Origin of the sequence: Psychrobacter glacincola, assembly GCF_904846215.1 — a bacterium.
In the GTDB taxonomy this organism is placed as follows: domain Bacteria; phylum Pseudomonadota; class Gammaproteobacteria; order Pseudomonadales; family Moraxellaceae; genus Psychrobacter; species Psychrobacter glacincola.
In genome coordinates, this window is record NZ_CAJGZK010000002.1 from 230,686 (window position 1) to 283,920 (window position 53,235).

At 43.3% G+C, this 53,235-nt stretch carries 48 protein-coding genes, 1 tRNA gene and 2 pseudogenes (1 of these 51 only partly in view); 31 read left to right on the plus strand and 20 right to left on the minus strand.

Annotated features, from left to right (window positions below):
• The 3 genes from JMW90_RS02065 to secB all read left to right on the plus strand — a co-directional run.
• Positions 1-335, plus strand: partial view of a rhodanese-like domain-containing protein gene (locus JMW90_RS02065; protein WP_201561455.1) — the 3' portion only. The gene continues 115 nt to the left of window position 1, outside the view; only the last 335 of its 450 coding nucleotides appear in the window; its start codon lies off the left edge, out of view; the stop codon is at positions 333-335.
• 291 nt (positions 336-626) lie between these two features.
• Positions 627-890, plus strand: a complete 264-nt coding sequence (gene grxC, locus JMW90_RS02070; RefSeq protein ID WP_201561456.1) for a glutaredoxin 3 — start codon at positions 627-629, stop codon at positions 888-890.
• Positions 891-1,084: 194 nt separating this feature from the next.
• Complete coding sequence (gene secB / locus JMW90_RS02075) at positions 1,085-1,540, plus strand: protein-export chaperone SecB (RefSeq protein ID WP_476705294.1); 456 nt, start codon at positions 1,085-1,087, stop codon at positions 1,538-1,540.
• 400 nt (positions 1,541-1,940) lie between these two features.
• On the opposite strand, the gene adk is transcribed toward secB, so the two are convergent.
• The 6 genes from adk to JMW90_RS02105 all read right to left on the minus strand — a co-directional run bounded on the left by adk (position 1,941) and on the right by JMW90_RS02105 (position 8,929).
• The gene (gene adk, locus JMW90_RS02080; protein ID WP_201561488.1) at positions 1,941-2,597 is read right to left on the minus strand and encodes an adenylate kinase; all 657 of its coding nucleotides are present in this window, start codon (positions 2,595-2,597) and stop codon (positions 1,941-1,943) included.
• A 222-nt stretch (positions 2,598-2,819) separates the two neighbouring features.
• On the minus strand, positions 2,820-4,100 hold the full coding sequence (gene ccmI, locus JMW90_RS02085; protein WP_201561458.1) for a c-type cytochrome biogenesis protein CcmI: 1,281 nt from the start codon (positions 4,098-4,100) through the stop codon (positions 2,820-2,822).
• Positions 4,097-4,663 carry a cytochrome c-type biogenesis protein gene (locus JMW90_RS02090; RefSeq protein ID WP_201561459.1) on the minus strand — a complete coding sequence of 189 codons (567 nt, stop codon included), beginning with the start codon at positions 4,661-4,663 and terminating at the stop codon, positions 4,097-4,099. Before JMW90_RS02090 ends, ccmI (JMW90_RS02085) begins: the two co-directional genes overlap by 4 nt.
• Positions 4,660-5,310, minus strand: a complete 651-nt coding sequence (locus tag JMW90_RS02095) for a DsbE family thiol:disulfide interchange protein (protein ID WP_201561460.1) — start codon at positions 5,308-5,310, stop codon at positions 4,660-4,662. The genes JMW90_RS02090 and JMW90_RS02095 overlap by 4 nt, the downstream gene beginning before the upstream one ends.
• A 1-nt stretch (position 5,311) precedes the next feature.
• Entirely contained in the window at positions 5,312-7,357 is a 2,046-nt protein-coding gene (locus JMW90_RS02100) for a heme lyase CcmF/NrfE family subunit (protein ID WP_201561461.1), read from the minus strand.
• Between the two features lie 237 nt (positions 7,358-7,594).
• Positions 7,595-8,929, minus strand: coding sequence for a DUF445 domain-containing protein (locus tag JMW90_RS02105; RefSeq protein WP_201561462.1), 1,335 nt, complete (start codon positions 8,927-8,929; stop codon positions 7,595-7,597).
• Between the two features lie 611 nt (positions 8,930-9,540).
• Here JMW90_RS02105 and mrdA point away from each other — a divergent pair.
• From mrdA to scpB, 8 genes are all read left to right on the plus strand, one after another.
• Complete coding sequence (gene mrdA / locus JMW90_RS02110; RefSeq protein WP_201561463.1) at positions 9,541-11,535, plus strand: penicillin-binding protein 2; 1,995 nt, start codon at positions 9,541-9,543, stop codon at positions 11,533-11,535.
• Positions 11,536-11,570: 35 nt separating this feature from the next.
• Entirely contained in the window at positions 11,571-12,257 is a 687-nt protein-coding gene (rsmD, locus tag JMW90_RS02115) for a 16S rRNA (guanine(966)-N(2))-methyltransferase RsmD (RefSeq protein WP_201561464.1), read from the plus strand.
• A 213-nt stretch (positions 12,258-12,470) separates the two neighbouring features.
• Positions 12,471-12,899: a 50S ribosomal protein L13 gene (gene rplM / locus JMW90_RS02120; RefSeq protein WP_182406800.1), complete on the plus strand. Its 429-nt coding sequence runs from the start codon at positions 12,471-12,473 to the stop codon at positions 12,897-12,899.
• A 10-nt stretch (positions 12,900-12,909) separates the two neighbouring features.
• The gene (gene rpsI, locus JMW90_RS02125) at positions 12,910-13,296 is read left to right on the plus strand and encodes a 30S ribosomal protein S9 (protein WP_011514071.1); all 387 of its coding nucleotides are present in this window, start codon (positions 12,910-12,912) and stop codon (positions 13,294-13,296) included.
• 400 nt (positions 13,297-13,696) lie between these two features.
• Positions 13,697-14,788 carry an LpxL/LpxP family acyltransferase gene (locus JMW90_RS02130; protein ID WP_201561465.1) on the plus strand — a complete coding sequence of 364 codons (1,092 nt, stop codon included), beginning with the start codon at positions 13,697-13,699 and terminating at the stop codon, positions 14,786-14,788.
• 139 nt (positions 14,789-14,927) lie between these two features.
• Complete coding sequence (trpS, locus tag JMW90_RS02135) at positions 14,928-16,016, plus strand: tryptophan--tRNA ligase (protein ID WP_201561466.1); 1,089 nt, start codon at positions 14,928-14,930, stop codon at positions 16,014-16,016.
• Between the two features lie 32 nt (positions 16,017-16,048).
• The gene (locus JMW90_RS02140) at positions 16,049-16,915 is read left to right on the plus strand and encodes a segregation and condensation protein A (RefSeq protein ID WP_201561467.1); all 867 of its coding nucleotides are present in this window, start codon (positions 16,049-16,051) and stop codon (positions 16,913-16,915) included.
• Between the two features lie 62 nt (positions 16,916-16,977).
• The gene (gene scpB, locus JMW90_RS02145; RefSeq protein ID WP_201561468.1) at positions 16,978-17,544 is read left to right on the plus strand and encodes an SMC-Scp complex subunit ScpB; all 567 of its coding nucleotides are present in this window, start codon (positions 16,978-16,980) and stop codon (positions 17,542-17,544) included.
• Positions 17,545-17,668: 124 nt separating this feature from the next.
• On the opposite strand, the gene lolA is transcribed toward scpB, so the two are convergent.
• The 3 genes from lolA to rplU all read right to left on the minus strand — a co-directional run bounded on the left by lolA (position 17,669) and on the right by rplU (position 19,404).
• The gene (lolA, locus tag JMW90_RS02150) at positions 17,669-18,370 is read right to left on the minus strand and encodes an outer membrane lipoprotein periplasmic chaperone LolA (protein WP_201561469.1); all 702 of its coding nucleotides are present in this window, start codon (positions 18,368-18,370) and stop codon (positions 17,669-17,671) included.
• Positions 18,371-18,730: 360 nt separating this feature from the next.
• Entirely contained in the window at positions 18,731-18,988 is a 258-nt protein-coding gene (gene rpmA / locus JMW90_RS02155; protein WP_010199200.1) for a 50S ribosomal protein L27, read from the minus strand.
• 104 nt (positions 18,989-19,092) lie between these two features.
• The gene (rplU, locus tag JMW90_RS02160; RefSeq protein ID WP_201561470.1) at positions 19,093-19,404 is read right to left on the minus strand and encodes a 50S ribosomal protein L21; all 312 of its coding nucleotides are present in this window, start codon (positions 19,402-19,404) and stop codon (positions 19,093-19,095) included.
• A 596-nt stretch (positions 19,405-20,000) separates the two neighbouring features.
• On the opposite strand from rplU, the gene JMW90_RS02165 reads away from it, so the two are divergent.
• From JMW90_RS02165 to hemB, 5 genes are all read left to right on the plus strand, one after another.
• The gene (locus tag JMW90_RS02165; RefSeq protein ID WP_201561471.1) at positions 20,001-21,050 is read left to right on the plus strand and encodes a polyprenyl synthetase family protein; all 1,050 of its coding nucleotides are present in this window, start codon (positions 20,001-20,003) and stop codon (positions 21,048-21,050) included.
• Between the two features lie 689 nt (positions 21,051-21,739).
• Positions 21,740-23,086, plus strand: a complete 1,347-nt coding sequence (locus JMW90_RS02170) for an efflux RND transporter periplasmic adaptor subunit (protein WP_201561472.1) — start codon at positions 21,740-21,742, stop codon at positions 23,084-23,086.
• Positions 23,087-23,121: 35 nt separating this feature from the next.
• The gene (locus JMW90_RS02175; protein WP_201561473.1) at positions 23,122-26,358 is read left to right on the plus strand and encodes an efflux RND transporter permease subunit; all 3,237 of its coding nucleotides are present in this window, start codon (positions 23,122-23,124) and stop codon (positions 26,356-26,358) included.
• Positions 26,355-28,175, plus strand: a complete 1,821-nt coding sequence (locus JMW90_RS02180) for an efflux transporter outer membrane subunit (RefSeq protein WP_201561474.1) — start codon at positions 26,355-26,357, stop codon at positions 28,173-28,175. Before JMW90_RS02175 ends, JMW90_RS02180 begins: the two co-directional genes overlap by 4 nt.
• A 374-nt stretch (positions 28,176-28,549) precedes the next feature.
• The gene (hemB, locus tag JMW90_RS02185) at positions 28,550-29,557 is read left to right on the plus strand and encodes a porphobilinogen synthase (RefSeq protein ID WP_201561475.1); all 1,008 of its coding nucleotides are present in this window, start codon (positions 28,550-28,552) and stop codon (positions 29,555-29,557) included.
• Positions 29,558-29,672: 115 nt separating this feature from the next.
• Here hemB and JMW90_RS02190 read toward each other — a convergent pair whose 3' ends face one another.
• Positions 29,673-30,650 (minus strand): glutathione S-transferase family protein, encoded by a 978-nt coding sequence (locus JMW90_RS02190; RefSeq protein WP_201561489.1) that lies wholly within the window; start codon positions 30,648-30,650, stop codon positions 29,673-29,675.
• A 306-nt stretch (positions 30,651-30,956) separates the two neighbouring features.
• Between JMW90_RS02190 and JMW90_RS02195 the strand changes: the two genes are divergently transcribed.
• Positions 30,957-31,033: transfer RNA gene (locus JMW90_RS02195), tRNA-Val, on the plus strand.
• Between the two features lie 230 nt (positions 31,034-31,263).
• Here JMW90_RS02195 and JMW90_RS02200 read toward each other — a convergent pair.
• Positions 31,264-31,488, minus strand: a complete 225-nt coding sequence (locus JMW90_RS02200) for a helix-turn-helix domain-containing protein (protein ID WP_041773282.1) — start codon at positions 31,486-31,488, stop codon at positions 31,264-31,266.
• A gap of 149 nt (positions 31,489-31,637) precedes the next feature.
• Between JMW90_RS02200 and JMW90_RS02205 the strand changes: the two genes are divergently transcribed.
• The 3 genes from JMW90_RS02205 to JMW90_RS02215 are packed head-to-tail and all read left to right on the plus strand — an operon-like array spanning position 31,638 to position 33,348.
• Positions 31,638-31,853 (plus strand): hypothetical protein, encoded by a 216-nt coding sequence (locus JMW90_RS02205; RefSeq protein WP_011959964.1) that lies wholly within the window; start codon positions 31,638-31,640, stop codon positions 31,851-31,853.
• Between the two features lie 11 nt (positions 31,854-31,864).
• Positions 31,865-33,061 carry a site-specific integrase gene (locus tag JMW90_RS02210; protein ID WP_201561490.1) on the plus strand — a complete coding sequence of 399 codons (1,197 nt, stop codon included), beginning with the start codon at positions 31,865-31,867 and terminating at the stop codon, positions 33,059-33,061.
• A complete protein-coding gene (locus JMW90_RS02215; RefSeq protein WP_102076905.1) occupies positions 33,058-33,348 on the plus strand; it encodes a hypothetical protein in 291 nt (96 codons plus the stop codon). The genes JMW90_RS02210 and JMW90_RS02215 overlap by 4 nt, the downstream gene beginning before the upstream one ends.
• A 788-nt stretch (positions 33,349-34,136) precedes the next feature.
• Here JMW90_RS02215 and JMW90_RS14040 read toward each other — a convergent pair.
• Positions 34,137-34,238 (minus strand): annotated as a pseudogene (locus tag JMW90_RS14040) (transposase); the annotation flags it as partial.
• Positions 34,239-34,301: 63 nt separating this feature from the next.
• Here JMW90_RS14040 and JMW90_RS02225 point away from each other — a divergent pair.
• Complete coding sequence (locus JMW90_RS02225) at positions 34,302-34,568, plus strand: serpin family protein (protein WP_011959968.1); 267 nt, start codon at positions 34,302-34,304, stop codon at positions 34,566-34,568.
• A 383-nt stretch (positions 34,569-34,951) separates the two neighbouring features.
• Here the strand turns inward: JMW90_RS02225 and JMW90_RS02230 are convergent, their stop codons facing one another.
• Entirely contained in the window at positions 34,952-36,211 is a 1,260-nt protein-coding gene (locus JMW90_RS02230) for a ferredoxin reductase family protein (protein ID WP_020444588.1), read from the minus strand.
• A 320-nt stretch (positions 36,212-36,531) separates the two neighbouring features.
• Between JMW90_RS02230 and JMW90_RS02235 the strand changes: the two genes are divergently transcribed.
• The 10 genes and pseudogenes from JMW90_RS02235 to JMW90_RS02280 all read left to right on the plus strand — a co-directional run.
• A complete protein-coding gene (locus tag JMW90_RS02235) occupies positions 36,532-37,137 on the plus strand; it encodes a cytochrome b/b6 domain-containing protein (protein WP_020444589.1) in 606 nt (201 codons plus the stop codon).
• A 19-nt stretch (positions 37,138-37,156) separates the two neighbouring features.
• Complete coding sequence (locus JMW90_RS02240) at positions 37,157-37,831, plus strand: response regulator (protein ID WP_020444568.1); 675 nt, start codon at positions 37,157-37,159, stop codon at positions 37,829-37,831.
• Between the two features lie 64 nt (positions 37,832-37,895).
• Entirely contained in the window at positions 37,896-39,359 is a 1,464-nt protein-coding gene (locus JMW90_RS02245; protein ID WP_011959972.1) for an ATP-binding protein, read from the plus strand.
• Between the two features lie 99 nt (positions 39,360-39,458).
• Positions 39,459-40,049, plus strand: coding sequence for a PepSY domain-containing protein (locus JMW90_RS14135; protein ID WP_011959973.1), 591 nt, complete (start codon positions 39,459-39,461; stop codon positions 40,047-40,049).
• Positions 40,042-40,356 carry a hypothetical protein gene (locus JMW90_RS02255; RefSeq protein WP_020444569.1) on the plus strand — a complete coding sequence of 105 codons (315 nt, stop codon included), beginning with the start codon at positions 40,042-40,044 and terminating at the stop codon, positions 40,354-40,356. Before JMW90_RS14135 ends, JMW90_RS02255 begins: the two co-directional genes overlap by 8 nt.
• Positions 40,357-40,411: 55 nt before the next feature.
• Complete coding sequence (locus JMW90_RS02260) at positions 40,412-41,494, plus strand: FAD:protein FMN transferase (protein ID WP_011959975.1); 1,083 nt, start codon at positions 40,412-40,414, stop codon at positions 41,492-41,494.
• Positions 41,495-41,557: 63 nt separating this feature from the next.
• Complete coding sequence (locus tag JMW90_RS02265; RefSeq protein ID WP_011959976.1) at positions 41,558-42,241, plus strand: ferric reductase-like transmembrane domain-containing protein; 684 nt, start codon at positions 41,558-41,560, stop codon at positions 42,239-42,241.
• A gap of 81 nt (positions 42,242-42,322) precedes the next feature.
• Positions 42,323-43,024 carry a VIT1/CCC1 transporter family protein gene (locus tag JMW90_RS02270; RefSeq protein WP_011959977.1) on the plus strand — a complete coding sequence of 234 codons (702 nt, stop codon included), beginning with the start codon at positions 42,323-42,325 and terminating at the stop codon, positions 43,022-43,024.
• A 301-nt stretch (positions 43,025-43,325) separates the two neighbouring features.
• Positions 43,326-43,916: a recombinase family protein gene (locus tag JMW90_RS02275; RefSeq protein ID WP_144296423.1), complete on the plus strand. Its 591-nt coding sequence runs from the start codon at positions 43,326-43,328 to the stop codon at positions 43,914-43,916.
• Positions 43,917-44,043: 127 nt separating this feature from the next.
• Positions 44,044-44,538, plus strand: a pseudogene (locus tag JMW90_RS02280) (HlyD family secretion protein); the annotation flags it as partial.
• A gap of 39 nt (positions 44,539-44,577) precedes the next feature.
• Here the strand turns inward: JMW90_RS02280 and JMW90_RS02285 are convergent.
• The 7 genes from JMW90_RS02285 to JMW90_RS02315 form a co-directional block, all read right to left on the minus strand.
• Positions 44,578-46,413, minus strand: a complete 1,836-nt coding sequence (locus tag JMW90_RS02285; protein WP_201561476.1) for a 3-hydroxyacyl-CoA dehydrogenase — start codon at positions 46,411-46,413, stop codon at positions 44,578-44,580.
• A gap of 251 nt (positions 46,414-46,664) precedes the next feature.
• Entirely contained in the window at positions 46,665-47,819 is a 1,155-nt protein-coding gene (locus tag JMW90_RS02290) for a catalase family protein (RefSeq protein WP_004732681.1), read from the minus strand.
• A gap of 81 nt (positions 47,820-47,900) precedes the next feature.
• The gene (locus tag JMW90_RS02295) at positions 47,901-49,490 is read right to left on the minus strand and encodes a Dyp-type peroxidase (protein ID WP_201561477.1); all 1,590 of its coding nucleotides are present in this window, start codon (positions 49,488-49,490) and stop codon (positions 47,901-47,903) included.
• 203 nt (positions 49,491-49,693) lie between these two features.
• Positions 49,694-50,263, minus strand: a complete 570-nt coding sequence (locus tag JMW90_RS02300; protein WP_201561478.1) for a hypothetical protein — start codon at positions 50,261-50,263, stop codon at positions 49,694-49,696.
• 565 nt (positions 50,264-50,828) lie between these two features.
• Positions 50,829-51,536, minus strand: coding sequence for a signal peptidase II (gene lspA, locus JMW90_RS02305; protein WP_057758795.1), 708 nt, complete (start codon positions 51,534-51,536; stop codon positions 50,829-50,831).
• Positions 51,537-51,677: 141 nt separating this feature from the next.
• Positions 51,678-52,958: a c-type cytochrome biogenesis protein CcmI gene (gene ccmI, locus JMW90_RS02310; protein ID WP_201561479.1), complete on the minus strand. Its 1,281-nt coding sequence runs from the start codon at positions 52,956-52,958 to the stop codon at positions 51,678-51,680.
• The coding region (locus JMW90_RS02315; protein ID WP_201561480.1) for a cytochrome c-type biogenesis protein CcmH at positions 52,955-53,235 on the minus strand (281 nt) is incomplete at its 5' end. The genes JMW90_RS02315 and ccmI (JMW90_RS02310), both read right to left, overlap by 4 nt.

Sequence of the window (53,235 nt, forward strand, 5' to 3'; positions counted from 1 at the left end):
CCAATACCCTTGGTATGATGGTGAACTCGCAAAATGCGCAGCTTATCGATATCCGTGCCAAAAAGAAGTTTGTCACCGGTTATATCCAAGGCAGTCGCAATATACCATTTACTGAGCTCAAAGACCGCATTGAGGAAATTCATGCGATTGAACAGCCAGTGATTATTATCTGCGATATGGGCGTGCAAGCAGGTGCTGCCATTCAGATGATTGCTAAAGAAAACGTCTATCGCTTAGAAGGTGGTGTTGGCGGCTGGCAAGCTGCTGGGATGCCACTTGTTGGACTAAAAGATGCTAAGCCTAAAGTCAAAGCAAAACCAAGCTTGCATAAGTAGTTTGATAGCGCGCTTTATTAAACCATGACTTGCTATCTATCGATAGCGCATAAAAAAGACACCTCTTTATAAGGTGTCTTTTTTATGTGGCATTTGTGATACTGATAACGCTTTTGTATGTATTTGGCTTGAATTTATAGTGCCCATCCCCACTTTATAGTGAGCATAGTAGAATATAGGCTTATGATTTACTTGATTGCAGCCTTTATAAGTAGATTTTATAATACTGCTTTCCATCCTATAACCTATCCGATAACGATTGCTCTATACACTGATAAATAAGGATTTACCATGACCGTACCTGTTAAAGTTTATACCACCCCAATCTGCCCATACTGCTCAAACGCTAAGCAACTGCTGAAATCTAAAGGCGTTGATTATGAAGAGATTGGCATGCACGATATGAGCAGCGATGATCGCCGTGCTCTAATGCAAAAGACCAATAACTATCGCACCGTGCCACAAATCTTCGTTGGTGAGACCTTTATCGGTGGTTTTGATGAGCTCAATCAAATGAACCAACAAGGTAAACTTGACGAGCTATTAGCGGGTTAATTTGCTATAGCGGCTGTCTTTATCTATTTTACTAATCTATGAGCGTCATTTATATAAGTAAGGATGAAGACAGCTCTAAAGGGCTTTGCTAAAAAATATCAGGCTTTTGTCTCGAATTATATTACAATAGTGTTTTATTAAACTTTACTACAATAACAGTTTGCCCAATCATTTGATTAACTTTTAGAGGAATTATCATGGCTGAAGAACAAGCACAACCACAATTGGCGCTAGAACGCATTTATGTTAAAGACATGTCACTTGAAGTCCCAGGCGCAGGCGTATTCACCAAAGAGTGGAACCCTGAGCTTGATATTAATTTATCTAGCAATGCCGAAAAACTAGACGATGATCACTATCAAGTTGTATTAACGGTTAGTGTCACTGCGAAAAACGCTGAAGAAGCAGCATTTATTGCCGAAGTTCATCAAGCCGGTATCTTCTTATTAAAAGACATCCCAGAAGACCAAATCGGTCAAATCCTCGGCGCTTACTGCCCGAACGTTTTGTTCCCGTATGCTCGTGAAGTCATCAGCGACATCGTAACGCGTGGTAGCTTCCCGCAGTTATTACTTGCACCAGTGAACTTTGATCAAGCTTATGCACAAAGTCAGCAACAAGCGCAAGTTGATGCTGAAGGTAATGCATAAGTCTTAGCGTGTCAAAACATGCAAATAAAAAAGCCGTCTATCTTTTAGGATAGCCGGCTTTTTTACTGTTATTTTAGCTGTTATATATGATAGATTTATGACTTGGCTGGTCATAGCCCACAAGTATAGTCAGAGAAAAGTAATCTCGATACATCAAGTACTGCTGATATTAATTTTTCTTGCTTGCTGTGCCTATGCAGACAGAGGCTACAAAAAATTTATACTAGCAGCACTGTAGCGTTTTTGAGATATTTTAACCATATTAGCTCATCACAAATATTAGCCCACAGAGTCATTATCAACCCTAACAAAAAACCCTGCCGATAAGCAGGGTTTTTTGATGGCGCTATTTGATATTCGCTTTGCATAACTTAGCTTTCAATAACAATATCAGCCAAAATCACACCCCTTTTAGGGCAGAGAATATTTGCTGCTTCACATCATCAATCCCTTGCGTACCATCAAACTTATCATACTTAGGCGCATCGCCGCCCTCAGCCGCTTTGTCTTGATAAAAGCCAACTAGGGTCGATGTTTGCTCATGATAAGTGGCTAAACGCTCGCGAATGGTCGATTCTTTATCGTCTTCACGCTGGATAAGCGGTTCGCCAGTCACATCATCGATGCCATCGACCTTTGGTGGATTGTGATCAATATGATACACACGACCAGAACCTGCATGTTGGCGACGACCTGATAAGCGCTTGACGATTTCATCATCAGGTACACTGATTTCAATCACATGATCAATCGTCACGTTGGCATCTGCAAGCGCTTGCGCTTGTGGAATGGTACGCGGAAAACCATCTAAAATACAGCCGTTGACACAATCAGGCTTAGCGATGCGTTCTTGCACGAGGTTAATGATCAGATCATCAGAAACCAAACCACCAGCGTTCATCACGTCTTTGGCTTGTTTGCCAAGCTCACTGCCTTCTTTGATTGCTGCACGCAGCATATCACCAGTTGAGATCTGTGGAATATCATATTCTTTAGAAATAAACTGAGCTTGGGTACCTTTTCCGGCGCCTGGTGGACCTAGCAAAATAATACGCATCATTACACGACTCTCCTTAATAAATAGGATTTTGGGACTAGTAAAACTTAGGGATTGGTGATTTTCAGAGCTTACCTTACCTTGTGCCTTTCAAAAGCTCAAGTATTTTTAGTCTTGATGCGGCAAGTTACGATGACTTATCTGTTCATGGGATAAGCTTGCACGCCACAGAAAAGACAATGGCGCCCATTTATTACCTGCTGATATTTTGATATGTCGTCATTAAGGAACTTGTTGATTGATCTCAACATTGACCTGATTTTGGTCTGCGCTAATCACCACAGGATTGCCTGACAAATCGCCCGACTCAGCAATGGCAGTACCACTATGACTAATACGAGCAATCACTGCTAATTGAACTTTTTCATCACGCGCAGATTTTAATGTGCGCTCTGGCATCATGGCATCTAAATCACTTAGACTAACAGTTGCTTCGCCTTGCTTAATAACGCTAATCGGTAAACGCTTAGCGGCGAATGGCGGACCACCTTTAACATCACGTATCGCGACAAACAACACATCTTCAGCTTTCACTAGCGGCAATAATGAGCCATCAATAGAGACAGTAACTTCAATACCTTGCGCAGCTTGTTGCTCTTGTGCTGTGACATTGGCACTCAGCTCATCAAGACTGCTTAGTGCTTGGCTATGATCACCGGGTTTGGCAGCAATATTCTTACGTAGACGCTTAATCCAACCTTGCGCCTGCTCAAAGTTATTACCACGCGCCTCGCCCATTGCCATCAGCATCTGTGCCCCTTCATGCTGCGGATTTTTGGCAAGAACATCTTGCAGCACACGGCGACTATTAGCATCGAGCTGACCTTTATTAGCAAAAAAGCTAATCTGCGCATAGGTGGTTGCAATCTCTTCGTTGTCAGGCGACAGACGATAAGCACGAGATAAAGCTTCAATCGCTGAGTCGGTGGCTTCCAACGATAAGAACAGCTCTGATAAACGCATCCAGCGATCAGGATCATCAGCATGACGATAGACGTTGGTCTGCATCGCACTGATCAATTGAGTGCCATCTTCAATCGCCCAAGCTGGCGGCTGGTCAATCTTGCCGGTCAGTAAGTCATCTGCCACTTGGGCAACTTTGTCTTCTGCAGCCCATAAATCAAATACGGGTGTACGATCACCGACCAAGAAATAAGCCAATGCGGCAAGCACAGGCACCCATACCAGGATAATCAAACGACTCTTGATACCCGGCGCGACCATAGGGGCAACTTCACGCTGAGCATCTAATAGCTGACGCTCAAGCTCAATCTTTTGATTTTGATAATGGGCGTCATCAATCGTGCCGTTGTCTTTGTCCGATTGTAATTCTGTCAAACGCTCACGAAATACACCAATATTGATATCTAACAGCTGATTGTCGACGGGATTTTCTCGTAAGCGTGAGGCTCGTAGCCAAGGCGTGATAACGATAACTGCCAGTATCAGCGCAATCAATAAGCTTAGGGCAATAAATAAGCCAAAAGTAGAAAATAGGGTCATTTTTTGTCCTCTATGCTTGTGATGTCATGATCTGTTGTATTGCGATCAGCTCGTGATAGCAAACGATCAAGTTCCGCTTTTTCTGCTGCTGATAATGCAGCAGCGCTGTCTACCATGATGCCGCTTTGACCACGGGCAATACGCTGACTGCGCTTACTTTGCCAAAACCAGCCAGCAATTAATGCAATTAATAATAATGGCGGGAAGAACCATAATATCCAAGTGGAAGGACGTACAGGTGGCTTATAAGTAATAAAGTCACCGTAACGCTCCTGCATATAGGCGCGAATCTCACCATCACTACGACCTTCTTTAATCATGTCATAAGTTTTTTGCTTTAAGTCCTGAGCAATAGGCGCATCAGAACCTGCCAAGTTTTGGTTTTGACATTTTGGGCAGCGCAGCTCTTCGATAAGACCACGGTACTGGGCTTCTTGCTGCACTGAGTCAAAGTCGTAGACGTCAATGGCGGCATAAGCATTGATACTAAGCACACTAACCAAGCAAGCGATGATGAAACTTGCCAAATTTTTCATGATAGATTTTAATGGCATCATAATCATTTGCACGCCTCCTTAACTTGGTCAGGATCAGGGCTGACATTGCTCTTATCAGCTTCATTAAGCACCATCAGACAGGGCGTGATACGGCTTTGCCAATTACTCTCATTAATCTCACCGACAATGTGCTGACGAATAATACCTTCACCATCGACCACAAAGGTTTCAGGTGCACCGGTCAAACCCAAATCTAAGGCAAACTGACCAGATAAGTCTTGGATAGACATCGAAAAAGGGTCTCCGCCACGGTTTAAATAACCGAGGGCGTCGCCAATATCATCTTTATAATTAACGCCCACCAGATTGACGCCACGTTCCTCTAACTGCATTAAAAAAGGATGCTCAATGATACAAGTTGGGCACCAAGAGCCCCAAATATTCATCAAAAACGGCTGATCTGGCAGGTTGTCATTGGTCATAATACGACTGGTATCGGACAATAACGGCAACTCAAAAGCGGGCACCGGACGCTCAAGAGCGGTATTGGTTACGATTTCGGTCGGCTGACCTAAACGGAAATACAGCATGACTATAAAAGCGGAAAAGATGATCAACGGAATCAAAAACCATATTCTGATTTGGCTTTTTTTCATCGTTTGATTGCCTTTTTTATCAGTACCTTTTTGAGGAGACTTCTCTAATTGAGTCATCTTATTTCTCCCCTATTATTGCCGTGGCATCTGTCACATTGTTGCCATCTAAGTCAGTAACGGTCGCAAAACCTGACTTACTCGCTGCAATTTTAGCAGGGGTCTTGGTTGTTTTGATACGATAGCGCCTATCAAGCATACTCAATAGACCACCCAAGGCCATAATAATAGCGCCGAGCCATATCCAGCGAATCAATGGCTTCACATAAATACGTACTGCCCATTGATTGCTACCCTCAGCGATAGGTTCACCGAGTGCGACATACAAATCACGCATGAGGTTGGCATCAATTGCCGCCTCAGTCGTCGGCATCGTACTGATAATGTAAGTCCGTTTTTCAGGATGAAGTATCGTTACTTCCTTGCCCTTCTTAGTTACTGTGACCTCGGCTTGCGTTGCATCAAAGTTACTGCTTCTAGTCTCTCTTAAATCCGTTAATTTAAAGTCATAACCTTGGACATTAACCGTTTCGCCAATTCTTAATGCCACATCGCGCTCAATACTTAAAGTACTGGTAAAGGCCACACCGATGACCGCTATAATAACGCCGATGTGAGCGGTCTGCTGACCCCAGTAGCTTAAACGGAGCTTAGCTAAGCCCTTGAATAAGCTTGGGGCGTTTTTGGTTTTGTCTTTAAAATCAACCACCATCCAGAACAATACCCAAAAGCTCACCGCTAGCGTCACGCCAATATTGAGCATGGCAGATGGGCTAACAAAATAGGCAATGACTGCAGCTAAAACAAGGCTACTTGCCGCAATGACCATACCAATGCCCAACAGTGGACGGCTATCTTGTTTCCAGCGGATATTGGAGCCCATGCCCATTGCTATCATCAATAGCCAAGTCAGTGGCACAAACAGCGCATTAAAATATGGAGAACCTACGGATACCTGACCTAAATTAAAAGCGTCGGCAATGATAGGATAGAGCGTACCAAGTAATACCACCAAGGTCGCAATCAAAATGATGACATTGTTAATGACTAAAAACGACTCACGTGAAATCAGCTGATACTGACTCTCAATCGTCAGACGCCAGCCACGCACAGCGAACATCAATAAACCACCACCCACAATAATGCCAAGAATCGCTAAAATTACTAAACCACGCGTGGGATCAGCGGCAAAGGAATGCACCGAGGTAATAACCCCAGAGCGTACTAAGAATGTTCCAAGTAAGCTTAATGCAAAGGCAAAAATGGCCAACATAATCGTCCACGCTTTAAAGACACCACGCTTTTCAGTAACTGCAAGCGAATGTAGCAATGCCAAACCTGCGAGCCAAGGCAATAGCGAAGCATTTTCTACTGGATCCCAAAACCACCAACCACCCCAACCAAGCTCGTAATACGCCCACCACGAACCTAATGCAATACCAATGGTTAAGAAACCCCATGCTGCGAGTGCCCATGGACGTGACCAGCGTGTCCATACCGCATCCAAACGACCTTCCCACAGTGCTGCCATACAAAATGCAAATGGTACGACCATACCGACATAGCCCATATAGAGCATCGGCGGATGGATAATCAAACCAAAATCTTGTAAGACAGGGTTTAAGTCAGCGCCATCAACGGGCAAATTTGGCAGAGTGCGGTCAAACGGTGACGAGGTAAAGATGAGCATCGCTAGCATCATCATTTGCACGCCAGCCAATATCACCAACACACGCGCGCGCATTGACAATGGCAAACCGCGACTAAAGTATGAGACCAAGGCACACCACGTTGCCATGATAGTCATCCATAGCAGTAGCGAGCCTTCATGCCCGCCCCACGTCGCTGATAACTTATAATACCAAGGCAGCAAGGTATTCGAGTGCTGTGACACATAGACAAGGCTAAAATCATTAAAATAAAAGCCTGCCATCAATGCGCCAAACGAGGTAATCATGGCGGCAAATTGCGCCCATGCCAAGCTCGGTGCCAAACGCTGCCAAGCAACATGGTCACGCATAACGCCTATCGTTGGTAATACTACCTGCAAAATCGCCAACATAAAGGCGGCTAGCACGGCAAAATAACCCAATTCTGTGATTAACATACGGTCTAACCTTGTTTACCTTAATACGGTCATTGTTTATTTTAGGGATTGGTATTGCAGGATAATCGAAAGTATCCAGTACTTATTACTGTTGGTAGTGTCAGCGGTTATTATCTGAATAGCGCCATAAGCCGTTGCAGCTTAAGACGCTTACAACATGGTACATTAGCGTCAACTTGTCACGTTTCTGTATCCACTCTGTATTTGATGTGTATAAAGAGCATGAAAAACTGCTGATCACTGCATGGCGGGGAAAAACACTAAGACCAGATGTAGCCAACCTGCTAAAAATCCAGTCAAGCCGCCAAGTACAATCAGCGTCATTTCATCTTCACGGAAAGCCGGACGTAATAAGTTTTGGAACTCATCAGGTGACAGGGCGCGAATACGGTCACGAAATAGCCCAAATATCTTACTGGCACGGCTTTCATTGAGATCAGGATCACGTAGTGGCACCATCGTTGCAACAATAGATTTATCAATGATGGTATTTTTTAATTGCCCAAACTCGCGGCGACCCAGCCCCAATCTTAAAGTGGTATTAATCACTGGTGACTCTAATACTTTATACAGATGCGACTTCATCAACTCACGCGTTTCGATAGCGCGGTCACCATACATCATCTCATTCATGATGTTCTCAAGTGTCACCAAATCTTTGACCACAATCTCAGCAAAAACTTCAGAAACTTCCTCTTGGCGCTTCATAAAGCCACCTTGGAATCGATATCGAGCAACATGCGGTAATTGTGGTTTGATAAAAGGAAAACTTCTCTGTAGGGCAAAGAACTTCAAGTAACGAATATAATGCGGCTCTACGGGATTAAACACCATCCAAATCGCAATCCAGTTGGTGAGAAAGCCCCAAATAGCGGCAAAAAACGGCACTGTCCAATGTTGCGGCACCACCAAGAATATAAACATTTGGATAACACCAAAAATCAGCCCGATCAAGGCACTGATATGCCAAATAAAATTGATTTCTTTTTGTCCAACTTTTAAGAACATATTGACCATCAAACGACGATCACTTTCCATCTTGTTGACAATCATCTTGCGCATATCGACCAAATCTTCGACATGATAGGTCAAGTCAGTCACCAAGGATTGCATAATACTTGGCAGCTCTTGGTGCGCTTGGGCATAGACACGGCGCTTAAGGGCATAAGGCAAATTGCCCCACAGTGCGGGCGAGTGATCGAGCATAATTTCATCAATCAAGTCTTCAAGGTTTTTATCGACTGCATCAGTGATGAACAGCGCCATCTGATCTGGCTCCATCGCCTGAAAAAACTCATCAAGCGAGCCAAGTTTCGATAAGGTCTGGTCAACAATCACGCCAGATATCTTACCCGCTTTTCTTGGCACAATACCTTGCCAGCCAAGACCTGGTAGCCCAAAAAACGGGAAGTTAGCGATGCGTATACCGCGAAACTTAATCGGGTAAAACAGCATCTTGAGCGCCATCCACACATGAATCCACGTCACAAATGCTGTCACCGGCGGAATGGTCAGCATGGCAAAAAATTCAGGGTGCTCAGCGATTGTTTGCCACAATGAAGTTACATCCATGACTGTTTATATCCTTGCCGTGATGATCGATGTTGAGCAAATATCCTTAGCGCACGAAGAACGCTTAGCAATAAGAAGCCCTCTCTCCAATAACTACTACAAAATAAATCGCCTGATTTTAGCATACTTGACATCCATTAGCACATGTAGACCCTAGACAAGTTGTGACTAGAGATGATACGTTTTAGGCGCTACTTTGACGCGCAAAATCCTTAGAATACTCTACCAATATTATCGCCAGTAGCTGATTTTAAGACCGTGTTTTTATCCTCTGCGTGATCACCTAGGCTGTTCAATATGTCATTAACCACACTAAGAGTCATCATAATGCCATCTTTCATAACAGCGATAAAATAAATGACTGTCTACTGCGTCATCGCTTTTGATCTGCTATAATTTGACGTTACAGTTTACGAGATATCTAATGGCACTATTTTCGCTATTATATTATCCCTGTATCTTGCTAAGTAATTGAAAAACCTTAGCTTATCCTTTATGCTCATCTCGCTTCGTCTACATGATATTTGACATGGTCGACTGCTACTCTATCAATACCTCCTCTGATAATTTTTGATTTATTGTCTCACTGACTGTTTGGGTACTGACTTTATATGAACAAAACGCTCACTCCTAATACCGAACAGGTCAATCGCATTTTCACCAGTCGAATTCTTATCCTTGGCTTGTTGATGTTTGTGGGTTTGCTAGGGCTAATAGCACGTTATGGATTTCTGCAAGTTTTTGCTCATGATAAATATACCACCCAAGCAGACAACAATCGCATTAAGCTGATTTCTGCCCCGCCAAGCCGTGGTTATATTTATGATCGCAATGGCATTATCCTCGCTGACAATCAGTCAGTTTTCACTGCTATGCTCAGCCCTGATGAAGTGGAAAATCCCGAGCGCACCTTACAATTACTGGCACCTATCTTTGATTTGACGGATGAAAATATCACCGATATTTTGGCGCGTGTGAGTAAAAGTAAAAATGATCCGGTGACCATTAAGATTGATTTAACCGAGACCCAATTGGCTCAGTTTAGTGAACGCAAACCTTTTTTCCGCGGTGTTACTATTCAAAGTAAGCTTACACGCTCCTATCCTTATGATGAGCTGTTTGCCCATGTTATTGGCTATGTTGGACGCATTAACGACAAAGAATCGAAGAGAATCAATAAGGATCGCTATGCCGGTACTGACCTTATTGGTAAGATTGGCATCGAAGATTTTTATGAAGATATCTTACTTGGGCAACCGGGCTATCAGTCAGTAGAAACTGATGCGCTTGGTAATATCCTGCGTCAACTCGATACCAAAGCACCTATCGCCGGCAACGACATCACCTTAAGCTTAGATTATGGTTTACAAGTGGTGGCGCAGCAGCAGCTTGATGGCAGGCGCGGCGCTATTGTGGCAATAGATCCCAAAAACGGTGACGTATTGGCGTTCGTCAGTAATCCAAGTTATGACCCAAACCCTTTTATCTCCGGCATCTCTTTTAAAGACTATGATGCGCTGCGTGAAGATCCAGATGAGCCATTATACAATCGTGCCCTGCAAGGTACTTATCCACCCGGTTCAACCATCAAGCCTTTTGAAGGCTTAGGCGGTATTCATTATGGTCTGCGTAATTGGGATACCACTATCTACGACCCGGGTTATTTTAGCTTACCCGGTGACTCGCACCGTTTTCGTGATTGGAAAAAAGGCGGTCATGGTACGGTTGATCTCAAAGAATCCATCGTGATGTCAGTCGATACTTATTATTATAAGTTGGCTTATGAGATGGGCATTCAGCGCTTACATGACTGGATGGTGCGTTTTGGTTTTGGTGAAGAGACAGGTATTGACTTGCCCAATGAAAAATCTGGGATTATGCCTTCACCAAAATGGAAAAAAGATACTTATGATAAAGGCTGGTTACCGGGTGAGACGATTTCTGTCAGTATCGGTCAGGGCTATTTTTTAGCGACGCCACTACAGATTGCCAATGCAACTGCCATGACGGCGAGCAAAGGCTTTCACATCACCCCGCATTTACTAAAAAGTAGCGACGGGGCGGCAGCAGTCGATGTCATCACCAAGCCTGATGGCAAGATTGATTACAATGGCAAGCCTTCTGACTGGCTACGCATGCACGATGCGATGGAGCAAACCGTTAAAGCCGGAACAGGACGTGGCATTTATACACCGCGCTATCGTATTGCTGGTAAAACAGGTACGGCACAGGTGAAATCCATTGCGCAAGGCAAAAGCTATAACAAATCCGCGCTGGATAAGCGCCACTGGGATCATGCTTGGTTCAATGGCTTTGCGCCAGTGGAAGATCCACAAATCGCGCTCGCGGTATTGGTCGAAAACGGCGGCGGTGGTAGTGTCGTTGCAGCGCCTATCGGTCGAGCTTTATTTGATTATTGGGTATTGCAGCGTGATACCAATCCTATTTTGCCGCCCACCACCGAACAGCTAAAGGTCATTAAACGGCAAAAAGCATTTGAGAGAGCCATGCGTGATGCGATACGTGAAAAAGAAGACAAAGCATTAGAGGCCATAAAAGAAAAGCAAAAAGAGCCGACTCAAACTGCTGCAGCGACCGTTGAATAAAATGTTGAGCATGAATAAGGTATCGAAGATAAGCCATGAAAAAGCCCTCAAGTGCGCATAAGTCTAACAAGAACCGAAAAGTAAAACCTATTGCAGCTGGTGAGGTACGTATTATCGGTGGTCAGTTTAAACGCCGTGTTGTGCGCTTTGTGGATGCAGAAGGCTTGCGTCCGACTCCAGATAGGCTACGTGAAACCTTATTTAACTGGCTGATTTCTGATATTCATGACGCTCAAGTGCTCGATAGCTGCGCTGGTAGCGGCGTCTTAGGTTTTGAGGCCTTATCGCGCGGTGCGGCCCACTGTACCTTTATCGAAATGCATACTGCCCAGGCTCAAATGCTGCGCCAAAGTGCCGAGCTGTTACGTCTTGATAGCAACAGCCACCAAGTTATTCAGGGTACAGCCGAACAAGTTTTGCAACAAAAGCAGCTTGTAACGCGTCCCTTTGATCTTGTGTTTATTGATCCACCTTATGCTAAGGATTTGTGGCAACCTATTTTGACCACTTTGTTTACCCAAGATCTAATCAATACAGACACGCTCATTTACTTAGAAGCAGATAAAGATTTGGGTGAGCAATTGAGCCAACTGGCGGCGATTTTTAATACCCTGTTAGCCGCGCAAAAAGGCGATGAACCGCAAACATTAGATTTTGACTGTCTGAAACAGACTAAAGTTGGACAAGTTGTTGCTGGACTTTATCGTCTATTATCGTCATAATTGCCTAGTTAATGAATGCTGTTAATAAAATTTACAAATGTTTAAAACCGCTAAAAAACTGGCCAACGCTGCAGTTTAATGTATATAAGGCGAAAATAAACCCCAATGCAGCTTGCAAGCGTAGGCGCTACTGCTTATAATGTGCAGTCTGTTTTTTGAGAGCCCCGTTTTCCCAGCTAAACTCTCAACGAATTCTAATTTTAAGGTTTTATCATGAAAACACTTAGTGCAAAACCAGCTGAAGTGACCCATGACTGGTTTGTCGTAGATGCTGACGGCAAAACTCTTGGTCGCTTAGCTACTCAAATTGCTAGTCGCTTACGTGGCAAGCATAAGACAAACTATACCCCGCACGTTGATACTGGTGACTTTATTGTTGTCATCAATGCAGAAAAAATCGCGGTAACGGGTAAAAAAGCACAAGATAAAAAATACTATCGTCACAGTGGCTACCCAGGCGGTATTAAAGAAACCAACTTCACTAAGCTGATTGCACATAAGCCTGAAGATGTTCTACACAAAGCGGTTAAGGGTATGCTTCCTAAAGGTCCTCTTGGCTACGCGATGATCAAGAAGCTAAAACTTTATGCGGGTACCGAACATCCACATGAAGCTCAGCAACCTAAAGAACTAGACATCTAAGGATACACTTATGGAACGCAATTACGGAACTGGTCGCCGCAAGACTTCTACTGCTCGTGTCTTTTTAGCGAAAGGTACTGGTAGCATTGTTGTTAACGGCAAACCACTTGATGAGTATTTCAGCCGCGAAACGTCGCGCATGGTTGTTCGTCAGCCTTTAGAATTACTTGACACACCTACTGCTTATGACCTTTACATCACGGTAAAAGGCGGCGGTATTAGTGGTCAAGCTGGCGCAATCCGTCACGGCATTACGCGTGCATTGATTGAGCTTGACGAATCTAACAAACCTGCGCTAAAAGCAGCTGGTTTTGTTACTCGTGATTCACGTCAAGTTGAACGTAAGAAATTGGGTCTACGTAAAGCACGTAAACGTCCACAATTCTCAAAACGTTAATCAAAGCTATCTCTTATATTTCTGCGACTGTTGTCTTTATCTCAGAGCAACAGCTGCAGCATTAAGTATAAGAATAGATTTGCGAAACCTTATAAGCTGTCCGCAGCTTATAAGGTTTTTTTATGGCTGATGCTTTTATAAAAAACAATTTTCATATATAACAGTAGTCAGGGAAAAGTAATATCGATACATCAAGTACTGCTGATATTCATTTTTCTTGCTTGCTGTGCCTACGCAGACAGAGGCTGCAAAAAATTTATACCAGCAGTACTGTAGCGTTTTTGAGATATTTTAACTATATTTTGCCTATAAATCTGTCTTCACAACGGATAAATCCGCTTGCAAAGCCAAGCTTACTACCCCATCATAATCATAACTTTTCATTACTAGTAACAGTCTTATGAAAGCGCCCGAACAATACGATCCTAGCAAATCTACCTCAAAGAGCAGCATGTCACCACCAAGTATACAGCCGTCTGCTAAGTCTCCGGCTATACCTGTCGGCACACCGACGATTACTCAAACTCATAAACGAACCGCGCAAGCAGAAAAAAAGCCTTTTGCGTGGCAGTTCCTGTTACCTAAATATTGGGGCATTTGGCTATTATTTGCTATTTCTTTACCGATGATTTATCTGCCACTGCGTTGGCAATTTTGGCTTGGGCGTAAAGTAGGTATTTTAATCTATAAAGTAACAGGATCTCGGCGACGCGATACGCTGATTAACTTAAAACTGGCATTTCCAGAGAAGCCAGAAGTCGAACGTGAGCTGATGGCAAAGCAAGTGTTTGTCAACCAAGGTATTGGTGTGTTTGAAACCTTATGTGCATGGTTCCGACCAAATGTCTTTACCCGCACCGTCTCTATCTCTGGATTACAACATCTTGTTAATGCCCAAAAAGAAGGTCGTCCAGTCATCCTACTAGGCGCTCACTATACCATGCTCGATTTGGGTGGCTTGTTTTGTGCGCAATTTTTCCCTTTGGACTGTATGTATCGCACGCAGAATAATCCATTACTTGATTGGTTCATTTATAATGGTCGCACCAATATATTCGGTACGCAAATCTCTAGTCGAGATATGCGCGGTTTGGTCAATTCTATCAAATCTAAGCACGTGATTTGGTATTCACCTGACCAAGATTATGGTCTAAAACAAGGGGTTGTGGCGCCATTTTTTGGTGTACCAGCAGCGACTATCACAGCCTCAAGACGCATGGCGAAACTAGGCAGTAAAGACAAGCCACCTGCCGTAATGGCACTACATACTTATCGGCAAACGCCAGATAATTTGCCACGTGGCAAACGCCCTCATTATCATCTGACAATTACACCCGAATTGGACAACTATCCAAGTAATAATGAAATAGCTGACGCGACTCGTGTTAATGAATTGCTAGAGGGCTTGATTCGTATTGATGCCACTCAGTGGATGTGGTTCCATCGCCGCTTCAAAAATGGTCCTGATGGTCGTACTGGTATCTATAAGTAGACGTCTATTCCCAAGAAAATTGCTGGGAAAATTTGCTATACTTTGCAGCTAATATTTTGTGCTATTGCCAGCATATAAATATCCTATATTGATAATAATTTGATAAATAAAACCTTTATAAATAAATAACGGATTTTCCATGAATAATAACAGCCCTAATACTAGTAGCCAAAATTCTACAGCTTCAACACCAACCAAACGCATTTTAACTGGCATTACCACTACTGGAATCCCGCACTTAGGCAACTATGTTGGCGCAATTCGACCAGCGATAGCATCTATCCAGAATAGTGACAGTGAAGCATTTTTTTTCTTAGCAGACTATCATGGCATCATTAAATGCCATGATCCTGCTGCCATTCATGAATCGACCAAAGCGATTGCTGCAACTTGGCTTGCTTGTGGCCTTGATCCTGAGCGTGTGACGTTTTATCGGCAGTCAGATGTACCAGAGATACCGGAGCTGGCGTGGATACTCAATTGTTCATGTGCCAAGGGTCTTATGAACCGTGCCCATGCTTATAAGGCATCTGTCGATATTAATAATGAAAAAACCGATGTCGATCCCGATCAAGGCATTACTATGGGTCTGTTTGGCTATCCGGTATTGATGGCTGCTGATATCTTGATGTTTAATGCCACTCATGTGCCAGTAGGTCGTGATCAAATCCAGCACATTGAGATGGCGCGTGATATTGCCGGTACTTTTAATCATAAATATAAGCCGCTATTTACGCTACCCTCTGCGGTGGTCGATGATGAGATGCCGCTATTGACGGGTCTTGATGGACGTAAGATGAGTAAGAGCTATAGCAATACTATTCCGCTATTTGGTGAGCTAAATCCACAAGTTAGCGCTGAAAAGCAGATGCATAAAGCCATCATGAAAATTGTGACCAACTCACAATTGCCAGAAGAGCCAAAAGATCCTGACGATTCTGCTATTTTTGAGATTTATAAAGCTTTTGCCACGCCTACTGAAATCGCCGACATGCGTGCGCAGTTTGCCGCTGGTATTGGCTGGGGCGATGCCAAGCAAGCCTTATTTGATAAAATCAATGCAGAAGTTGCCCCATTCCGCGCGCGTTACGAAGAGCTCATGGCAAACCCAAAAGAGTTAGAGGAAATCCTACAGATGGGTGCTGAAAAAGCCCGCCGTCATAGCCGTAAGCAACTAGATAAGACTCGCCGCGCTATTGGTATTCGTCCACTTGCCAAACTTAAATAAATTATTATTTATGATGATAATAGCCTGCTGCCATGCAAAGTGAGCGATTAATGGAGTCTAATGCAGAGATTCACGATATGTCTCTGCGTATCTATCAGACGCCTGTACAGCATTTGCCAGAAGATCTATATGTGCCGCCGCAAGCGTTTGCCATTTGGCTTGAGCAGTTTGCAGGACCATTAGACTTTTTATTATATCTGGTTAAGAAAAACAACGTTGATTTGACACAAATGCCGATATTGCCGATTACAGAACAGTACTTGGCTTATATCCATAAATTGGATACCAATCATTTTGAGTTAGCTGGTGACTATCTACTGATGGCATCAACCTTGATTGCAATCAAGACTGAGCTGCTATTACCAAAGCCTGAGACCCCTACCGATGAGCGCGACCCAAAAGCTGAGCTGATTGAGCGTCTTGAAGAATACGCCCAAGTCAAAGCTGCCAGTCAACGTTTAGACAATTTAATTCGACTTGAGCGCGATGTGTTTTTGGCGATGGTCAGTATGCCAAGCCAAGATATTATGAATGCAGAGCTACCAAACTATTCACCTACTCTATTGATTGATAGCTTGTTTAAGATGCAGCTGCAACCCGACTATCAGATGCATAGTATCAAGGTTGATGCTGTGCCACTTGCTGATCGTATTGCTAGTATCAGTCGACAATTAAGCACGGATGGCGCGCGCTCTTTTTATGAACTATTAGATAAAGCGCAAGGCAAAATAGGTGTGGTGGTCAGCTTTGTTGCGGTGCTTGAATTAATCAAGCGTCAGCTGATTGGTGTGGTTGCTAATAATACCGATAGCAGTGTTCATACAGAAAATAAGACGGATAGCAATCTGCCTACTCGTAGCGATATATTTGGCAAATTGACGTTAGAATGGTTAGCATAATCCGAATTGGCTTTATAATACGTCTTAGATAAAATTATTAAACTGAAGAAGATTATATTGAAATGGTAGATATAGACGAGACTAAAGATAAAGACCACTTACTGTCTATTGAAGACATAAGTAAACAGATTGAAGTGCTACTGCATGCTTCAGAAGCACCCTTAACGGCTAATCACCTAAAAAAACACCTCTCCTTGACGACTAATAAGTTAGAGCAGGCGCTAGCACTACTAAAGCAACGCTTGGATCTTGGTGTACTAAGTTTGCATCATACTGCCAGTGGTTATCGCTTGCAAATCGCTGATAGCCATAGCGCCTTAATCCAGAGCGTTTTTCCACAACGTCAAGAACGCCTAAGCCAAGCGTTACTTGAGACATTGAGCGTGATTGCCTACAAACAACCGGTGACGCGTAGTGACATAGAACATGTACGCGGTGTGACGCTATCGAGCACTATATTACGCCAACTATTTGATAAAGGCTGGATTGAAGAAAACGGTCATAAAGATACGTTAGGTCGTCCGGCATTGCTGCACACTACATCGCAATTTTTAGATGCCTTTGGGCTGAGGCATTTAGATGAGTTGCCGCCCATGCCAGACATAGACAGTATCAGAGCATCCTCTTAAATTAATCCGATAAAATATTCTTGCTCAATAAAAAAGGACACACCCATTAGGTATGTCCTTTTTTATTATTCTAATCAGTCGGCTTAATCAATAAATTCCTTGATTGGCTTTTAATGATTAGCTTTTATTGATTGATGATATCAACACCTTTTGGTGGTGTAAATTTAAACTGACTGCTGCTGATGCTTGGATTCATTTTAATACCGCTAAACTTAATAGAGGTGGTTTGACCTAAGCTATCATTTAATACCATCATCACAGGCTTGCCACCGCTAAAGCTCATTGATAAGCTCTTAAAACTGGCACTATCTGACTTTGGATACAACACATAGTAATTTTTATTGGCATACGGCTGGGTGATTTTAAAGTTCTTATCAATTTTACTTGGGTCACCTGATAGTAATAGCGCTGGCGTATTACCCACTTGGCTGTCTACTTTTTGTTTGGTTGCTTGCTCCAAATCCTTATCATAGACCCACATCGAGCTACCATTTGCCACAATCAGCTGTTCTGACGGTGACTTGGTTTCCCAGCGGAAGTTGTTTGGACGTTGTACACTCATAGTACCGCTGAACGTCCCGCTATTAGCGCCCTTGGTCGTTTGGCTAAAGTTAGCCGTCATGCTCTTAGTATTGGTCAAAAGCTTGTTTAGACGCTTAGTTGCCGTTGTATTATCAGCGGGCGCTGCTGTCGCCGATTGCGTTAACGCCATCATAGGCGCTGCGACGCCAAGCGTGGTCATCAAGACACCTGCCAATGCTCCGCCCATCATTTTTTGTTTTAACGTTGTTGTCTGTTTAGTCGATTGATTGGTTAATAAAGTCATTATAAATCCTCTCTCAAAATGCAAAATAGCATAAAAATAAAACGTTTTATAAAATTTTTGTTTTCGGTAAATGTTTATCATACGAGTACAAAACCGGTCTGATAAAACAATGAGGACAGTGTGCCAGTTTTTTTATTACGCGCCTAGTCATGATTTGCAATCATTACTACTGCTGGCATACAGGCTTGTAAATACAACAGTTACAAAGTAATAAATAGCCTTTATTGTGGTTTTAACCGTTTTAATCAGTGGTTAACATAAGCTTATAAGCATAAAAAGCCCCTACTACCATATGGCAATAAGGGCTTTTTTAGTCATCAAATCATTTTATCTAAAAGATAAAACAATCTAAATGGGCAACTAGGCGCTTTCAACCATCACATAACGACGGTTAAATTTGCCTTTGGTCGCAAACTTTACCACACCGTCATTTAGTGCAAATAAAGTATGGTCACGACCCATGCCAACACCTTCGCCGGCGTGGAATTCTGTACCACGTTGACGAACGATGATGTTACCAGCGACGATGGCTTGACCGCCAAAGATTTTTACGCCTAGCATTTTTGGGTTTGAATCACGACCGTTACGGCTTGAACCGGCAGCTTTTTTATGTGCCATGAGAAAATCTCCTTGTTAATGCCTTGTTAGTAAAAGCTATCGCTAATGCGACAACTCTTAAGCTTTTAGTGCGTTATTAATTATCAACAACTGATAATCGTTAATTAAGCATTAATCGCTTTGATTTTTAACAAGGTATACCATTGGCGGTGACCTTGCTCTTTGTGATAATGCTTACGACGGTTGTGCTTGACGATACGAATTTTTTCGCCGCGACCATGCTCAACAACTTCAACTTCAACACTAGCGCCTTCAACGATAGGCTGACCGATCTTGACAGTGTCACCATCAACAATCATCAACACATCTTCAAATTTGATTGTTTCGCCTGTTTCTGCTTTAAGTAATTCAACTTTAAGCAATTCATTAACGACTACACGGTGCTGTTTACCACCAGTTTTGATTACTGCGTACATTGTATGACTCCGTTTAACCCGTGTGCCGTGGCTGATATCATACCAACACTTCGACGACGAACACGACAGGGAAAAATTAAAGGCAAGATTTTACGGCTTTTTACTTATAAAAGCAAGCCGCAACTCTTGTTTTTGTAAAGTGGTAATACCAAAAGTCTACGCTCATATCACGCGCGATGTCATTGATTAACCAGCGTAATGTATATCGCTATTAATATAGACCGCCCAATAAGCAAGCAAGGATAGTGGTTAAAATCCAACAGCGGCTATTATAGCTTATCTAATCAGATACTTACAGTTTTTTGTAAATAGACATGTAATAAGTATCTATTCGTTAGTCATCGTTGTTTAGTTCACTTAGCTGCTAATAGCTACTTACCAGTGATTTGCTGATTTTCACCATAATAAACGCTGTAATATTCGCCTGAACCTCAGGTACTGTATTGCATTTCGCTATATTTAAATCAACAATATCACCAGATAGCTATGCTATCATGCATAAAACGCTGGCTTTGCTACGTATCACTTTTAAAAGTATTACTATTAAAAGTATCGCTATTAAAATATTCTTTATTCTGATTGGTATGATTATCTATATGACTTGTACTTCTTTATCTAGCACCGCTGCGCCATTATCTACAGCGCCATCAGTCAATCTATCATCGACACCAAGCTATGCTGATATCCAAAGCATTGTGGCTGATGATTTTGAGATTATGGACAAACAGGTCTTTGGCAGTCTAAATTCTAAAGTTCAGCTGGTGATGAGCGTCTCACAACACGTGATTAACGCTGGCGGCAAACGTATGCGCCCATTGATTACCTTGTTATGCGCGCGAATGCTTAATGATGAGCCATCGAAGCAAGCCATGCATTTGGCAGCGATTACTGAGATGCTGCATACGGCAACTTTGGTACATGATGATGTGATTGATGAATCAGGACAGCGCCGTGGTAAGCCTACTGCCAATGCCACTTGGGATAATGCGACAGCGGTATTGGTCGGCGATTATTTGATTGCACGCGCCTTTAACCTGCTGGTTGGTTTTCAAAGCTTGCCCCTACTGCAAGTATTCTCAGATGGTACTTGTGATATTGCTGAAGGTGAAGTACTACAACTGCAGCATCAGCATAACCCTCAAGCGACCGAAGAAGACTATCTAAATATCATCGATGGTAAGACTTCACGACTGTTTATGATGGCGACTCAAGGCGCGGCGATTTTGCAAAATCAAACACAGCACTTGCAAGCTTTAGCGGATTTTGGTCAGCACTTTGGCAATGCTTTTCAGATCGTCGATGACGTGCTTGACTACAGCGGCGATAGTGAGCTGATGGGCAAAAATCTTGGCGATGATTTAGCGGAAGGCAAACCTACCCTACCAACGATTAAAGCATTAGAGCTATTAAAAGACAGCAATCAAAAAGACTACGAGCAGCTGCGTATTGCGGTGCAGACAGGCAAAACACCCAATGCCGAGCAATTGATTGCTTTGGTACGTAATTCAGGCTCATTAGATTACTGTAAACAGCGGGCTTTAGAAGAAACCAAGCTTGCCCAGCAGGCATTAAGTAACTTACCGGATAACCGCTATCGTCAGGGTCTTTATCAATTGACTGAACTCGCCAGCGCTCGCTTACTATAGTCAGTTCAAAATAAAAGCGATACGATTGTAATAACATGCTATTGGCTATAATTTTTCCTTGCCTGCTGTTCGCAGGCGTGACAGAGGCTGCAAAAAATTTATAGCCAACAGCACTGTATCGTTTTTCAAATGAATCGACTATATAATCATTGAATAACACTGTTTGGCTATTTTTTATATTGCTGCCATATTAGTGAGACTCAAATCGATACTGCTTACATTGGTATAAGCAGTTAAACTTTTTACTGCTACATTTTTACTTAATTATTGCTATAACACTGATTCTCTGAACAGCCTGATAATTTCTATTTATGTGTATCGTTTTATTGATGGTACCCTTCTATGCCTTTTAAACAAACAAAATTTAACAATGTTATCACTGACTATTCACTGTAGATTTTGTCCTTCACTTTTAGCGTAACGCTTTTGTTTTCAATAGCTTGGGGTCGTTTATTATCATAAACGACAATTATAGCCGACAAAAATGGTTTTTTTCGCCTTGACTGTGGGGTATACCCTATAGTTTATAATCTCTTATTAAATTTACTTATCCGGTTATCGAGCCTTTAATGTACTTTGATAACGGTAAATGCCTATGAATTTTTTATATTCTCTACGTTAAGATTTATCCATAAACTTTTTATACTGTCACTATTTATTATATGATATTTATATTGCCGAGGACATTGATGAAGCACTCTTATCTTGCGCTTGTAATAGCAACTGTACTATCTGGAGCTGTACTGGTTGGCTGTGACAAAAAAGAGGATGCCGCTGGCGACGCGGCGGCGGCACAGCAACAAATGCCACCCTCCGTCGTCAACGTCCAAACTGTTACTTTTGGTACTGTGCCACAAGTACAGACTTTTGCTGGACGCACCGCGGCTTATCAAACCGCTGATGTCCGCCCACAGGTGAATGGAATTATCGACGAAGTGTTGTTCCGTGAGGGCAGCAACGTCAAAAAAGGTCAGCCTTTATATCGCATCAATACGGATAATTACGCAACGTCTATTACCAGTGGTCAGGCGGCGATAGCACAAGCAGAAGCCAACTATCAGACAGCATTGGCCAATACTGCCAATGCAAAAGCGGATTTGACCAGCCGTCAAGCGTCGCTATCACAAGCACAAAATGACTTGCAACGTCTGCAAGGATTGGTTGCTATTGATGCCATCTCAAAGCAGCAGTACGACCAAGCACAAACTGCCGTGCGTACTGCGCAGGCCGCCGTACAAAGCGCCAATGCTGCTATCGGTCAAGCACAAGCGGGTATTGAAAGCGCAAAAGCAGGTATCCAAACGGCGAAAGCCGGCTTACAAGCAAGTACTTTAGATCTGAATCGTACCATCGTACGTGCCCCTATCTCAGGTCGTACGGATCGCTCGAGCGTGACTGCTGGTACATTGGTCAGCTCAGGTCAACCTACTCCTTTAGTGACCATTTCACGCCTAGACCCAATCTATGTCGATATCAGTCAATCTTCCTCTGAGCTGCTTAAATTGCGTCAGCAGATCTCTGCAGGCAAAGCACAGACTGGCTTGAACTCAGTTGAATTGGTGTTAGAGGATGGTTCAACCTATCCTGTACGTGGCGAGTTGTCATTGTCAGAGGCGAAAGTCGATGAATCAACAGGGGCAGTGACCTTACGCGCCATCTTCCCAAATAACAGCAATATCTTATTACCCGGTATGTATGTCACTGCGCGCTTAACCCAAAGCGTCATTACTCATGCGGCGTTAATTCCACAAAGCGCAGTCACACGTACACCTAAGAGTGAAACGCAAGTCTATATCGTCGATGAAAACAACAAAATCCAAGTTCGTCCGGTCACGATTAATGGTACTTATCAAGGACAATGGGTAGTCACTGACGGTCTTCAAGCTGGCGACAAAGTCGTGATTATCGGCGGCGCAAAAGTGAAGCCTGAACAAGAGGTTATTGCGAAGCCATTAGAAAATCCAAACCCTGCGCCTGCTGCAAAAGAGGCTGCTGCCAAAACACCGCAGCAAGCTGCACAATCAGCCGCCAAATAATTCCATTCAAAGCTAGGAAGACTTAGGGATTTACTATGTCACGTTTTTTTATTAATCGCCCTATTTTTGCATGGGTGATGGCTATTTTGATCATGCTCATTGGGGTGATATCGGTTATTAATCTACCGATCGAACAGTACCCACGTATTGCACCACCGACCATTTCGGTCAGTGCAAGCTATCCTGGTGCTAACGCACAAACCGTTGAAAACTCAGTCGTACAGATTATTGAGCAACGTATGAAGGGCCTTGATGGTCTGATGTATATGTCGTCATCGAGCTCGTCAAATGGTAGCGCCTCAGTGACGCTTACCTTTGAAAATGGCACTGATTCTGACACAGCTCAAGTACAAGTACAGAACAAACTACAAGCGGCAATGAGCTCGCTACCTGAATCTGTTCAGCGTCAAGGCGTCAACGTTAATAAATCGTCTAGCAGCTTTTTAATGGTGCAAGCATTTATTTCTGAAGATGACAGCATGGATCGGGCAGATATCGGTGATTATATTAACTCCAATGTCGTTGATTCGATCAGTCGTGTAGAAGGCGTGGGTGAAGTTCAAGTCTTCGGCTCTACCTATGCAATGCGTGTTTGGCTTGATCCTTCACGCCTACGCAGTTATAACATAGTACCGTCTGATGTCGTCAATGCGATACGAGCGCAGAATGCTCAGGTATCTGCTGGCCAATTGGGTCAAGCACCTGCTGACACCGACAAACAAGTTATTAACGCCACGGTAACGGTACAAAGCTACCTACAAACACCAGATGAATTCAAAGACATCTTATTAAAAACCGATAGCTCAGGCGCGCAAGTCCGTCTAGGCGATGTCGCAGATGTCGAAATCGGCAGTGAAAATTATAGCGTTGTTTCTTTATATAATGGCAAGGAAGCAGCTGCTTTGGGTATTTCACTCGCTGGTGGTGCGAACGCCCTTGAGACTCGTGAAGCAGTTGGCGCGCGTATGGCAGAGCTGGAGAAAAACTTCCCAGCTGGTCTGACGTCAGTCGTGCCTTACGATACGACGCCATTTGTACGCTTGTCTATTGAACAAGTCGTCATGACCCTGTTTGAAGCGATTGTGTTGGTATTTATCGTCATGTTCGTCTTTTTACAGAACTGGCGTGCGACTATTATTCCAACACTTGCTGTACCTGTGGTACTACTGGGTACGTTTGCAGTACTTTATATTGCGGGTTTTAGTATTAACGTCTTGACCATGTTTGCCATGGTCTTGTCCATCGGTCTACTGGTCGATGATGCTATCGTCGTGGTAGAGAACGTTGAGCGTATTTTGGAGGAAGATCCCGATATCTCCATCAAAGACGCGACCGTTCAATCAATGGGTGAGATCAGTAAGATTGTCATTGGTATTGCACTGATTTTATCCGCGGTATTCTTACCGATGGCTTTCTTTGGTGGCTCAACAGGCGTGATTTATCGCCAGTTCTCTATTACCTTGATCACCAGTATGATTTTATCAGCCATGGTCGCCCTTGTCTTCACCCCTGCCCTATGCGTCACCTTACTAAAACGTGGTAAAAGCCACGAAAAAGGCAGTACCGAAAAGCAGAAAGGGTTCTTTGGCTGGTTTAACCGTTCTTTTTATAAAGCCAGCCGCTCCTACGAAAACTTCGTCGGTAAAAGCATTCGTTTTAAATGGTTGTATTTAATTGGCTATGCGGCCATCATCGGTGTCATGGTAGTGGTATTCTTACGTATCCCTGGCTCGTTTTTACCAGAAGAAGATCAGGGTATTATGTTTACCTTGGTTCAACTTCCTGCGGGCTCGACATTAGATGATACGCAAGACGTACTCAATAAAGTAAAAGACTACTACGAGACCCAAGAAACCGATAACATTGCTTCTGTCTTTACCATTGCAGGCTTCAGCTTTGCGGGTCAAGGGCAAAATATGGGACTGGCATTCGTTCGCCTGTCAGATTGGGAGAAACGTTCCGGTGATGAAAATACTGCTCAAGCTGTTGCTGGTCGCGCAATGGGTTACTTCTTTACGCAGTTAAATGAAGCGCAAGTCTATGCGATTGTACCGCCGGCGATTACCGAGCTTGGTAATGCCAGTGGTTTTGATTTAATGATTCAAGATAATGGTAACCTTGGTCACGATGGACTACTTGAAGCACGTAATATGCTCTTGGGTATGGCCGCACAAAACGATCAAGTTGCTGGTGTACGCCCGAACGGTCAAGAAGACTCACCGCAGCTCAAGATTAATATCGACCAAGAGCAAGCAGCCGCTTATGGCTTATCTTTGGCGAATATTAATAGTGTCATATCAACCGCTTGGGGTTCAAGCTATGTCAATGACTTCATTGATCGTGGACGTATTAAACGCGTCTTTGTTCAAGGTGAGGCCAGCAGCCGTACCAATCCTGATGATATTGGCAAATGGTATGTACGAAATGACAGTAACGAGATGATTTCATTCGATGCCTTCTCTAACAGTGAATGGCAGTCAGGCTCACCGCGTCTGACCCGCTATAACAGCTTGCCATCAATGAATATCCAAGGTGCCGCTGCGCCCGGTCTAAGTACTGGTGAAGCGATGAGCTCGATGGAAGCGATGATCGAAAAGCTACCTGAAGGTGTCGGTTACGAGTGGACAGGTATGTCATTGGAAGAGCAAAAGTCAGGTGCGCAAGCACCGATGCTCTATGCCCTTTCAATCTTAGTGGTATTCTTATGTCTTGCCGCCTTGTATGAAAGCTGGTCTATCCCCTTCTCGGTACTATTGGTCATTCCACTTGGGGTACTTGGGGCAGTGATATTTACTTGGCTACGAGGTTTTGCCAATGACATCTATCTGCAAGTAGGTCTACTAACGGTAGTTGGTCTATCAGCCAAAAATGCTATCTTGATTATTGAATTTGCCAAAGAACATCAAGAGGAAGGTTATACTCTAAGAGAGGCCGTTACGACGGCAGCACGCCAACGTCTGCGTCCGATTGTCATGACATCGCTTGCCTTTGGTCTGGGTGTTTTGCCATTGTTCTTGGCGAGCGGTCCAGGTTCAGGCAGTCAAAACGCTATCGGTACCAGTGTCGTTGGCGGCGTCGTAACGGCGACCATCTTAGGCATCTTCTTTATCCCGATGTTCTATATCTGGGTGCGCAGTCTGTTCCCGCACAAGTACGAGAACAACAAGCCAAACGATAGAGATAATGATAGCAATGGCAGCGCACCTGAGCCAATAGAGCCGATGCCTTCTGAGAATTATCAGCCTGTAAGCCTTGGAGATAATACACAATGAGTGTTCAAAAAATAACGACCCTTAACTCAGCGACAGTGGCGTTTTCTGCCACCAACGCCCAACCAACGCTATCACGCTTACGCAAAAACAGTGGCCGTTTGCTTGGCTTAACTGCTTTAGCATTCAGCATGGCGGCTTGTAATACCATTCCAAAGGCTGATACGCGTCCTGTATTGGCGGTGCCTAATATTCCGATCGAACAAACCTATGGCGCGTTCGATAAGGAAACCGTCAGTAATGCTCAGCAAGCCAGTCTTGCTGGTCAACGCTGGCAGAACTTTTACAGCGACGAGCGTTTAAAAGGTCTGATCGCTTTAGGTCTTCAAAACAACAAAGACTTTGAAAATGCTCGTTTGGCGATTGAAAAAGCCCGTGCCCAGTATCAAATTACTGATATCAATGACCTACCTCGTATTGACGGTAATGCTGGATACTCTCGCCAACGTCAAAGAGGGACAACAGGTGATAATTATAACGTCAACCTTGGTCTGGCCAATTATGAGCTCGACTTTTGGGGTAAAATTGCCAGCTTAAAAGACCAAGCGTTGCAGAATTTTTTATCAACGACAGCAGCAAAAGATGCGACTCAAATCAGTCTGATTAGTAATATAGCTCAAAGCTATGCCAATTTGAGCTATAGCTTAGCGCAGCTACAACTGGCAGAGGCGACGGTAGAGAGCCGTGAGAAATCGCTGTTTATTGCTAGCAAACGCTTTGAAGCCGGTATTGACCCTAAGCTGCCGTCTTTGCAATCTAGCGCCTCACTTGAAAATGCCCGACTTGCCGTTTTACGTGCCCAAAGCAGTATTTTAAAATCACGTAATGCGCTGCAGTTCTTGGTTGGTGGACCGATTCCAACCAATCTGATTCCAACGCCTGCGGTCAGTAATATCACAAGTCAGCAAGTATTTAGTGCAGGCTTGCCAAGTGAGCTGCTACGCTATCGTCCTGATGTGTTGCAAGCCGAATATAATCTAAAAGCGGCTGGTGCGAATATCGAAGTGGCGCGCGCGTCTTATTACCCCTCTATCAGCTTGGCCAGTAATATTGGCTTGAGCAGCGGCAGTTTAAATGACCTGTTTAAGAGTGGTTCTGTAAGCTGGTCATTCGGTCCAAGCGTTAGTGTGCCTATCTTTGATGCTGGTCGCTTAGATGCCAACTATGATGTGGCACAAATCGAGCGTAAGCAGACGCTTGCAGGCTATGAGCGCTCAATTCAGACGGCTTTCCGTGAGGTCTCTGACGTCTTGGCAACTCGTGCGACCTTAGGCGAGCAATTAGAGGCGCAGTATCGTTTGCAAGACAACTTTGAGCAGACGTATCAGATTGCTGATGCACGCTTTAAAGCAGGTATCTCAAACTACTTAGACGTCCTCGATGCGCAGCGCTCGCTGTTTTCAACGCAGCAAGGTATTTTGGATTTAGAGCTGCAAAAAATCATCAGTCAAATTGAGCTTTATCAAGTGTTGGGTGGCGGTGCCAATCTAGATGTACCTACCGTGATTCCTGTACCGCAACATAGAAATCTGGTACAAGTAGTCAATGCAGCTGCCAATAGTAATAAGGCAAAAGCCACTGATGCTATCGATGCGGCAAGCTCTGCGCGTGTGATCTCGGCACAAGAAGCACTGGCAATTAAACAAGCAGAGCCCATAGAAAAATCAACTTTTAGGCCAACTGCTGTGGTCGATATCAATAATGATGGCAAGACTGATGCTGCGCTTGGGGTGATTACTGACGAGACGACCTCAAAAGAGACTCGCATCAAAGAAGTCAGTGTCGAGCAAGTGCTGGTCACGCAGATCATTGAGCCTTAACTCATAAAGCATCTATAATCGTGTGACGTACCTATATCACGTTGATAGTCGATAAGTATAATCAGCCCTACCGACTCATTATAGTAAGTCGGTAGGGCTTTTTGCTTTTGATAGTGCTTTTGCTTTTCATAGCTGGTATTGGGTATAGTATAGTCAGTCCTAAATAAAAGAAATACGAATGTTATCAATCACTACTGGGGTTAATTTTTCTTGCTTGCTGTGCCTATACAGACAGAGGCTGCGAATAATTAACCCCAGTAGTTCTGTACCCTTTTAAAAGTGGATTAACTATATTGACATTATGTGACATAGCTTTTTAAAAACCTCAGTAATTAAAAAAATAACCGTGATTGCAATGCAAATAAGGAAACAATATGACTTATACTTTTAACCGCCAATTTCCCGAAACTCGCCTACGTCGCCTGCGTTATAACGACAATATACGCGCGATGATTCGTGAAGTTGAGCTACATCCTAAGCATTTTATTGCCCCTGTTTTTGTATTAGAAGGCACTAACGAGCGCCAACCAATCGCTAGTATGCCGGGCGTTGAGCGCTTATCAATTGATCTGCTCATTAAGCACGCCAAAGACTTGTTGAGCGAAGGCGTCACGACCATTGATATTTTTCCAGTGATTGATAATTCACTAAAAACCCCTGATGGTAAAGCCGCTTATGATGCCAATGGCTTAAGTGCCCGCGCTGTAGCTGCGGTAAAAGATGCGCTGCCAGAAATGGTTGTGATGACCGATGTGGCATTAGACCCTTATACATCACATGGTCAAGATGGCTTGCTGGATGACACAGGCTATGTGATTAATGATGAAACGGTTGAAGTATTGGTCAAGCAAGCGCTCGTCCATGCACGCGCCGGCGCTGATATCATCTCCCCTAGTGACATGATGGATGGTCGTATCAAAGCCATGCGTGATGCCTTTGAAGCCGAAGGTTTTGTGAATACGGCTATCATGGCGTATTCAGCAAAATACGCCTCTGCTTACTATGGTCCATTCCGTGATGCGGTCGGTAGTGCTGGCAACTTAAAAGGTGGTCATAAAAAGCAGTACCAGATGGACTTTGGTAATCGTGCTGAAGCGCTACATGAAGTCGCCATGGACATAGCCGAGGGCGCTGACATGGTCATGATTAAACCAGGTCAGCCGTATTTGGATTTAATTCGTGAAGTCAAAAATACCTTTGGTGTACCAACATTTGCTTATCAAGTCTCTGGCGAATATGCCATGCATATGGCTGCGATTCAAAACGGCTGGCTAACAGATGCGGTGATTTTAGAATCACTCATTGGTTTTCGCCGTGCTGGCGCTGATGGTATCTTGACCTATTTTGCGCTTGAGGCAGCAAAACAGCTAAATAACGCTTAATTTCAGCCTATTTTTACTTATTATAGAAAAACCGTATCCGCTACTATTAAGCCTCGGGCACGGTTTTTTATTTCGTTACGCTAAAAAATCAGACTGCACTGTATCAAATAGCACTTTATAAATGTGCCCGCTCATGCGGCTCATCAAAGTCAATAACAGGACCAACGGGTACGATAGCTGTAGGATTGATCGTTGCGTGGCTGGTGTAATAATGCGCTTTAATATGATCCATATTTATCGTGTCTCTAACGCCCGGTACTTGATACAAATCACGCAGATAACCCCAAAGGTTCGGATAATCGATGATACGGCGAATATTACATTTAAAATGCCCGACATAAACCGCATCAAAACGCACTAAAGTCGTGAACAAGCGCCAATCCGCCTCAGTTATCGTGCTACCTATTAAGTAACGTTGGTCTGCCAAACGCGCCTCTATCATATCTAGGGCAGCGAATAACGCAACTACCGCTTCTGTATAAGCAGCTTGCGTGCTTGCAAAACCAGCTTTATAGACGCCATTATTGATAGCATCATAAACAAACGCATTTATCTCATCAATTTCTACTAGTGAATCAGCTGGTAGAAAATCACCAGCTACTGCCCCAACTTCATCAAAAGCTGAGTTAAACATACGAATAATCTCAGAGGATTCATTGCTGACGATACTATTGGTTTTTTTATCCCATAGTATTGGTACAGTCACTCGTCCCGTATAGTCAGACTTGGCAGCGGTGTAGACTTCGTAAAGATAGCTGGCATTAATAAGCGGATCAGCGATAACGCCTTGCTCCTCTGCAAACGTCCAACCTTTACCACCCATAAATGGATGTACCACAGATATCGAGATCATGTCTTCTAAGCCTTTAAGCTTGCGAAAAATTGTCGTACGGTTCGCCCATGGACACGCCAAAGAGACATATAAGTGATAACGGTTTGCTTCCGCTTTAAAGCCGCTCTCGCCTGTTGGACCTGCGCTACCGTCTACGGTTACCCAATTTCTAAAACCGGCGTCTTCACGCTCAAATCGTCCACCGCTAGATGCTGTGTCATACCATTTGTCTTGCCATTGCCCGTCGACCAATAGCCCCATGCCACTCTCCTCAATATTCTGTTTTGATATAATTTTACGGCACATACATACTATGAAATCATTATCATAATAAACACTCTGTTTTGAGAATTATCATACCAGTTATATATTGCCTAGCCATTAGCCTTTGTATTTCTGTTGACAATAAAATATAAACCAATTTTACTGACTATTTAATATAACTACATAAAAAATCTAATTCGCTCACTATAAAAGTGTAATAGTCAGTATTATGCCAATAAAAGAAGTTTATTAGAAAAAAGGCTTGCAAAGTAGTAGAAACTTGATAGAATACTCAACCTAAATAGGCGTATAGCTCAGTTGGTTAGAGCGCTACCTTGACATGGTAGAGGTCGTTGGTTCGAATCCGATTACGCCTACCAGATTCGAAAGCCCCAATCTTTATGATTGGGGCTTTTTTTATGCCCATTTTATAAGGGTTGTAGCGCAAAACTTCTATTTGATTCGTGTTGTAGCTGCTCTATTTTTATCAGTATTCTTTTTTCTTAAAAAAGCTCGGTGACCAAATGGTGACTAAAACGTGACCAACCTAAAATATCACTATCTTGTCTTCTCCGATATTTGACCTCTACTCCAAACTTTTCTTTACCACCTATTTAACTTCTTCTGATGCCTTGTTAGGGATATAAGTAAATAATTCACCCACACCCACATCTAGTGCTTCACAAATCTTATCCATGGTTTCAAAATCTATTCGCGAAGTCTGTTCATTATAGATTTTGTGCATTGTAGATTTACTAATGCCTGTCATCCTTATCAAATCAGCAACCTTCATTCTGCGCTCTGCTAATAAAACTGGCAAATTAGACACAATCATAATAAAAACCTTTATTTCATAAAAATTACTTGTATCGAATAACAAATAACGGTATATTAAGCGTATCGAAGTACTTTGTTGTTTTATAGAAGTACATTAATGTTCGATAGACTCGTAAAGTAGCTTAATTAACTTACAAGGAATCTATTATGTCACATACTTACCTGACAACCCAAGAGCTTTCTGAGCGTATCAAATACAATCCGCGCACGATCCGTAATGAGCTTAAGGATAGCGTACTTATTGAAGGCATTCATTACATACGTCCTTTTGGTGGTCGCAAGATTTTATACGTTTGGGAAGAAATTGAAAAAGACATGCGTACTGGTATCACCGGTAGCATCAACGCCATGGCATTGCAATAAGGAGAAATATGATGGCTAGCATTAGAAGCAGAAATAAGAGGCTTATAGTCGATTTTTATTATATGGGCAAACGCTGTCGGGAGACGACAAACCTGATAGATACTCCGGCAAATCGTAAAAAGCTTGAAAGTATTATTTTGAATATGGAAGCCGAAATTAGGTTAGGTATTTTTAATTATGCTAAATACTTTCCGAAAAGTGATAAGGCTGCAGAAATGGTGGCTTTGAACGATCGTAAGGAATGCATTAATACCAACGTTCCTTCCTTCAAGCAGTTCGCAACACTGTGGTTTTCTGAAAAGGAAATTGAGTGGCGCGATACTTACAAGCGCAAAATACAGGAGATTATTGATATGTATTTGCTTCCTGAGTTTGGTACTAAAGCCATTCATGTCATAAAAAAGACAGATGTATTAGCCTTCCGTTCATCGCTCGCCAAAGTAACGTACGGAAAAGCTAACAAACATCTGTCAGCGGCACGCATCAATTCGATAATGGTACCTTTGGGTATGATACTAAAAGAAGCCGCTAAACGCTATAAGTTTGATAACCCTTATTATGATATCAAGGCACTCAAACAGCCTAAAACTGATATTCAGCCTCTCACATTGGAGGAGGTTTGGACGTTTATTAATGGCGTGAGGGAGGATTATCGCCATTATTATCTGGTGCGGTTTTTTACAGGTATGCGTACCAGTGAGATTGATGGGCTGACATGGGATAACGTTGATTTCAATCGTCGTGAGATTGTCATTAAGCAGGCGTTAGTCAAAGGCAAGATTGTCCCTCCTAAAACACAGGAGTCTTATCGCGCCATTCAAATGTCTCCATGGGTTTATGAGGCGCTGAAAGAGCAACAAGAAATCTCTTATAGGCGTTCGGATTATGTGTTTTGCTCACATACGGGTGAGCCATTGGATTATAACAATGTGAATAAGCGTATTTGGCATCCCACACTTAAAGTTTTACGGTTGAAGAAGCGCAACGCCTATCAAACACGCCATACGGCAGCGACTTTATGGTTGGCGGCAGGTGAGAGTCCTGAGTGGATAGCCAGTCAAATGGGCCATTCGACGACTAAGATGTTATTTAATACTTATAGTCGCTATGTACCAAATATGACACGCCAAGATGGTAGTGCTTTTGAAGCGCTCGTAAATCGAAGCCAGATTACTCAAGCATGTACTGACAAGGAGACGTCAAAATGAAAATTATTGATTACGATAAGCTATTTGCCGAGTTTAAACCTAATGGCTATGTCAGTGAGGATGCAAATACTATCGCCAATATGCTGATTTATGATCTATGTATTCAACCTGGCTCTAATCTAGCGCGCTTTTTAGGAGTTAAGCCTTGCTTTGACAATCATATGGCGATGCGTATATGGGTACAGAAGCGCTTGGATGTGAGTCTTGGATATGTGGTTGAAGATATGTGTAGTCAGCTACAGAGCGAGCTTTACGAGCTACTCCCACAGTCTGGTTATGGCTACTAACGAGGAGAATATCATGAGTGTTAACTTTGTGTTCGACTCAAGCCTAGATGATGTAGCAAAGCGTTTGTGCCATGAATATTGGTCGTATTTATCACCCAATGACTATATCAATCACCTAAAGATACTTTGCTACGATTACAATATAAGGTCTGAGGAGTTGTTTGCTACGCTTGCAAAATGCCAGGTTTATTTAGATGACATACATTGCGAGTATTGCGGTCGTCCCTATCAACTAGATGTGCCAGCAGATATTCCCCATGCAAGACAACATAAATCTTGGTTTTGTGATGGATGCATCAGTTTTTCTGGGGGACAGCTTACGGTTAGTAGATAGATATTCAAGAGTATTTGATAACCAGATGGCCCATGCTGTCTGGTTTTTTTATGTTGATTATTTTCTTCTATGTAAAAAGTGTAGTGCTTAATCAGTCTATTTTCGAGGATTATAAGCCACCTATGCGGTGGTGAAGGCCCGCTACTAGCCCGCCCGCGACATGCTTAATTTCTAAGCCACCTATGCGGTGATGAAGTTTGGCCGGTAATGATTGCAATCTTACTCGCTTTTCTAAGTCACCTATGCGGTGATGAAGGGGGGCAAGGCGTTTGGTTGGCTGCAAGTTGTTTTCTAAGTCACCTATGCGTTATATCTAGTAGATAGTATATAAATAATGTATAAGGTATATAGAGTAAGGTTTGGTAGGAGAAAAATTTTTTATATATATAATATATACTATATAAAATACATGTTGGTTCAAGAAATTTTGCATAATTTATAATTTGATCTATAAGGATTGCATGAGTTGCTTCTGAAAGTCTTTGATATCATCGAAGCTGTTAATGCTGCTAGCCATTTGCTCAGCCAGTTTCTTGATGTCAGATTGGTTAGTCATTGCTTATTCTCCTGTTAGTGGATTATAAGCAGTTACACACTTTTTAGGAAAGGCTCGGCCAATATGGGAATGCCCATCGCTTTTGATAGTCGTGCTAACTACAGCTTGTTCAATGACAAGCTACCGTTAAAAGTAGATTCTGTTATCCATAAAGCGGTGGTTGAAGTTGACGAAAAAGGCACGGTTGCCGCAGCAGCAACGGGGATTGGTGTACAACTTGTTATGGCGACTCATAAAGCCGAAATTACAGCCGACCATCCCTTTATGTTTATGATTAAAGACAATAAAACCGATGCTATATTGTTCTTAGGGCAGGTAAATAAACTTTAGTAGGAAACAGCTCAATAAGGGTATGCCTATTGTGAACCAATCAGGCGCTCTAACTGGTTCGGTTCCCTAGTGAGGACTTGAATATTCGGTTGTACGCTATTGTTATCATCACTCCTAGTTATTTATAGTAGCTCCGTGTACACAGTAGTGTCCTTTTTAACATGAAATGGCGGTATATCCATTTCATGTTAAGTCACTGTAGACCATTAAGTATAAGACGGCCTTTAAACCACCAGGCTCCTGATCAACGTTCGATGACTTAAATTAATCTGTATACCATTGTCGTTCGCCTACTTAGCACTAGCACCGATGACTTTATGACTTGAGCCAGCGTGCCATTTGTCTTATTGGGTTTGTGTTAAGCACGGCAAATTGTACGTGTTCTAGCGAAAATCAAAAAACTCATAATGAATATTTTTGGCAGGAATACCATTTTCTTTCATTAACTCTTGTACTTTTCCTAAAAGCCCTTTTGGACCGCAAAAACTAATCTGAATCTGCTTTGGATTAACTTCACTGGCGACTTGCCGAATGGTTTCAGCCATGGCATTACTGCCACTTGGGTTGGCTACGAAATCTACTCCAGACTGTTCTGTCATCTCCTGCATACGCTCAACACTTGGAAAAACACGCGCAGGATCGAAGCAATATATCAGAGTGGCACGTTCAAAATGACCGATAGTTTTATCCTCTTGCCAAGAAATAAAGGGAGAGATTCCTACTCCGGCACCAATCCAGATTTCACGCTCTGCATTTGATATACGTTTAAAATTACCATGAGGCGCATAAATATCAGCCAACATACCCACTTTGGCTTGTTCATTTAGCTTTTTTGTATAATCACCCAATGCTCGAATCACAAAATGGATGTGTCCAGTATCAGAAGGTGCGTTAGCTATGGTAAAAGGATGCGGCTCGTGCAAACCTGGTTCTTTAAGAGAGATAAAGGCAAATTGACCAGCCTTAAATTGAAACCCTTTACGGACTGGCTCAAACTCCAAGTGTACCGCCGCTTTGCCCTGGGATATAGCGACTAACTTATACTCTCCGGCTTTGGCAATGAATGGGTACAATATCATCTTGTACAATGCTGCAATCACGCCTACAGAACAAAGTAGTGCTAACCAAATACCTGCTGGACTAGTCAGTGTGATGGGAGACTCAAAGCTCAGCCAATGTAGTATAACGATTAAAAAAAGTGGGCCTGAGAACTTATGCAACCAACGCCAGTTGCCATACGGGATTTTGCGATTCAGCGCCAGTAGTATAATCAGACCTAACGCGACAAGGCTGAGTTGACGCATCAAACGCGTCCAATATTTGGACAACTCCAAAATGGGCGCAAGATCCCAAGCGTCTAGCTTGGCTTTGAAGACAAAATGATAGACAGCGAAAATAAGTGCCCATATAGCAATCCACTTATGCGCTTCATAAACCCTGTCCAGACCGCCAAAGAGCCTTTCAATACCGTGCCAACGGCTAGCGAGTATGCATGAGCTTGCCATGCACGCTAAAGCCGAAGCACCCATTATCAAACTGACTGTTGCTGATGTGATCCACGTTTCAGAGGAAATTTGCATGAGTACAGTGATTGAAGTGATCAGTACGACACTACCGATCACTTGCCATGACTTTAAAGCCATAAGAATCTCCCGAAAAATTATTTTATTGCCGTTAAGAAAGCTTGATTTAACAAGTAGGTATTTATTGAGAAGTATGGCTAATAATACAGCCTGATTCTTAAATAATTCTTAAGTGGTGTATATGGCACGACGTAGGCTACCGGTTCGCTGCACAATGATTTACCTGTTTTAACGTCCTAAGCTCACCTTAAGATTTGTTTGTTGTAATAGCGATAAGGCAGATGATGTGATATCTCGTCTGCTTACGATATCTTGCTGATTTTCAGTGTTTAGCAGCGGGTGTTGTCAATAAACAAACAAATGATTAAGGAGTGACAACCATGAGCCAAAAAGACATCATTAATTGGGACGACTCTTCTGCACATGTACCGAACATGCCTAAAGCGAGGCAAGTAAAAGTTTGGGACCTATTAGTAAGAGTGACTCATTGGACAGTCGCAGCTGGTATTATTGCTAATCTGTTTTTTACCGAAGATGGTGGTGAGTGGCATGAGTATGTCGGCTATACCGTTTTGGGACTGGTGGTCATACGTTTACTTTGGGGTCTGGTTGGCACGCGCTATGCACGCTTTACTGGCTTTTTCCCCACACCAAAACGACTCAAACGGCATGTATCAGATTTAAGCGTTCGACGCGTTGATGAGCAGAATCTTGGTCATAACCCCTTGGCCGCACTGATGATGTTATCGTTATGGGCTGTGACTATAGGGTTAGGACTAACCGGTTATCTGATGGAAGCAGGGCTGTTTGGTGATAAAGAGGTGCTTGAAGAGATTCATGAGTTATTAGCAAACAGCTTATATCTACTGGTTCCTCTACATATCATCGCAGCGATTGCCATGAGTTACTGGCAACGCCAAAACCTCATTAAATCAATGATAACGGGCAAAAAAACGGTGACAGACAAGCCGACTACTATGAAATAAGTCAAGCGATGGAGCACTTATGGCACGCATATTATTGATAGAAGACGACAGCACCATCGCTGATGGAATTGTCCTTGGCTTAAAAAGTCATGGCATGATGGTGGATTGGTTTGGTGATGCCAAGCAAGGTGAGATGGCGCTGCAAGATGGCATGTTTGATGCGGTACTGCTGGATTTGACCTTGCCAAAAGGTGATGGCATGACCGTCCTAAAAAACTGGCGGGAAAAACACATAGATACGCCAGTATTGATTATCACCGCTCGCGATGCGATTGCCAATCGTGTGGCAGGACTCAATGCCGGCGCTGATGATTATTTGGTGAAGCCATTTGCATTAGATGAAGTGATTGCCCGTCTACAAGCATTGATGAGACGCAGCCAAGGTCGGTGTCAACCTGAAGTCCGTTATGGCGAAGTGGCCTATCAGCCTCAGAATCAGCAAGTCTCTTATCAAGGCAAAATGGTAGAATTAACCATCAAAGAAGTGGCAATCTTAGAGCAAATGCTGACCCACCCTAAGCAAATCCACAGCCGCGCAAGCTTAGAAGACAAGCTATATGGGTGGCAACAAGATATCGAAAGCAATGCCATTGAAGTACACATTCATCATTTACGTAAAAAACTGGGCAATGATTTTATCTTGACCAAACGCGGTATTGGCTACTATCTCAATCCAGTCCATAACCACCATTAACCACCGTTAGGCATTCAACGGTCTGTTTTTGGTGCCTCCACTTTGTCTGCTACTTGGTGAGCCTATGAAAAGTATTCAGCAACGGCTATTAACATCGCTACTGATTGGTTTACCTTTGCTGTGGGTGCTTACCTCAAGCTTTATTGCGTGGAAGCTTTGGCACGAAATCAATGAGATGAATGACACCCAAATCACTCAAGTTGCCCGTTATTTAATAGGGGTCGCCCCCAAAGAAGAGGACGATAAAGACCATCATAGGCAAAGGGATGATAACAAAAAGCACACGCCCAAAATCTATGCGTTAAAAAGTAAGCAGCTATCAGGTGATCTTGGTGAGGCTGAGGATGACTATATGGGCTTTGCCATTTGGGATAAAAAAGGCCGTCTATTAATGGCTGATGAAAATGGTCAATCATTTGCTTTTTTGCCAGACCAGCATGGGTTTTTAGAAGAGCATGATTCTGCCTATCAGCGCCTCAACCCTTTTAGTAAGCGCTGGCGTTTATTTTACGTCCATGATGATCATGACTATGAAGGTCGGGTCATTGCCGTCGGACAGAACCTCAAATCTCGCCGAGAGATGATTACTGATGCCATGTCCGTGCAAGTGCTGCCGATGTTGATTGGGCTATTTGCATTTATGGGTTTGGTGGTGTGGCTGATCCGGCGGGGGTTTATGCCGTTAACTCAGATTAGTAGTGCGCTTGAACAGCGTCAACCGCAAGATGATAGCCCCATCACAGCGGACGTGCCCAAAGAGATCCAACCGTTAGTGAGCGCCTTAAATGTCTTGTTTGTAAAAGTCGCGGATACCCTAGCACGTGAGCAGCGCTTTACCGCCGATGCCTCACATGAGCTTAGAAGCCCGCTTGCGGCGTTAAAGCTACAAGCTGATTTGTTACAGCAGCAGATATTGCAGTTATCTGGCGTAGAAGACGATAATCAGCTATTCTATCATGCCCAAAACATTAGCAATGGCATTGAGCGGGCCACTCATTTGGTCGATCAACTGCTGATTTTAGCCAAAATAGAACCGCAACAACAATTACCTCCTGAGCAATTAGAAAGTCCGGATTGGTTGATGCTAACGGATATTGTACTCAGTGATGTCAATCGGCTGGCTCGTGAAAAGCACATGCAATTAAAACGCACTGTGAACTGTGACAATCCTGCTGATATTCTACCCATCCTTATCAATCCAATTTTATTCAAACTGCTCATCCGTAACCTGTTGGACAATGCCATTCGCTATTGTCCCGAGGGCGCTTTGATTGAACTTCAGCTCGACACCAATGCTATTAGAGTGGTCGATAATGGCAGTGGCGTCGAGCCAGAACAACTGACGCGCTTAAGCGAGCGCTTTTATCGCCCAGCAGGTCAAAGCCAATTAGGTAGCGGTCTTGGGCTATCCATTGCCAATCGAATAGCAGAGCTGCACGGTCTGACGTTAGAGTTTGCTAACCGCTCTCAACCAGAAACTGGCTTTATCGTCACGATAAGACATAAAAAAGCGATATCAAGCATCTGATAAAACGATAAAAATTAATCGGCGTGGGCTTAAGGTTGAGTTAATATTTACCCCGTATGCTAGTTGTATTCCCTAATAATATAGACGGAGTACAATCTTATGAGCCTACCTCTATTAAAACCCTTATTATTGACTGTTGGTGCAACCTCATTAGTGTTTTTTGGTGGCGTTATCGCCTTATCTGTCCAGTCGCCCAGCGCTGATGACGCACTATCAGCTGCGAATGCCATGAGTCAAAATACTGACATTACCTCTATATCCTCTGATTTATCGTCCTTTAAAGCCGTGGCAAACCCTCTCACGCAATCCCCATTTGCCAATCCATCACCTCTGGCGGCACTCACAGCCACGCAAGCAACTGCGCTTGCGCAGCAAGACGCGCCCAATTCAGTATTGCAGGCTTCACCCGAGCTCGTCAATTATAACGGCACCGTCGCTTATGAGGTGCTATTAGACAGCGGCGCTACTTATATTGATGCCAGTGTCGGCACTGTACTGAATCCGGTTGCGACCAATGACTATCGTGCTGAGAGATTTGACGATGACGATTATGAAGATAAGCACCACGATGATGATAAACGTAAAGAGGATAAACATCGCAAAGCACACGATAAAAAATACTATAAAGAGAATGATCGCCTAATCGCCATGAGCTATCAGCAACATGATGAGGAGGAATACGATGACTAATACCAAATCACATTCGACACCAGCCGTCAAAAAAACGGCTAAAAAAGCAGATCCTTTTGCCGCTCTTAAAAGCAGCATTATGATGGTCTCGATTGCAGGTACTATGGCAGGATGGCTGGTACTACTCAATCAAGAACAAAAAACTGCCCCTGTGAGCACTGCCATTATAAGCACTGCTGTTGCTGAGTCTGATGAAAGGGCAGTCACGCCAACGCCCATCGCTGATATCAATCAATTGCGACAGGTCAATGCAGTCGCACCTGTTGAGGTAATAAGGGTTGTCGCTCGTACGCGATCTTCTCAATAAATAAGAAAAACCACAGATTATTTAGTTTGAATGTTTAGTCAAGGGAGGGCTTTGAATGCACACAAATATGTCCAATCAAACAACACCGCAACTGGCAACGATTAAACTGTTTGCCATGGGTTGTCACATTCAAATTAGCTTAAATACCACAAGACTGAGCGCGCAACCTTCACAAATGAGAATAGACCAACAAGTCGCTTTTTTGACAAACGATATTCAGCAGCGCTTAGCTGACTGGGAACATATCTTCAGTCGTTTTGATGACAGCAGTGAGCTTATGAGACTGAATAACCGTGGCGACCAATGGTCTGAGGTGAGTTCAGAATTATTTGAGGTGTTGCAGCGTGCCATTCACTTTGTCTCAAAGACTCAAGGCTTAGTAACACCAACGTTATTGCACCCTCTATGGGACGCAGGCTATAAGCATTCATTTGAGACCTTGCCCAAAATGTCTGTGCCATCATTACCTGTTACTAGCGTAAGCACCCCTACAAACGTGCAAGACACGACAAGTGCTAACCATGCCAATCAGCAGATAGAAGGTATTCAGCTTCGCCAGTTAGCTGACAGACAACATCAAGTATATCTGCCAGCTGGCATGGCACTGGATTTGAATGGATATGTCAAAGGGTGGTGCGCCATGCAGTTGGCGGAAAATATTAGCCGAGTTCATGACTGGCATATTCCCTGCTTAGTCGATATGGGTGGGGATATCGCGATTGGTGTTCCAAAAAACCCAACAGATAAACCGGTGTCTTGGGGAGTGGCTGTTGCCAAGCCGTATTTTGCCAATAGTGAGCACGTTCACAATGATGAAGATGTGGCGATCCTCAAGCTCAGCTCTGGGGCTGTCGCCACATCTGGGCAAGATTATCGTCGCTGGTTGCACGACGGCCGCTGGCAACATCATTTGATCCATCCGCATGACTTGCGTCCAGTAACAAGTGACGTCCTAACTGCAACGGTACTGGCGAAAGATGCGATGACGGCGGAGGTATACGCCAAATACTGCGTGCTTCTTGGTGTTAAAGCAGCCGTGGCGTGGCTCAACAAACACCATATTGCGGCGTTGTTAATAGATAGGGATAACAAAGTGATGGTGACTTCTGCCATGCGTCCAAACCTGCTTGCTAGTTAATTTATCACGCGACATGCGCTAGATATCAATACATTAAGTAAAGCCATTCATAGGAGCATAGTCATGCATACAGACCATCCTACCAGCAGTCATACTGCTTCCAATACTAATGTTCTCACTCAGGCTCTATGGGTTGGCTTAACGTTAAGCATTGCTATCGGAGTTGGTGGTTATGCGTCGTTAACTTGGGGAGAGACGGTATCTCAGCTACTGACCAGCACAGATAAACACTTTTGGTATTTATCACGGGCAAGCGGTGTTATCGCTTATACGTTATTTTGGTTGGCAGTCATTTTTGGCTTGTTGTTAAGCACTCGTTTAGGCAAGCGCTTTAATGCAGCGCGGGTATTTGTCTTACATCAGTATCTAAGCCTGATTGCCGTAGGCTTTGCCGCGTTTCATGCTGGTATCTTATTAGCAGATAATTTCTTAAATCTGAACTTATGGCAGGTGCTAATGCCTTTTGGTTTTCAGACTGAGCGTGTGGGCGTGGCCTTGGGGCAGTTGGGGTTTTGGTTCTTATTTATCTGTGCGTTTAGTTTTTATATTAAGCAGTATATTGGTCAATCAGCATGGCGCTGGCTACACTTTTTGACCTTTATGGCGTATATGTTCATCAGTATTCATGTGTTTATGGTGGGCTCAGACAGTCGCGCGCTGCCTTTGTTATTATTTTATGCCGGCAGTCAAACAATAGTCTTTTTACTAATAACCTATCGAATAATCGCTTTAAAGCAAGCAAGGTAACTATGTGGAAATTGGTGTGTCATTATAGGCTACACTGACATATTCTAATTTATGTCTAAATCGTTTGAGGGTATCTATGCTATGCATCATTCTATTCACGACGAAGCTCATCTAAGCAATCGCAATCATTGGCTTAGGGCAGCAGTACTTGGTGCCAATGATGGACTGATTTCAACCGCGAGTCTATTAGTCGGTGTCGCTGCAGCAAGTGCAAATAGTCAAACACTGCTATTGACAGGGATGGCCGCGTTAACCGCAGGTGCGCTATCGATGGCAGCTGGTGAGTATATTTCAGTATCGTCTCAAGCTGATACCGAAAAAGCGGATCTGGATAAAGAGTTGCATGAACTGACTCATAATGCTGAGCGCGAGCTATTTGAGCTCACCAAAATTTATGAGAAACGTGGACTGGATCATGTCTTAGCGCATCAAGTTGCCATAGCTTTGACTGAGCATGATGCACTAGAGGCGCATGCCCGAGATGAGATTGGTTTGACAGATCTGAGTCAAGCTAAGCCGATTCATGCGTCAGTTGCTTCTGGATTGTCATTCATTGCGGGCGCCATATTACCGATTATTGGTATTTTACTTTTGCCAGCACAAACACTGGTTTGGTCACTCGCGACTTTAACGATAGTAGGCTTAGCGCTACTTGGCATAATATCAGCGCGCTTGGGCGGTGCCCCTGTTATTCCTGCTACGTCTAGAGTTGTGATATGGGGTGTGCTCGCTATGGTCGCAACATCATTGATTGGTCGGTTGTTTGGGGTGGCAGCATTATAGGGGCCTCATAAAACTGGTCAGTAAATAAGGGTATACCTTAGCGGAACCAGCTATCTCACCCTTCAAACATATTAACAGACTACTCAAAATAGACTGTTAATATGGAACCATCTATAACAGACTTTAGAATTATAGGACTGGTTGCTGTGCTTTTTTCCTATCATTAGCCTATACCTAAAACATAAAACTTCTAAACGATAACTTAGCTATCATTAGACTTGTTTCTAAAATTAAATGATAGTAATATCTTGCTATTATCAATGAACATTAATTATTAAGTCTAAGTAATAGAGGTCGCGTTATGACCGTTCGTATTTATGTGAGAGCCAGCACTAAGGATCAAGATGCTAAGAGAGCCTTGTCTGACTTGATTAGCTTTAGCCAAAGCTATAATGATAACCATGTTGAGTATGTTGAGCATTTCAGTGGTACAAAGCTCGATAGGCCAGTATTAGCTAAGCTATTAAAGGACGCTGATCAAGGCGATATTCTGCTGGTTGAAAGCGTGGACAGATTAAGCAGGCTATCTCAAGATGATTTTGCAATTCTAAAGCAGCGCATCAAAGACAAGGGCTTGCGATTGGTGGTGGCCGATCTACCAACCACGCATACGGTAAGTAAAGGCATGACAGGTGAGATCCTAGCAGTGATTAACCATATGCTGATCGACTTGTTAGCAACGATGGCAAAGCTTGATAACGATAAGCGTAGAGAGCGTATTAAGCAGGGGTTAGCGAATAGTGGTTATAAGCCCACAGGTAAGAAAGCCAATACAGTGAAACATAATCGTATTAGAGAGTTGGCCAGTCAAAACAATATGACGAAAGAGGAGATTGCTAAGGCGGTTGGTGTTGGGGTGGCTACGGTTTATCGGGTGTTAAAGCAGGGATGATAGCTGAGGTTTTTTAATTGTTTATTTGCCTTCTTATAGACACAATGCGATCAGACATATAATGATTAATCTTATAGATTCTAATCATACATTCTGATTCGAAAAAATTGCCTCCAATATAGCCGGGGCGGTTCAGACCGCGGAAGTGGCAAAAATTGGTTTGGTGGCACAGATTAAAAGCGCCAATGCACAGCTAAATCAAGCCAATACCAACCAAGAGTATGGCTTAATCACCGCCCCGACCTCAGGTAAATTAGGGCAAATCAATATCCGTACCGGTCAGTTGGTGACACAAGGCACGCAGTTGGTTTATCTCATTCCAAAATCGATGTGGGTCATTGCCAATTTTAAAGAAACCCAAATTGATAAAATGAAAATCGGGCAAAAAGCGTGGTTTACTGTCGATGCCCTAGGCAAACAAAAATTTACGGGGGTAGTCAAAAGCATCTCCCCCGCAACAGGGTCAGAATTTAGTGTCATTAAAACCGACAATGCCACCGGGAATTTTACCAAAGTGGTACAGCGCATTTCTGTACGCATTGACATCGATGGCAATCAAAGTCGTCTGAATGAATTGATACCCGGCATGTCGGTAGTGGCAACAGTAGATACGTCAAGTTAGCAAATTACCCCTTTTTTATTCTCCTTGGCCAAACGCAGTTTAGTGAATTAAGCTTAAAAAATCTTTCGCTAAATAAGCTGGGTTAGGATATTGATAGAACCCTTCACCCGTGGCTTCACCCAATTTGTTGGTATCGACCAGTTCTGCTTTGAGCTTTTCAGCGGGCTGCTGCAAAGAAGGGTCCGTTTTTGCCAGTTCATTAAAGATATTGTAGTTGGTTGTCATGCCATTTTTATCCAAAATCGCCATCGGTCCAAAGGGTGAACCCGTGGCTATCATCCACGTTTTATCAATGGTTGCGGCGTTGGCAACGCCGTTTGCCCACAGTTTTAACCCCGCTACCAATAACGGAATCAATAAGCTATTAAGCACATAGCCCGATTGTTCTTTTTTCACCGCTATCGGTAGCATAGCAATGGCTTTGGCAAATTCGATGACGTCAGCATAGACTTGTGGGTCGCAACTTGGGGCCGCCATCAACTCCACCGTATTACGGATATGGATATGATTGGCAAAATGCAGCATCAAGAATTTTTCTGGACGGTTAGTAAAGGTCGATAACACGCTTGGCAATAACGTCGATGAGTTACTGGCAAACACGGTTTTGGCAGGGGCGGCAGCTGAGGCTTTTTGATAAAAATCTTGTTTGATATCTAAGCTTTCTGGCACCGCTTCAATCAATAGGTCTGCATCTTTTAACGCCTCATTCAAGTCAGTGGTGTAAGCTAAATTTTTGCTAGCTGCTGCCACTTGGGCATCGGTTTCACCTAGGTCGTGCTGATGCTGATTGGCAAGGTCGGTAAAGCGGGTTTTCGCCTTAGCAATCGCGTCATCGTTAATATCATAAATAGTCACATTAAACCCATGAAACGCACATTGCACCGCAATTTGGTTGCCCAATACGCCACTGCCTGCCACGGTAATATTTTTATAGGGTACTTTGGATAAATCCGCTTTGGGTGGTTTTAAAAAGTCAGGATTTTTAAAGGCGGGATTGGGGTATTGATAAAACCCTTCGCCCGTTGGTACGCCCAATTTATTTTGCTCGATGTACTCTTTTTTAAGCATATCAACGACCGCTTGGTCCTGTTGTTTGCCCTTAGCCACAGCGAGCTTGTAAATATTGTAAGGGGTAGTCAGCCCCAGCATATCATAAAAAGCAAATGGTCCCATCGGCGAGCCTGTGCCAAGCATCCAAGTTTTGTCGATGGTTTGAATGTCAGCAATGCCTTGGATATACAGCTGCATCCCTGCATTTAACCAAGGATTGAGTAGTGAATTTAGTACATAGCCCGAGGTTTCTTTGTTGACGATAATAGGCACCATGCCAATTTGTTTGGCAAACGCGGTCACCGCATCAAATACATTAGGGTCAGTATCGGCATGTGACATAATTTCGGCAAGATTGCGCTTCCAAATCTCATTGGCAAAATGCATCATCAAAAACTTAGCAGGACGGTCGGTAAATTTGACCAAATCACTGGGCAACATGGTAGATGAGTTACTGACAAATACGGTTTTCTCGGGTGCGGCTGCTGAGGCTTTTTGATAAAAATCTTTTTTGATGGCGACATCTTCAGGCACTGCTTCAATCAACAGGTCTGCGTCTTTTAAGGCGGCGCTTAAGTCTGAGCTATAGCGCAAGTTTTGCTCAGCCTGTTTAGCTTGTTCGCTTGTTTCACCCAAATCATCCTGATGACGTTTGGCGATATCGGCAAATTTGGTTTTGGCTTTATTGAGCACCTCATCATTGATATCATACACAACGACTTTAAAACCATGAAACGCCGCTTGTACGGCGATTTGATAGCCCAAAACACCACTGCCTGCGACTGTGATATGGGTAAAATTAACAAGAGGATTCGACTCTGACATACAATACTCCTAGATTGATTGGCAAATACGCAACTTTATTTTTGGTATTATCGTATTTGCTAATCACTATGTTTAATAGCTTAAGTTTAATGAAATAAGTTTAATGGCGTAAAAAGGTAAAAAACCGTTGGCCCAGTCACAGGCTAACGGTTTTTGAATGATTAAAGGCGATGTAGTTTTTTACCCAATGGGTGAAATTTTACCCCAAACAATGCCCCCATAACCGCCCCGCTACTGGTTTTTTGCCAAATTTAAAGGTTATAAAAATCTTTATCAAATGCCTGTTTTAGATTGATTGGCTCGGCACGTTTTTTATGATTTAAACGAAGGCGAGTGGTCGAGGCGGTCTGATAGGCACGCAGTCGCGCGTGCTGCAAATTACCAATCGGACGGTTGGCTTCAATACAGCGAAACGGGGTAAATGACAAGTGTTCCATAATGTCAAAATTACCGTCATCCGGCACATCTTGGCAAGGGATGGTAAGTTTTGCCACTGTCACAAATGGCGCGTCTTTTTCATCCCATTCTTTGGTCAAGTCATTGATGGGTTGGTCTTTTAAATTACGGCATAGCTGGATTTGCACATCAAACTCATAATCATGCTCACGGATTTCTTGTAAAATCAGAGGACGAATCGCCTCGCTGGTGGCATTGACATCTAGCTCACGGCGTTTGATTTTGGCTTGTGATGCTTTGGTCGGGGCGACACGGATTTTTGCCATATAGTCGCCATGACGCACCGCCCCTTGTGAGTAAAAACTGTATAACAAGGTATTTTGCGGTTTGATGGTTTTAAACTTACTAAAAGCCCTAAAAGTCTTGAGGGATTCTTTGGATGGCAGTTTTTTGCCATATTGGGTAATCCAGTCAAAGGCAAACTTGGCTTGGCCTTTCGCGCCTTTGGCAAAATAATCATTTAATTGTAAAAATAGCCGTGAAATATAACTATAGTCTTGGATAGTATTACAAAAGAAAATAGGGAAATTAATCAGATTGTAGTCAAAGTTTGGGCTATCTGGCTCATCTGGCAGTAATTTGTCGCCTTTGACACCAAAGACTTTAATCGCCAACCCTTGAGAAAGTCCCAACTTGTTGTCGGCAGCCACACGAGATGAGCCGTTAGAAAAACGAATCACCGCTTCATGGCGAGCGGGTTTGGCATAGATACCTTGGGCATATTCTTTGGGCAGTTTTGGTAAAATCTCAAAGTTGGCTTTTAACGCACAGTAGCCTTTGGCATGGGCATCTCGGGTGTGATAGTTGATTTTGCTAACCGTGTCTGATTTGCCGATATAGTCACGAATATCTGCGGTGATTTGGTCGATGGCTTTTTCATCGTCGCTCGTAAGCTGGTCGATGGCTGGGTCAAACTTGGCATAACGACCACCGAATAATTTATTTAACATGATGATTGTCCTTTGTTATTTTCATTATTTTATAAGGTTAAGTGTACTAAAACGCCTAACCTTTCTTTATTTAGTTTTACACTAATATGAATTTTCGTTAAGCTCACTAATCCATTTAAGTGCCGACAAGCTCGGTACAAAAAGATATTCACCGCCTTGTAGGGTATTAAATTGCAAAATATTGGTATGACGCTTACGAATTGGCTCATCGGGTACGGTGAACACATCGCTATCAGCGCCACTACCTGCGTGTACGCCTAGCATTGGGTCACGCTCTTCCCCAAGGTTCATAAAGTTACCGTCATTAATCCATTGGCTTTGCAAAAACTCCAGCGTGTCCATGGCATGCGCGTTGATACCGATAAAAAATAAACCCCGTTCTTGACCATCGTCTTGGGTCACGTTGGGCGGCACGATATCGCCATACGAAACGCTACGGCGGATGATACGGTGAAGACGCACATCGCTTAGAATAAAATCTTTGGTATTGCGGGGGTTCATACGGCGAGCATGGGCACCAAATGGGCAGCCTTTGCCATAGGGATCGTCCGTGTAGTCAAATTTATTGTTTGCTACATTGTCTTTACCGAGGGCTTCATCATCATGGTCTGGGCTTAGGGTGATGGGGGCACCCGAACGCCAGCGACCGAACATTTTTGCCCCCAGTTTATCGGCTTTAGCGGGATCATTGTCGCTTTGTTCAAGGCAATAGTGGTGAAAGTCAGCCACATTACTGCGGTATTTTCGCAGTACCATAAATGAGCCGTTTTTACCCAATACTTCTGGTTGTGGCATGGGGGGTACCACGCCCGCCTCACCTTTATAACCTAACACAAATTCACCTGCCGCAATCGGGCGTTCGGTGTTATTTTCAAGGGTGATACCACTGCCATCCACTTCTGGGTTACTGATGCCATCGCGATAACCAAACACGTTTTTGACCTCACCATCTACGCCAAAATCATGTTCCACCAAGATTTCGATCGCGTTACGGCTGGTATCTAGATAAGGGGCAAACGCCTGTTTAAGTTCGGCAAGTTTGGCTTGCCATTTTTCTTGGCTATTGGCAATCACCGCGCCGCAAATATGAATATCGCCTTTATCACCAAATGGCGCAAGCCAGTTGCTAGGGTCATTGTCACCTTTGTCACCCAAGATATCGGAGCGGCCTGCCATACCTGCTTTGAAATTTTCTGGGAAAGAATCAAGCGAGCTTTGCGGTAAGCCTAAAGCTTTTAGCCCCTTATACGTCATCACAATGGTCAAATTGGCATCCATATCTTTTTGGAAATTTTTTGAGCCTTTGACGTTTGGTAATACCGCTTTTAATAATTCACGACCCGCGTTGCTGTCATTGACTTTTAGCGCGACAAGCGTGCCGTAGTAAGGCGCAGGGCGGTCATGCAAAATAATAGCTTGAATATCCTCAAGCTCCATCGTGGCGATATTGGGATAGATAGCGTTCGTTGCCCGTGTCATGACGCTGTGCAGCTGCGTGCCGATTTTTTGTTTGGCTTCGTGTACCCGTTCTTTGAAACTGCCTTTTTCAGCGGGTGTATCGCTGTGTTCAAGTTTGTCTTTAACGGCCTCTATGCCATGCTCGATACCATCTTGTAGATGGGTTTTTAATTTGCCAAGTAGGCTTTCATTCGCTGGGTTGTCGTTATTCATGGTCGTTCCTAGCAGAGAATCTTAAAAATTTGATGCTGAAAGCTTGTTCACCATACACCACGCTAAATATCGCTTGCTTATGGTAAAATCACTGAACAAATCGCTTTTGTATCGAAATTTTAACCTAAAGCTTGCCCGTTCAGAGTACGGTTAGAATAGTACGCTGATAAACGTGATATGGTGAATACAGGTTCTAAGCGGGCTTATTGGGCTTGTTCAATGGCTTTATTAATGCCACGCACGATTTTGTCATTACGCGCAATATCACGAACCGTCAGATGCGGTACACCTACATACCAACCGGTAGCGGTAATCTGATGGTCAAGGATAAATTGCTTGACAGTCGGGCTTTTAATCCCAGGCCAACCCTCTACATTGCCAAAAAGCAAATCCATGAGTTCTGGAATTTTGGTAGCAAAGTCGTTGATGTAAGCATCCCAATCGCCATCATAGGCGGTACAAAACAGTAGCTTAGTATCATTGTCTAAAAACACCAACCGCAAATCATGCAAGGTGCCTACATTGGTCGCCCCTGCAAGATTGCCTTTGGTAATTTCCAAAATTCGCTTGATACGAGCTGCCCCATATTTGGTCAAGGGGGCGATGGCGGTGAGTTCAGACACTTTGCCTGATTTTAAACCCTTTTCACCGGCACTGGTGACAGAATGGTCATAGCCATCATTAGCGCCCTCTTTTAGATTTGCCATGAGCATTTGGGCTTTTAATGCCACATCGTCTAATAAAGAAAGTTTTTCATTGTTTTCAGTTGTCATATTTATTGCCCTTATAGTTAGTTGATCATTAATTGAAGTGCATGATTTAAATTTATTTATCCCATTGTTTTGTGATTTAAAATTTAAATCTTTTTTATTATATAGTCAGCTGAATGTAAAAATGTTATGGATTTAAACGCGCTACTGGTATAAATTTTACTTGCGTGCTGCGTTCCCAGAGGCTGCGCAAAATTCATCCCAGTAGTGCTATGACATTTTTAGAGTGTATCGACTATATAAGGGTAAGACTTTTTAACGCTGTCTCTTGTTTTTTTTCTAAGGCTGTGAATTTTTTCAATAGTTGGCTGAGTCTGTGACACTGTATTTTCCTTTTGTTATTATCAATAAAGAATTTATGGATTATTCAATGTCTCTATAATAATGGCTCTACGCAGAGCTTTTAAGTATTGAGTTTTAAGACCTAAAATGAGTGAGTACCTATACCAGTCATACATTACCTTCCAGTTCACATTTTATAAACATACTCAAGTATAAAAAGTATTTTTCCGTATAGAGTGAATACGACGCTAGTTCATTTTGTTTGTGATAATCGGCATCAATGTGCTTATTTATTACGCTTACTTTCTAAAAATATCATGTCAATTATAATCAATGCGACACCGACACAGACACCTATATCTGCAACATTGAAAAGAGGATAATTCCAGACATCAGCATAATGCACATGGATAAAGTCAACCACTTTACCAATTCTTAAACGATCGATTAAGTTGCCAATCGCACCACCAAGCATTAAGGCCAACCCCATAGATAATAGCTTGGCTGCACGTGGCGCTTTGATTAAATAAACCGTTAAAAAGATAGCCATTACAAAAGCTACGCCTGAGAAAAACCATTTCTGCCAACCGCCAGCGTTGGCTAAAAAGCTAAATGCTGCCCCATAGTTATAAGCGAGTGTCCAGTTGAGAAATGGTTCAATGACCGGTACGGGGTCATTGAACGCTAATGTGGTTTGGGCCAACCACTTAGTCCATTGATCAAGTATTAATACCATTATCGCCAACAAATACCAGATAAAAGCGCGACTGCCATTGGCAACCATTTTTGGTATTTTGTCCAACTTATCTTTAGGTGTTATTGAGTTGCCTGAAGTCACGTACATAGCTTTAGGCGTATGATTTATGGTTTTAGAGTCAATCGATTGATGAGTACTACTCACAGCTATAGGTACCTTCTTGTCAGCAATATTAGTACTAGCCGATTCAACGCTATTCAATTTAGTACTATCTAATCTGTCGGTAGATTCAGTCATAGTTGTTTCCTTTATCTATGTTTATACAATGAACAATGTTAAACATATATGTTTTTGGTATACGATTATTAATCGCGCCACTTTCATAAACGGCTCCACTTACCGCTCTGGTATTATGAAACTTACGGTAATAATTTTTTATTAGGGAATCTGTTGATTGATTTCAACATTAACCTGAGTCTGTTCAACGCTAATCATTATAGGATTACCCGATAAGTCGCCTGATTCTGCTATGGCATTACCGCTATGACTAATACGAGCAACGACTGCTAACTGAGTTTTGTCACTACGAGCTGAATTTAACGTGCGATCTGGCATCATCGCATCAAGATTGCTTAAGCGGATACTAGCCTCACCTTGCTTGATAATACTAATGGGTAAACGTTTGGCGGCAAACGGAGGGCCCCCTTTCACATCACGTATCGCTACAAACAACACATCATCAGCTTTCACTAACGGTAATAAATTAGCGTTAATTTTCACTGTCACGTCAATACCTTCTAGCGCTTGCTTTTCTTGCGTGCTAACGTAGTTGCTTAACTCATCTAAGCTTGCTAAAGCTTTAGTATGATCACCTGGTTTGGCCACAATGCTGCCTTGTAAGCGTTTAATCCAACCTTGCGCTTGGGCAAAGTTACTACCACGTGCCTCACCCATTGCCATTAGCATCTGCGCACCTTCATGCTGTGGATTTTTGGCAAGGACATCTTGTAATACACGGCGGCTACTGGCATCAAGCTGACCTTTATTGGCAAAAAAGCTAATCTGCGCATAAGTGGTCGCAATCTCTTCATTGTCTGGTGACAGACGGTAAGCGCGTGACAAAGCTTCAATCGCTGAGTCGGTAGCTTCAAGCGATAAAAACAGCTCTGACAAACGCATCCAGCGATCAGGATCATCGGCATGACGATAAACGTTGGTCTGCATCGCGCTGATAAGCTGCTGGCCGTTTTCGATTGCCCATACAGGTGGCTTATCAATCTTAGCCGTCAATAGGTCATCAGCCACTTGTCCTACTTTGTCTTCGGCCGTCCACAGATCAAACACAGGCGTTCGGTCACCCACCATCAGATACGCCAGCGCAGCCAATACAGGCACCCAAACCATGAGGATCAAGCGGCTTTTGATACCAGGGGTGACCATCGGCGTGACTTCACGCTGGGCATCCAATAGCTGACGCTCCAGTTCCAGCTTTTGATTTTGATAATGGCTATTATTAATAGTACCGCTGTCTTTATCTGTTTGTAGCTCAGCTAAACGTTCGCGAAATACTGCAACATTAATATCTAGCAGTTGATTGTCTATTGGTTTGGACTGCAAACGCGGTGCTCGTAGCCATGGCATAATAGCAATTAGCGCAAATATAAGAGCAATCAGCAAGCTTAGAGCTACAAATAAGCCAAAAGTAGAAAATAGAGTCATTTTTTGTCCTCTATGCTAGTAATATCGTGGTCGACATTCTCAGCTTGCGATAATAGACGATCAAGCTCAGCCTTTTCCGCAGAGGTCAAGGCAGCAGTACTGTTCACTGTAACGCCGTTTTGGCCACGGGCGACAACTTGGCGGCGTTTACTTTGCCAAAACCACCCTATCAATAATACGATCAGTAGCAATGGCGGAAAAAACCATAAAATCCATGTCGATGGACGTACAGGCGGCTTGTAGCTGATAAAATCGCCATAACGATCCTGCATATAAT

Coding starts and splice junctions, on each gene's coding strand:
- JMW90_RS02090 (WP_201561459.1), bottom strand. CDS start 4,663: ATGATTATGATGCCATTAAAATCTATCATGAAAAATTTGGCAAGTTTC.
- JMW90_RS02205 (WP_011959964.1), top strand. CDS start 31,638: ATGTCACATACTTACCTGACAACCCAAGAGCTTTCTGAGCGTATCAAA.
- JMW90_RS02210 (WP_201561490.1), top strand. CDS start 31,865: ATGGCTAGCATTAGAAGCAGAAATAAGAGGCTTATAGTCGATTTTTAT.
- JMW90_RS02175 (WP_201561473.1), top strand. CDS start 23,122: ATGTCACGTTTTTTTATTAATCGCCCTATTTTTGCATGGGTGATGGCT.
- JMW90_RS02095 (WP_201561460.1), bottom strand. CDS start 5,310: ATGACTCAATTAGAGAAGTCTCCTCAAAAAGGTACTGATAAAAAAGGC.
- ccmI (WP_201561479.1), bottom strand. CDS start 52,958: ATGACTCTATTTTCTACTTTTGGCTTATTTGTAGCTCTAAGCTTGCTG.
- JMW90_RS02285 (WP_201561476.1), bottom strand. CDS start 46,413: ATGTCAGAGTCGAATCCTCTTGTTAATTTTACCCATATCACAGTCGCA.
- JMW90_RS02295 (WP_201561477.1), bottom strand. CDS start 49,490: ATGAATAACGACAACCCAGCGAATGAAAGCCTACTTGGCAAATTAAAA.
- JMW90_RS02130 (WP_201561465.1), top strand. CDS start 13,697: ATGAAAGCGCCCGAACAATACGATCCTAGCAAATCTACCTCAAAGAGC.
- JMW90_RS02140 (WP_201561467.1), top strand. CDS start 16,049: ATGCAAAGTGAGCGATTAATGGAGTCTAATGCAGAGATTCACGATATG.
- JMW90_RS02290 (WP_004732681.1), bottom strand. CDS start 47,819: ATGTTAAATAAATTATTCGGTGGTCGTTATGCCAAGTTTGACCCAGCC.
- JMW90_RS02260 (WP_011959975.1), top strand. CDS start 40,412: ATGCACACAAATATGTCCAATCAAACAACACCGCAACTGGCAACGATT.
- JMW90_RS02200 (WP_041773282.1), bottom strand. CDS start 31,488: ATGATTGTGTCTAATTTGCCAGTTTTATTAGCAGAGCGCAGAATGAAG.
- rsmD (WP_201561464.1), top strand. CDS start 11,571: ATGAAAAAGCCCTCAAGTGCGCATAAGTCTAACAAGAACCGAAAAGTA.
- grxC (WP_201561456.1), top strand. CDS start 627: ATGACCGTACCTGTTAAAGTTTATACCACCCCAATCTGCCCATACTGC.
- rplU (WP_201561470.1), bottom strand. CDS start 19,404: ATGTACGCAGTAATCAAAACTGGTGGTAAACAGCACCGTGTAGTCGTT.
- trpS (WP_201561466.1), top strand. CDS start 14,928: ATGAATAATAACAGCCCTAATACTAGTAGCCAAAATTCTACAGCTTCA.
- ccmI (WP_201561458.1), bottom strand. CDS start 4,100: ATGACCCTATTTTCTACTTTTGGCTTATTTATTGCCCTAAGCTTATTG.
- JMW90_RS02235 (WP_020444589.1), top strand. CDS start 36,532: ATGAGCCAAAAAGACATCATTAATTGGGACGACTCTTCTGCACATGTA.
- rpmA (WP_010199200.1), bottom strand. CDS start 18,988: ATGGCACATAAAAAAGCTGCCGGTTCAAGCCGTAACGGTCGTGATTCA.
- hemB (WP_201561475.1), top strand. CDS start 28,550: ATGACTTATACTTTTAACCGCCAATTTCCCGAAACTCGCCTACGTCGC.
- lspA (WP_057758795.1), bottom strand. CDS start 51,536: ATGACTGAATCTACCGACAGATTAGATAGTACTAAATTGAATAGCGTT.
- rpsI (WP_011514071.1), top strand. CDS start 12,910: ATGGAACGCAATTACGGAACTGGTCGCCGCAAGACTTCTACTGCTCGT.
- JMW90_RS02270 (WP_011959977.1), top strand. CDS start 42,323: ATGCATCATTCTATTCACGACGAAGCTCATCTAAGCAATCGCAATCAT.
- JMW90_RS02245 (WP_011959972.1), top strand. CDS start 37,896: ATGAAAAGTATTCAGCAACGGCTATTAACATCGCTACTGATTGGTTTA.
- scpB (WP_201561468.1), top strand. CDS start 16,978: ATGGTAGATATAGACGAGACTAAAGATAAAGACCACTTACTGTCTATT.
- JMW90_RS02170 (WP_201561472.1), top strand. CDS start 21,740: ATGAAGCACTCTTATCTTGCGCTTGTAATAGCAACTGTACTATCTGGA.
- JMW90_RS02215 (WP_102076905.1), top strand. CDS start 33,058: ATGAAAATTATTGATTACGATAAGCTATTTGCCGAGTTTAAACCTAAT.
- mrdA (WP_201561463.1), top strand. CDS start 9,541: ATGAACAAAACGCTCACTCCTAATACCGAACAGGTCAATCGCATTTTC.
- lolA (WP_201561469.1), bottom strand. CDS start 18,370: ATGACTTTATTAACCAATCAATCGACTAAACAGACAACAACGTTAAAA.
- JMW90_RS02265 (WP_011959976.1), top strand. CDS start 41,558: ATGCATACAGACCATCCTACCAGCAGTCATACTGCTTCCAATACTAAT.
- JMW90_RS02240 (WP_020444568.1), top strand. CDS start 37,157: ATGGCACGCATATTATTGATAGAAGACGACAGCACCATCGCTGATGGA.
- adk (WP_201561488.1), bottom strand. CDS start 2,597: ATGCGTATTATTTTGCTAGGTCCACCAGGCGCCGGAAAAGGTACCCAA.
- JMW90_RS02275 (WP_144296423.1), top strand. CDS start 43,326: ATGACCGTTCGTATTTATGTGAGAGCCAGCACTAAGGATCAAGATGCT.
- rplM (WP_182406800.1), top strand. CDS start 12,471: ATGAAAACACTTAGTGCAAAACCAGCTGAAGTGACCCATGACTGGTTT.
- JMW90_RS14135 (WP_011959973.1), top strand. CDS start 39,459: ATGAGCCTACCTCTATTAAAACCCTTATTATTGACTGTTGGTGCAACC.
- JMW90_RS02230 (WP_020444588.1), bottom strand. CDS start 36,211: ATGGCTTTAAAGTCATGGCAAGTGATCGGTAGTGTCGTACTGATCACT.
- JMW90_RS02105 (WP_201561462.1), bottom strand. CDS start 8,929: ATGGATGTAACTTCATTGTGGCAAACAATCGCTGAGCACCCTGAATTT.
- JMW90_RS02180 (WP_201561474.1), top strand. CDS start 26,355: ATGAGTGTTCAAAAAATAACGACCCTTAACTCAGCGACAGTGGCGTTT.
- JMW90_RS02300 (WP_201561478.1), bottom strand. CDS start 50,263: ATGACAACTGAAAACAATGAAAAACTTTCTTTATTAGACGATGTGGCA.
- JMW90_RS02165 (WP_201561471.1), top strand. CDS start 20,001: ATGACTTGTACTTCTTTATCTAGCACCGCTGCGCCATTATCTACAGCG.
- JMW90_RS02190 (WP_201561489.1), bottom strand. CDS start 30,650: ATGGGGCTATTGGTCGACGGGCAATGGCAAGACAAATGGTATGACACA.
- JMW90_RS02225 (WP_011959968.1), top strand. CDS start 34,302: ATGGGAATGCCCATCGCTTTTGATAGTCGTGCTAACTACAGCTTGTTC.
- JMW90_RS02255 (WP_020444569.1), top strand. CDS start 40,042: ATGACTAATACCAAATCACATTCGACACCAGCCGTCAAAAAAACGGCT.
- JMW90_RS02100 (WP_201561461.1), bottom strand. CDS start 7,357: ATGTTAATCACAGAATTGGGTTATTTTGCCGTGCTAGCCGCCTTTATG.